The 46,718-nt window shown below is 46.2% G+C and carries 39 protein-coding genes; 23 read left to right on the top strand and 16 right to left on the bottom strand.

Annotated features, from left to right (window positions below; genetic code table 11):
* Positions 1-376 precede the first annotated feature (376 nt).
* The 5 genes from QUB20_RS16245 to QUB20_RS16225 all read left to right on the top strand — a co-directional run bounded on the left by QUB20_RS16245 (position 377) and on the right by QUB20_RS16225 (position 4,377).
* The gene (locus QUB20_RS16245; RefSeq protein WP_333155449.1) at positions 377-886 is read left to right on the top strand and encodes a GrpB family protein; all 510 of its coding nucleotides are present in this window, start codon (positions 377-379) and stop codon (positions 884-886) included.
* Between the two features lie 64 nt (positions 887-950).
* Positions 951-1,334: a VOC family protein gene (locus QUB20_RS16240; protein WP_333247284.1), complete on the top strand. Its 384-nt coding sequence runs from the start codon at positions 951-953 to the stop codon at positions 1,332-1,334.
* A 244-nt stretch (positions 1,335-1,578) separates the two neighbouring features.
* Positions 1,579-2,175 (top strand): Uma2 family endonuclease, encoded by a 597-nt coding sequence (locus QUB20_RS16235; RefSeq protein ID WP_333247286.1) that lies wholly within the window; start codon positions 1,579-1,581, stop codon positions 2,173-2,175.
* Positions 2,176-2,329: 154 nt separating this feature from the next.
* Entirely contained in the window at positions 2,330-3,529 is a 1,200-nt protein-coding gene (locus QUB20_RS16230; RefSeq protein WP_333247288.1) for an FAD-dependent monooxygenase, read from the top strand.
* Positions 3,530-3,561: 32 nt separating this feature from the next.
* Positions 3,562-4,377: an alpha/beta hydrolase gene (locus QUB20_RS16225; protein WP_333247291.1), complete on the top strand. Its 816-nt coding sequence runs from the start codon at positions 3,562-3,564 to the stop codon at positions 4,375-4,377.
* 23 nt (positions 4,378-4,400) lie between these two features.
* Here the strand turns inward: QUB20_RS16225 and QUB20_RS16220 are convergent, their stop codons facing one another.
* The 4 genes from QUB20_RS16220 to QUB20_RS16205 form a co-directional block, all read right to left on the bottom strand.
* Positions 4,401-4,943 (bottom strand): hypothetical protein, encoded by a 543-nt coding sequence (locus QUB20_RS16220; protein ID WP_333247293.1) that lies wholly within the window; start codon positions 4,941-4,943, stop codon positions 4,401-4,403.
* Positions 4,940-5,437, bottom strand: a complete 498-nt coding sequence (locus tag QUB20_RS16215) for a DUF4365 domain-containing protein (protein ID WP_333247295.1) — start codon at positions 5,435-5,437, stop codon at positions 4,940-4,942. The genes QUB20_RS16220 and QUB20_RS16215 overlap by 4 nt, the downstream gene beginning before the upstream one ends.
* A gap of 42 nt (positions 5,438-5,479) precedes the next feature.
* Positions 5,480-7,114, bottom strand: coding sequence for a hypothetical protein (locus QUB20_RS16210; protein WP_333247297.1), 1,635 nt, complete (start codon positions 7,112-7,114; stop codon positions 5,480-5,482).
* Between the two features lie 106 nt (positions 7,115-7,220).
* Entirely contained in the window at positions 7,221-7,367 is a 147-nt protein-coding gene (locus QUB20_RS16205) for a DUF1016 N-terminal domain-containing protein (RefSeq protein ID WP_333247299.1), read from the bottom strand.
* Between the two features lie 393 nt (positions 7,368-7,760).
* Between QUB20_RS16205 and QUB20_RS16200 the strand changes: the two genes are divergently transcribed.
* From QUB20_RS16200 to QUB20_RS16190, 3 genes are all read left to right on the top strand, one after another.
* Positions 7,761-7,991 carry a hypothetical protein gene (locus tag QUB20_RS16200; protein ID WP_333057522.1) on the top strand — a complete coding sequence of 77 codons (231 nt, stop codon included), beginning with the start codon at positions 7,761-7,763 and terminating at the stop codon, positions 7,989-7,991.
* A 96-nt stretch (positions 7,992-8,087) separates the two neighbouring features.
* Complete coding sequence (locus tag QUB20_RS16195; protein ID WP_333247301.1) at positions 8,088-10,856, top strand: DUF3536 domain-containing protein; 2,769 nt, start codon at positions 8,088-8,090, stop codon at positions 10,854-10,856.
* 282 nt (positions 10,857-11,138) lie between these two features.
* Entirely contained in the window at positions 11,139-11,372 is a 234-nt protein-coding gene (locus tag QUB20_RS16190; protein WP_333057518.1) for a ferredoxin-thioredoxin reductase variable chain, read from the top strand.
* Positions 11,373-11,809: 437 nt separating this feature from the next.
* Here the strand turns inward: QUB20_RS16190 and QUB20_RS16185 are convergent, their stop codons facing one another.
* From QUB20_RS16185 to QUB20_RS16170, 4 genes are all read right to left on the bottom strand, one after another.
* Complete coding sequence (locus tag QUB20_RS16185) at positions 11,810-12,043, bottom strand: hypothetical protein (protein ID WP_333035767.1); 234 nt, start codon at positions 12,041-12,043, stop codon at positions 11,810-11,812.
* 346 nt (positions 12,044-12,389) lie between these two features.
* Entirely contained in the window at positions 12,390-13,184 is a 795-nt protein-coding gene (locus tag QUB20_RS16180; protein WP_333247303.1) for a YdcF family protein, read from the bottom strand.
* Between the two features lie 86 nt (positions 13,185-13,270).
* Positions 13,271-13,597, bottom strand: a complete 327-nt coding sequence (locus tag QUB20_RS16175; protein ID WP_333057513.1) for a hypothetical protein — start codon at positions 13,595-13,597, stop codon at positions 13,271-13,273.
* Positions 13,598-13,684: 87 nt separating this feature from the next.
* Positions 13,685-15,244 carry an AAA family ATPase gene (locus QUB20_RS16170; protein ID WP_333247305.1) on the bottom strand — a complete coding sequence of 520 codons (1,560 nt, stop codon included), beginning with the start codon at positions 15,242-15,244 and terminating at the stop codon, positions 13,685-13,687.
* A 152-nt stretch (positions 15,245-15,396) separates the two neighbouring features.
* Between QUB20_RS16170 and QUB20_RS16165 the strand changes: the two genes are divergently transcribed.
* The 6 genes from QUB20_RS16165 (at position 15,397) to QUB20_RS16140 (ending at position 18,750) form a co-directional block, all read left to right on the top strand.
* A complete protein-coding gene (locus QUB20_RS16165; RefSeq protein ID WP_333247307.1) occupies positions 15,397-16,413 on the top strand; it encodes an adenosine kinase in 1,017 nt (338 codons plus the stop codon).
* Positions 16,414-16,548: 135 nt separating this feature from the next.
* Entirely contained in the window at positions 16,549-17,202 is a 654-nt protein-coding gene (locus QUB20_RS16160; RefSeq protein ID WP_333244646.1) for a Uma2 family endonuclease, read from the top strand.
* A 116-nt stretch (positions 17,203-17,318) separates the two neighbouring features.
* A complete protein-coding gene (locus QUB20_RS16155; RefSeq protein ID WP_333244649.1) occupies positions 17,319-17,639 on the top strand; it encodes a DUF433 domain-containing protein in 321 nt (106 codons plus the stop codon).
* Between the two features lie 121 nt (positions 17,640-17,760).
* Entirely contained in the window at positions 17,761-18,051 is a 291-nt protein-coding gene (locus QUB20_RS16150; protein ID WP_333244652.1) for a DUF433 domain-containing protein, read from the top strand.
* 11 nt (positions 18,052-18,062) lie between these two features.
* A complete protein-coding gene (locus QUB20_RS16145; protein WP_333244655.1) occupies positions 18,063-18,398 on the top strand; it encodes a DUF5615 family PIN-like protein in 336 nt (111 codons plus the stop codon).
* A 100-nt stretch (positions 18,399-18,498) separates the two neighbouring features.
* Complete coding sequence (locus QUB20_RS16140) at positions 18,499-18,750, top strand: DUF2281 domain-containing protein (RefSeq protein ID WP_333247309.1); 252 nt, start codon at positions 18,499-18,501, stop codon at positions 18,748-18,750.
* An 89-nt stretch (positions 18,751-18,839) separates the two neighbouring features.
* Here QUB20_RS16140 and QUB20_RS16135 read toward each other — a convergent pair whose 3' ends face one another.
* From QUB20_RS16135 to QUB20_RS16125, 3 genes are all read right to left on the bottom strand, one after another.
* Positions 18,840-18,971, bottom strand: a complete 132-nt coding sequence (locus tag QUB20_RS16135) for a type II toxin-antitoxin system RelE family toxin (RefSeq protein WP_333247311.1) — start codon at positions 18,969-18,971, stop codon at positions 18,840-18,842.
* 142 nt (positions 18,972-19,113) lie between these two features.
* A complete protein-coding gene (locus QUB20_RS16130; protein WP_333247313.1) occupies positions 19,114-19,317 on the bottom strand; it encodes a hypothetical protein in 204 nt (67 codons plus the stop codon).
* Between the two features lie 40 nt (positions 19,318-19,357).
* Positions 19,358-19,528, bottom strand: coding sequence for a hypothetical protein (locus QUB20_RS16125; protein ID WP_333247315.1), 171 nt, complete (start codon positions 19,526-19,528; stop codon positions 19,358-19,360).
* A 428-nt stretch (positions 19,529-19,956) separates the two neighbouring features.
* Between QUB20_RS16125 and QUB20_RS16120 the strand changes: the two genes are divergently transcribed.
* The 4 genes from QUB20_RS16120 (at position 19,957) to QUB20_RS16105 (ending at position 27,300) form a co-directional block, all read left to right on the top strand.
* Positions 19,957-21,006, top strand: coding sequence for a hypothetical protein (locus QUB20_RS16120; RefSeq protein WP_333247317.1), 1,050 nt, complete (start codon positions 19,957-19,959; stop codon positions 21,004-21,006).
* 445 nt (positions 21,007-21,451) lie between these two features.
* Entirely contained in the window at positions 21,452-25,591 is a 4,140-nt protein-coding gene (locus QUB20_RS16115) for an ATP-binding protein (RefSeq protein ID WP_333247319.1), read from the top strand.
* Positions 25,592-25,690: 99 nt separating this feature from the next.
* Positions 25,691-27,013, top strand: a complete 1,323-nt coding sequence (locus QUB20_RS16110; protein WP_333247340.1) for a response regulator — start codon at positions 25,691-25,693, stop codon at positions 27,011-27,013.
* 38 nt (positions 27,014-27,051) lie between these two features.
* Positions 27,052-27,300, top strand: coding sequence for a hypothetical protein (locus QUB20_RS16105; protein WP_333247321.1), 249 nt, complete (start codon positions 27,052-27,054; stop codon positions 27,298-27,300).
* Here QUB20_RS16105 and QUB20_RS16100 read toward each other — a convergent pair.
* Positions 27,272-27,814, bottom strand: coding sequence for a GIY-YIG nuclease family protein (locus QUB20_RS16100; protein ID WP_333247323.1), 543 nt, complete (start codon positions 27,812-27,814; stop codon positions 27,272-27,274). The genes QUB20_RS16105 and QUB20_RS16100 overlap by 29 nt on opposite strands.
* Before the next feature lie 59 nt (positions 27,815-27,873).
* Entirely contained in the window at positions 27,874-28,200 is a 327-nt protein-coding gene (locus QUB20_RS16095) for a hypothetical protein (protein WP_333056631.1), read from the bottom strand.
* 368 nt (positions 28,201-28,568) lie between these two features.
* On the opposite strand from QUB20_RS16095, the gene QUB20_RS16090 reads away from it, so the two are divergent.
* Complete coding sequence (locus QUB20_RS16090) at positions 28,569-29,366, top strand: hypothetical protein (protein WP_333247325.1); 798 nt, start codon at positions 28,569-28,571, stop codon at positions 29,364-29,366.
* Positions 29,367-29,537: 171 nt separating this feature from the next.
* On the opposite strand, the gene QUB20_RS16085 is transcribed toward QUB20_RS16090, so the two are convergent.
* A complete protein-coding gene (locus QUB20_RS16085) occupies positions 29,538-30,401 on the bottom strand; it encodes a sulfite exporter TauE/SafE family protein (protein ID WP_333247327.1) in 864 nt (287 codons plus the stop codon).
* A 94-nt stretch (positions 30,402-30,495) separates the two neighbouring features.
* On the bottom strand, positions 30,496-31,338 hold the full coding sequence (locus QUB20_RS16080) for a pentapeptide repeat-containing protein (RefSeq protein ID WP_333244711.1): 843 nt from the start codon (positions 31,336-31,338) through the stop codon (positions 30,496-30,498).
* Positions 31,339-31,629: 291 nt separating this feature from the next.
* Between QUB20_RS16080 and ilvD the strand changes: the two genes are divergently transcribed.
* On the top strand, positions 31,630-33,315 hold the full coding sequence (gene ilvD, locus QUB20_RS16075; protein ID WP_333247329.1) for a dihydroxy-acid dehydratase: 1,686 nt from the start codon (positions 31,630-31,632) through the stop codon (positions 33,313-33,315).
* A 116-nt stretch (positions 33,316-33,431) separates the two neighbouring features.
* Here ilvD and QUB20_RS16070 read toward each other — a convergent pair whose 3' ends face one another.
* Positions 33,432-33,962 (bottom strand): hypothetical protein, encoded by a 531-nt coding sequence (locus tag QUB20_RS16070; RefSeq protein ID WP_333244691.1) that lies wholly within the window; start codon positions 33,960-33,962, stop codon positions 33,432-33,434.
* Positions 33,963-35,232: 1,270 nt separating this feature from the next.
* On the opposite strand from QUB20_RS16070, the gene QUB20_RS16060 reads away from it, so the two are divergent.
* From QUB20_RS16060 to QUB20_RS16050, 3 genes are read left to right on the top strand one after another with little or no spacing between them, the layout of a single operon-like run.
* Complete coding sequence (locus tag QUB20_RS16060; protein WP_333247333.1) at positions 35,233-43,977, top strand: PAS domain S-box protein; 8,745 nt, start codon at positions 35,233-35,235, stop codon at positions 43,975-43,977.
* Positions 43,978-43,980: 3 nt separating this feature from the next.
* On the top strand, positions 43,981-45,057 hold the full coding sequence (locus QUB20_RS16055; protein ID WP_333247336.1) for a response regulator: 1,077 nt from the start codon (positions 43,981-43,983) through the stop codon (positions 45,055-45,057).
* A 56-nt stretch (positions 45,058-45,113) separates the two neighbouring features.
* Positions 45,114-46,247: a hybrid sensor histidine kinase/response regulator gene (locus QUB20_RS16050; RefSeq protein WP_333247338.1), complete on the top strand. Its 1,134-nt coding sequence runs from the start codon at positions 45,114-45,116 to the stop codon at positions 46,245-46,247.
* The last annotated feature ends 471 nt before the right edge of the window (positions 46,248-46,718 follow it).

The following is a 46,718-nucleotide window of genomic DNA, read 5'->3' as shown; positions in this document are numbered from 1 at the left end:
ACGAAAATTCAGCTAAACTCGTCAGAAAGATTGGTCTGAGTTATGAAAGTGGCGGGGGAACTCCGTCACTCAAAAAATCCTTTGAAAAAAAGGAAAAAGAAGCCTGCGGTCTAACTGTACCCAGTTGACCGTCAGGTTAGTTCACGGAAGTTGAGATGATTGCGACGCTAGCGGGAGAGCCCTTTTACACAAAATTTGACTATCAGGTGATTGAGCGGTTTGAAATTTCTCTCCCAAACAGTCAGTTTCTCCCCGTTGTCCGTATGTTTAAGAGCTTGGAGCGCAGCCCGTAAAATATGAGGCATAATAAAATCAGTTTCGGTTAAATGCGATGGTAAATCAATGAGATGACAAAAAAAGCCAATAATTATCAGCCATGTCAATAAAAGTAGAAGTCGTCCCGCACGATCCAAATTGGCGAAGCGCCTTTGAAAGTGAGTCGAAACTGATTGCACTTGCACTTAGGGACAATGTGGTTGCTATACATCACATTGGTAGCACAGCGATTCCACAAATTCATGCAAAGCCGATCGTCGATATGTTAGTTGAGGTTAAAGATATTCTTAAAATCGATACACATAGTTCAGAAATGGAGGCATTAGGTTATCAAGCAATGGGTGAGTTTGGGATATCCGGTCGTCGTTATTTTCGCAAGGGTAGAACCCACCACATTCACAGTTTTGAAGTTGGTTCACCGCAGATAGAGCGCCATTTAGCGTTTCGAGATTATATGATTACCCATTCTGAAGCCGCGCAGGAATACAGCGAACTAAAGAGAAAACTTGCCCAAAAATACCCTGATAATATTCAGGCGTACATGGACGGAAAAGATGGGTTCATTAAAGCAATGGATCTGAACGCTGCAAAGTGGCGAGCATCTCATTAAAATTATGATATTGGAAGTGGCAATTCTTGATTTTAAACCTAATATGACGGGAGCAACATAACATATGAGTGATATCGGTCTCACACATATCGCACTGCCCGTTTCAGATGTCGATCGCACTATCGAATTCTACTCCAAGTATGCTGGAATGCAGGTCGTTCACCGCCGCATCGATGCAGAAACTGGTGTTGCTGTGGTCTGGCTCTCCGATCGCACTCGCCCTTTTGTAATTGTGCTAATTCAAACAGACTCCGTACATCCCGTTCTGTCTCCCTTGGCACACCTGGGAGTAGGTTGCAAAAGCCGCGAATATATGGACGAACTCTGCGACAAAGCACGTCAAGAAGGCGTGCTGCTTGAGGAACCAAAAGATGCTGGATATCCGATCGGCTACTGGGCTTTTTTGCGAGACCCGGACGGTCAATCGATTTTAGATTTTAGATTTTAGATTTTAGATTTACTTGCGCGAGATAAATGCGGGGGCTCTTCTGATTTTCGATTTTCGATTTGGGATTGATTCCACGGATAAATCACGTGGCGGGTACCACCTTTGAAATTCGCTTGTCACACGCTGGAACTATCCTACGGGCAAGAAATCGGATTTACAGTGGAGAAAGCTACTTAAAGTTATAATAAACAAATCGCCCTTCAAACCCGATCGTTTCTCATCTGGAAATAGACTGGAGAATCAAATGACTGCAGCAATCATCGCACCACCCAGAAAAGAATCACCCCTTCTGTTTGAGGGACTCACTTGGAGAGAGTTCAAAGCAGTTGAGCAATTGTTAGACCGTCCAGGATATCGACTTTCTTTCCTGGATGGAGTTTTGGAGATTAAACTAATGCCTGGAGAACCCCACGAAACCGTTAAGAAGAGAATTGCCGGATTGTTGGAGCTTTACCTGCTGATGGCGGGGTTTGACTTTACTCCCACTGGCTCAATGACTCTGGAAAGTGAAACGGGAAAAGTCAAGCGAGAGGCGGATGAATCTTATAAACTTGCTCCTGGTCGCAGGCTACCCGATTTGGCGATCGAGGTCGTGTTTTCCAGTGGTGGCATCAACCAACTGGAGGCATACAAGCGGCTGAAGATAAAGGAAGTGTGGTTCTGGGAAGATGGATTGTTAGAGGTTTATCACCTGCGGGGAGAGGGCAATACACTTCATTATGAAAAGGTTTCCAGTAGTGAGGAGGTGAAAGGGATCGATTTGGATTTGTTGTTGCGCTGCATCAATATGGTGAATCATGTTGATGCAGTTAAGACTTTTCAACAGGCACTCCAAAAATAGCTGGGATTAAGAGACTTCTCCAAAAAAGCAGGTTTTGAACAGGCAGGATGCCTGTTCCACGATAATTATGGGAGATGTCTAATAGATCATCGCGCACCCTTTAACCACCTCTGTTTGCATCTCAATATCCGCAATAAGCAATGGAAAATACCAAATGACACAAGTTGTAATTGTGGGATCTGGGCCAACTGGTGCGGCACTTGCTTTGCTGCTGGTGAAACGAGGTATTGCTGTAACCTTGGTTGAGGCGGCAAAAGATGCCTACCGAGTGTTTCGCGGTGAAGCGTTAATGCCCAGCGGATTGGATGCGATCGCACAAATGGGCTTATCCACAATGCTAGAAGGTGTTCCACACCGACAAATTGATGCCTGGGAGTTCGTTGTGGGCGATCGGCAACTATTTCGAGTTGATGAGCCAATGGGGTCAAATCGACCTTGTACACTGGTATCGCAACCGCCTTTGCTAGAAACACTAATTTCAGAAGCTCAGTTGCATCCAGAATTTGAATTTATCCCAGGTGTTCCCGTAAAAGATTTACTGTACAGCGACGATCGCATTGCGGGTGTAAAGCTAGGAGATGGGCGAGAGATTCCTGCTGCACTTGTGATTGGTACAGATGGTAGAAACTCGGTTGTACGACAACGTGCAGAATTAGAGTTAGTAAAACAGCCGAATAGTATAGATGTTCTGTGGTTTAAACTTGCCGCTCATCCTCGGTTTGTGGCGGATAATGTATTTTATTCTATCCTGAATGGCGGTAGCGGATTTAGTGTCTTTCATGGGGCAGAATCTGGAAAACTTCATCTGGCTTGGGTGTTATCGGCAGATGACAAAACCGATTGGAAACACACAGATTGGGCAGAAACTTTCGCATCGCTATCTCCTGCGTGGATGGCAGAACATTTCCGCAACTGTGCCGATACGATCGAATCTCCGATGCGATTATCTGTTGTGGTTGGTCTTTGTCCGCGCTGGCATCGGCCAGGAATCATACTTTTGGGGGATGCTGCACATCCCATGTCTCCGGTTCGCGCTCAAGGAATTAACATGGCGTTCCGCGATGTAATTGTTGCCGCCAATCACCTTGTACCTTTATTGAAAGCAGGGGCTAATTACGAGGATATTGACTTAGCATTATCGCGGATTCAGGCAGAACGCGAACCAGAAATTATTCGCGCCCAACAACTGCAAGCACAAGAAGCGTGGAAAGGCGAACAACTGCGAAAAAATGGATTATTGCGTTTATTGATGATGCAAACTGCTCCGTTTTTGGGTGAAAAAATTAAACAATTTTGGGTAAAAGGACAGTATGAATTGCGTCAAGGAGTAACAGAGGTAAAATTGGTTGTGTGAAAAGAGGAAATTAAAACTTAGGAGAAGATTTTATGCGATCGACAAATATCAAAGGACCGATCGGCACTATTCACATCATCGAAGCCAGCCCCCCTGTCACGGCTGGGGAGTCGGAGTCGCTGCCGGTGGTGTTCGTGCACGGTATGACGGTTTCTGCGAGCATCTGGGAGGCGCAGTTGGCGCGTGTAGCCCGTACCCGACGCGCGATCGCCCTTGATATGCGGGGACACGGTGATTCTGCACCGCCGGAGGACGGCAACTATGCGCCCGCCTCCTGTGCAGCGGATGTTTTCGCGGTACTGGATGGGCTGGGACTCGATCGAGTGGCGATCGTCGGGCACAGTTTTGGTGCTTGTATTGCCCTCGCCACAGCAGCCAGCGCACCGCACCGCATCGCGCAGTTAATCCTGGCAGACCCACCTGGAGATTTTACCAAGGTGCCTGCAGAAGTGCACGAGGAACGCATCGTCCCCTACCAGAGGGCTCTGGAGACGGATGATTGGCGGGCTGCTGTGGAAACCAGCTTTAACGAGGCGCTGACAGGAAGCAGGGCCCATACGCGCGATCGGGTTCTCGCTTGGTTAGCGGCGACTCCACAGGATTGTCTGTCTGGAATGTCTCGCGGGATGTTTGCCTTTGATGCTGTTGATAATCTCGATCGCTACCTAGCAGCCCCTGGAACACGCGCCCACGCCATTATTGCTACCTCAAACACTTTTCCGTTCAGCCTCCACATCCTCCGTCCCACACTTACCACAACTACGATCGCCGATACCGGACACTGGCTGATGCTGGATGCGCCAGAGCCCTTTGCTAGGGAACTTGATATCTGTTTGGAAGGTGTTTAATATAGAGACAAAATCTGTTAGTTTTACCACAATTCATCAAGAGTTAAGTTGTGGGGGTTTTTGAGGATGAAGGCGTTATTGTCTTTTATTAAGTCACCGCTACAGAGAATCGGTAAGCGTTCTTGATAAGCTTTAATCGCCAGGATATAATCTTTGTCTGCGAGTGAAGTTTGAATTTTCCGCAATTTGTCAGCTACCAGGCCGAGTAGAGTAATTTCGCCACTTAATTTTTGGGTATTTGGGGTGTGAACTTGCATAACAATTCCCTGAATAATCGTGTTGGGAATGCTTGTAAGTAGTTCGCTTAAAATTTCAATTTGAGGGCGATTTTCTGCGTTTTCTAGGGTTTGGATTGCCTCGCGGATGCGGGCTGCATAATCTCCGAGGTTTTCCCGCTTAGGTAGCAATATTTCAAATTCTTCTGCATCGGCTGTTGGTTTGTGCCAAAGTGTGGCATTATCTAAAAAAGGTTGGTCTTCATGCCAGCCGTGAGTTTGTAAGTAATTTCTCAGTTGATTTAGCTCGATTGTTTCGAGAGTTTGGCTATCTTTTACGGTGACTTTCATGGTTGAACTCCTTGGCTAATTCCCTCCATAATTGACTGAAGGGTGGCGACTGTAAATTGGTTGGTTCTGGAGATGGCGACGGTGACAGCGTTTGTGTTTTGTGTTTTTGGCTTTCCCCGCAGCGATATCCAATATCCGCAGTTTCTGATGCAGAGTTCTGTTTCCGACTGGGTTAACCAGTCTTCCGGTGTTTCGGGGATTAAAACGACAACTAAAATTCGGGGAATGGCGAAGTCATCCATTCTTAAGTCGTCGTAGTTTTTGAGCTTTAGAGGGTAGCGGATGGAGCGATCGTCTTGGATATCTCTTGATGTAGATTTTAACTGCAATTCTAAGCGAGGTGCTCTGATGGGGCCAGTCCCGCCTTTCGCAGCTACTCCCCAATCCACGCTGTCATCGTCTACGAATGGTTTGTAGAGGGAATAGCCGGCAACGGTGGTGACAGCTTGCAGGTAGATGTTGCTGAATTGTTCTTTTTGTTGGTTAATGTCCACTTCAATGTTTTGGCGATTAAATCTAAACCATATATTCTTGGGTTAATACCATAATTCGCTGGCTTGAAGATCAGCCTTTACCCAATCGACAGGCTGTGAGGTTTGATTTCTGATTATTGGCTGGTATGTACGATCATACCCAAGCATCTTAAAAACAATGCGTACCAGAATATCGTATAAATGATAAGTAATTCTTACAACATCATGTATATCGTATGTTTTTTCTTGGAAGCTAAAGTCACCCGTATGCACTGCAATTCCACGATATCTAGCCAGAACACTGCTCCAATGAGTCCTTCCGTCAGCTCGTGGGTTACTTTGATAGTAGGCATCAATAATGTCAGCATCATGTAAACCCAAATGCTTTAGTAAGTCAGTTACAGCTAGACCGAAATCCCTGTCTATGTTGCTAGAGTTAATCGTTTTATCAGCAATTTTGTTAAGTAATTTGCTTTGCCCTGAATCACTTGCAGCTTGTGCCAGAGAACGAATCTCTTGTGCCGCAGACCTAAGAGTTTTTTTGACGAGAACCTTATAATCATCATCTAAGCCAAGAAGTAAATTTTGTGTGTCTAGCTTATAGTGCTGACATAAATAATCGAAGGCTCGACAAATTTTATTTAGCTTGTCTTCAATAGTAAGGCTATCTGAACTGCTTTGAACTAGGTCAAATATTACAGAACCTAAAGGTTCTTTTCCATAATGCGTTGAAGACTGAGCGCAGGTGAGTAAATAGCCAGTTCCCTGATTATATTGTTCCGAAATAGTTGTGTGTCCTCTTGAAAATTTTGGCTGACCGAATCTGTTATGGATACGTCGGACAAGCCCACCATTAGCATCTCTAAATTCAATCCAAGGAATTCCTACCTCAGAACCAGTAGCAAGACTCAGTAAAGGGAGAAGACCGAATGGTAGCCAGTTCGTCAATTTATCTATGTCAATGGATTCAGAGCCAACTTCCCCAACCATTACCGCTGTGATTGTACGTTGCACCTGACCAGAGTACAGCTTTTCTTTACGTTCCTTAAAATCAAGCAATTTTTGAATAAATCCCTTAGTTCCTTTGAAATCAAAGACAAGTAAACGATGAATATTGAAAAAAAGCTTCCTGAATAATGGTGTCCATGTAGTATTCTCTGCATCGTCAAGCCTGGGAAGAATACGCAGGGGATGGCAATCAAGCTGTGAATTGAGCTGAGTAAAATCTGAGATTAAGTTAAATATTGGAAATACCCAATATTTAGGAATTTCAGCATTTATATTGTCAAAAGATGAAGGAACCAAATAAAATTCAACTCTCGTGTTATCCCCGCCCAAACCACTGATAGGATTGTATACTATACTTCCTTGTGCGGAATAGGTTCCATCAGGAGTATTGACAGTTAAACTTTTGCAAGGGTTGTTTGCAAAACGATTTGTAGAAAAGAAATTACCCTCTTCCTCGGCGGGATCTGCATTAAATAATTCTATATAATTAAAGCTAAGGGGCTGTTCAGTATGGTACTTAGCTACGTTCATTTCAATACTGGAATTACCAAATTCATCAAAGGAAATTTTAACCCTTCCTTCAAGAGATCCTTTAGGATTTTCAAACTCAGCCCGTCCTTCTCCTTCATAATCAATGTTGGTTAAAAACCAATTGTTATGGACACCCTTATTTTTTTTAGTGGAACTCATGTCATGACTCCTGGCATTTCTTATAAGTATTTAAATAGATTTAACTTTAAAAACTTTGGGTGATTTTACATCAAAAATAACTGCATCTTTTGGACTTTCTCCTAATTTATTCTATCTGAGTAACTAACAGATTTCGACTCCATCCTTGCTCGATAGTATAGCGAATGTACCACTCGCGGTCAACAGGATATTTCACAGCCTCCAGAATGCGGAGATTCCGTCCCCAAGGAATTTGTGCAAGCACCTCTTGCACAAGACGATCGCCAGAAACCTAGTTTTTTTCCCACTTCCCCGTCAAATGCAGCCTCTTCTCGTCCAAACCCTCCTCATCCTCCAATGCCTCCGCCTCCGCCCCCACATACCTCTCAGGGGTTAAAATATAACAGTTACCGTTTTGCTTTTTTGTTGTCTTTTGACTCCGCACCAGTGCTACATCTCTTCTGGAAAGTACATTTGCAGCAAATCTGCCCCGCCCTAACCCAACCGGCCTAACTTCTCCAGAACTTAGGTAACAAGCACCTAAAGTATGATGCGAAACTCTGGCTAAACTCTTATTCTATAAATCGATCGGGCATTAAACCGATATCCACAATCGCCAAGATTTATCGCCAAATTTTAAATTTTTCCGGCGAAAACTTGCTATTTAATGAATAAGACTTTAAGATCCAGCAATGTAAATCAAAATCTCAATGAGCAGCCCTGCAAGCACGAACCCGAAATGGGTCGCAAGTGCCAAAAAGCAGCAAAAGCTACCTTTTTTAACTCTTTCAACAGCAAAGCATTGGCAAACAAACCAGGGATCGACGGTTGGCATCTTGGAACGAATGCTTTGCTAGCAATACTACAAATGTATCAAAACTTATCTGCCAAAATTTAGCCCGAACAGATGCCTAGCTGAAACTCTTGCTGCGTAAGGTTTCAGTTTCTAAATAGGCTGGTTTTATTGTCTTTAACTACTTGAGGATTCGATCGCATGGTTTCGATTTCTACTACTCAATCCGATGTGCTACCTTTGTCTTCGTCAACCGTAACGGCTGCAACCCAAAGCAGTGCGGCGACTGCAACTGGGGTGTGCGTGACGGTTCACGGTCACTTTTACCAGCCACCCCGGGAAAACCCTTACCTGGACGCGATCGAACGCCAAGCCAGCGCCTCTCCAGCCCACGACTGGAACGAACGCATTGACATCGAGTGCTACCGCCCGAACGCCTTTGCCCGCATACTCAACGATCGCGGCGAAGTGGCGGGGATCGTCAATAACTACGAGTATATGAGCTTCAACATCGGGCCGACCCTGATGAGCTGGCTCGAACGCTACGACGCGGAAGTCTACCAGCGGATTCTGGAAGCCGATCGCAAAAGCTGTCAGCGGCTCAACGGTCACGGCAACGCGATCGCCCAAGTGTACAATCACATCATCATGCCCCTCGCTAACGAGCGAGACAAATACACCCAAATTCGCTGGGGGATCGCAGATTTTCGCTCCCGGTTCGATCGCGATCCCGAAGGAATGTGGCTCGCCGAAACCGCCGTAGACTACGCCACCCTCGAAGTTTTAGTCGCTGAAGGCATCCGCTTCATTGTCTTAGCCCCCTCCCAAGCCGAACGCTGCCGCCCGCTAATCGGGCAAAACCACGAAGGGGAACATGGGCATAATTCCGAATGGCACGAAGTCGGCGGGGGTCAAATCGATCCGACTCGCCCGTACCGCTGCTATTTGAAGCCGGAAATGCGGTTGATGGCTGACCACCAACTCTCGCCGCTGAGCACTCACTATTTTGGCCGCCAGCACTCCCAAAATTCCGAAGCCCCACCTGCCAACACTCCCTACATTGATATCTTTTTCTACGACGGCCCGATCTCGCGGGATATGGGCTTCAATGACGTTCTCAGCAGCAGCCACCACTTGGTCGGGCGCTTGGGTCAAGCAGTGCGGGGAGACCACCGACCGGCTCAATTAATCTGCGTGGCGACGGACGGTGAAACTTTCGGCCACCACAAACACAGTACGGAAAAATGCCTCGCCTACGCCTTCACAGAAGAGTTTCCCCGCCGAGGCTGGACGGTGACGAATTTTGCTCATTATTTAAGTCAAAATCCGAGCGCTTGGGAAGTGGAACTCAAACCCGTGACGGCCTGGAGTTGCTCTCACGGGGTCGATCGCTGGCAAGATGATTGCGGCTGCGGTGGTGGCGGCGGATGGCACCTCAAATGGCGCCGCCCTCTGCGGGATACTCTGAATTGGCTGCGCGATCGACTGATTCCGATTTACGAAGAAGCAGGGCGCAAGCTGTTGTGCGATCCCTGGAAAGCCAGAGATGAATATATTGAGGTGATCCGGGATCGATCCCCCAGTAATGTTGACAGTTTCCTCCAACGCCATCAAGTGCGCCCCCTCGATGCCGGAGAACAGGTGGACGCCCTGCGACTGCTGGAAATGCAGCGCCACACCCTGTTAATGTTCACTAGCTGCGGCTGGTTTTTTGAAGAAATCTCGCGGCCAGAAGGCGTGCAAATTCTGCGCTACGCGGCCCGGGCGCTCGAATTGGCGGGGGAAGTTACGGGTATCCAGCTAGAAAAGGATTTTGTCGCTCAACTAGCCCTCGTACCCAGCAACGTTGAGTATTTCCAAACAGGGGCCGAAGTTTACCGCAAACTCGTGGTAACAGCCCAAATTAGTCTCAAACAGGTGGCCGCCCACTACGCGATCAGTTCTCTGTTTGCCAAATATCCCCGCGAACAGCGAGTTTACTGCTATCAGGCCCAGCAGGAAGATTTCCAAATTCAGCGCATGGGCTCGATGACTCTGGCTGTGGGTCAATTGCAGTTAACCTCGGAAATTACGCGGGAAACAGAGGTTTTTGTGTTTGCTGCGTTGCACCTCGGCGGCTGGGACTTCCACTGCTGTATTCAGCCTTTTGGCAGCCGCCGGTCTTACACTATGCTCAAAGAGCGGTTGTTTGGAGTTATGCAAGAAGCTTCGGCAGCCCACGCCATTCTGGAAATGGTGCGGCTGTTTGGGGATCAGTCCTTTAGCTTGCGGGATTTATTCGCTGAGGAACGCCACCGGATCGTGCAGTTGCTGAGTCAGGAAAATTTGACTCGGTTGGATCAGCTTTACACTCAGGTTTACCGCGAAAATTACGGGGTGATGATGGCGTTCCACCGCGACGAGTTGCCGGTGCCGGTAGAGTTGCAGGTGGCTGCTGAGGTGGCTTTGGGACACCGCTGTTTGACGGCGGCCAAGGCCCTGGAATTGGAAACCGAGGATGTGGAACCGCTGCTGGCCGAAATTGAGGCGATCGCCACTGAAGCCGGCCATCTCCGCTGTCGGTTGAACGTTCCCGAAGTCAAGGAAATTTTGGAAAAGATGGTTTGGCGATCGCTAGACAGGCTGCTGCAAGCAGGATCGGGTGTGGAAGATCGCTCGCCTGTCCAGTTGGAAGCTGAGATCCGCACGATCGAGCGTTTGATCGCTGTGGGCGATCGGCTGAGTCTGGGTTTGTGTCTGGACAAATCCCAGGAACTGTATTTCGATTCTCTGTACAGTCAAATTGTGCCTCTGTGTTTGGGCTGGCTGCAGCGGCAAGAGGCTTCGGCGGGCGAAAATGCGGTGGCTGCTGTTGCCTTGGAGATTGCGGGTTCAGGCGGCGGCTGGGAGTTGTCTTCGATCCGGCAGTTGCTGGAGTTGGGTCAAACCTTGGCTGTTGATGTTGAGTGTTGGTTAAAGCAGTTAAGTTAATCGTTTCTCGATTAGCCAACCAAATCAATTCCCGCCCTTGAGAATCCGCCCGATCGAGCTTGAAATGCCGATCGGGCCTACGGGTTCAACCGAGAATCGATCGGTCTTGCGACTTCCCGGTAGCGCGGCGGGCGATCGAAGCACCGACAGAGAACCGCCAATTTTGTTTAAGTTTTCGCTCTACTTATGTGGGAAGATAAGAAGGCTGTCGGCAAAGCGTACAAGTGTTAAGCACCCGTAGGCTTTGCAGAGTTTTGAAGAGAGAACACTAAATATAAGTCTATGAAAGTTGGCGATCGCGTTTGCATTAAAAACTCTGTTGTTGTCTACCACCATCCTGAAAATCGCAGTCAACCATTTGATATTAAGGGTATGGAAGGAGAAGTCGTGGCGATCGTTCACGAATGGCACGGCAGACCTGTCAGTGCTAATTGGCCGGTTCTAGTACAATTTGACAAAAAATTTCGAGCTCACTTCAAAGAGGATGAGGTCGAATTGATATCTTCGGAAGTCTAGCTGTCTCAAAAGTTGAAGCCGGAGCCAAAAGACAATATCAAATCCGGTCAGTCGATTTTAGATTTTAGATTTTAGATTTTAGATTTACTCCACAGATGAATCTGGAAGCTTAAACTAATATCTAAAATTTTGTGATAATCGCGACTCCTGTCGGAAAGCAATTATCCGTTTTTGGGCGGGGGTCATTCGATTTTAGATTTTAGATTTTAGATTTTGGATTGACTTGCGCGAGATAAATTCGGGGGACGCAAGGATTTTAGATTTGAGATGCAAGGATTGACTTGCGCGAGATAAATCACGTGGCGGGTACCACCTTTGAAATTCTTGGTCATATAACTGTTGTAGAGTTTGTAGTGAGGAGTTCAGTTTTTTCTGTGGCTTTTAGTCGATCGACGGGACTAAAGTCCTTACTACAAACCATTTTTTGTTTTCACTCCTTAATTTTTCGACCGTCTGCGGCTGAACCAACCTAAAATATTCCAATCTCCCTGCATTTTCTGCAATTCCTGCTGATGCTGCTTGGCTGTAGCGTAATACCACTGGCAGTGAAGTTCTAGTTCTTGACGGTACTTAATTTCGTCGTAAAACTCGCGGACAATTTGGTGTCTCTGAAAAATTTCGGCCGCGGGAGTCGGTTCTGGGGCAATGTTTTGCAACTCGTGGGGCAGCATGATTGTTTGGGGGCGACTGTGGCTAATATTGGCTGTAATGACTTTAAGCTAACACACTCAATCGATTTTAGATTTTAGATTTTAGATTTTAGGTTTTAGATTTTAGATTTTAGGTTTTAGATTTTAGGTTTTAGATTTTAGATTTTAGATTTTAGATTTTAGATCGTATCCGTTTGATTTGGAATCTTATCTGATGAAGTTTTGTAGGGGCCGGTTCGCCCAGATATTTGATAAGTATAGACAAATTATATAAACCCGCCCCGCCCCTATAATTGGGATGCAACCGGATTTGATATTAGTTTAAATTCTTCAATCTAAAATCCCAAATTTAAAATCTAAAATTCTGTTAAAGCCATCCCCGCAGACGATAAACGATTAAGCCAATGTATTCTTTCAAAGCTTTAGTTGACTGGTTTAACTGATAGGTGTCCGGCAATAAATCCAAGGCGACTGCTTGCCAATTGCTTTGGGATGCTGCGATATCCTGCTGTGTGATCTGAAAGTCTGTTGGTGCGGCAATTGCTTTTATTCCCTGACGCTGGAAAATTAAGAGCGATCGAGTCATGTGCATCGCCGATGTCACTAGCAAAACCGGCCCTTTTATAGCTTTAGCATCTAAAATTTTCCGCACGTTGACAGCATTTTGATAAGTGTTGTGTGAATCGGGGTCTTGCAGAATTGCTGATGCCGGTACGCCCATTGTTTGGGCAATTTCTGCCATGTCTGCCGATTCGGGAGGCCCGCCACCTTTCCAATCTACTCTACCGCCACTAAGAATGAGCAGAGAAGCTTTGCCTTGCCGATAAAGTCGGGAACCGTAGATTATTCGATCGCCCGCTTCCGCTAATTCTACCCAAGGACGGGGAGGTAAAGCTGCTTTGACACCACCGCCCAAGACGATAATCGCTTCAGCTTGAGGGAGTTCGGCGGTTGGTAAGTTTTGCCATTCGAGCGATCGAACTAACGATTTTGAAACCCAACCGCTACTTCCGAGAAGTAAAATAATTAGAGCCCCAGCAATTGGCGCCGCCGCCCATTTCGGACGCTTCCAAAGTGTGATTAAAGCCGCCATCATTAACAGGCAACTCAACCCCAAAGGATAAATAAACAGCGGCAAGAGTTTCGATAGAAATACAAACATTCAATTGGAAATTGGCATTGGGAATTGGGCATTGGGCATTGGACATTAGTGACTGTTAACTGTTAACTAATGACTAATGACTAAAGCTAGCGACGATCCTCTGGCCCAGATAACCAGCCAAAAAATGTAGCAGCATCACCCCTAGAGGTTTTGCTATATTTATGGGCGTCCGTTTGCACTACTTCTTTATTGAGGATAGCATCCGAGGTTTTGTCCTTGGAATTTATATTCGGGTTGAGTAGTAATTCGTTGTGCCACCAAGCGACAATTAAACCTGCTGCCACGCCACCGATGACACCCAAGCCGAGACTCAGGACTAGCGTACATCCTACTAAGCGAAACCCAACGGTAAACAACACAAACCATATCAGCGCGGGGCTAAAGCCCTTGGAGTCTCCGGTAAATTTTGGCATAAGCTGCAACTTTTTTTTGTAATAAAACAGAAAGATATTTACAATATTAGCAGACAAGTAAGATTGCCAAGGGCGATCGAACTGCAACTACTCCCCACAAATCAAGTTTAATTGTACCTCTAAGTCTTGTAGGGTATCTATAATGTTTACAGAAATTTGCTCTAATTCTGTAAAAGGTTCAAAAGCTGCTTGCTGCGAGTTCAATAATTCTGCAGTCGCGTCGGCAATATCGCCCCGGCGCTGTTGCAGTCGTTCTCGCAATACTTCAAGTGGTGCGGTACAGTAAATGATTTGCAAGGGTAAGCCGTGGGATTGAGCCTGATTCATCGCATCGGTTCTCCAGTTTGGGCGATCGAACTTTGCATCTAAAATCACATCCCAACCTCGCTCAGCCAAAATTATCCCCAACTTTAACAATCTACCATAAGTCTGTGCCGTCATTTCATCCGAGTACAAATCTGGCCCCCCGCGTTCATTTAAAGAAATTCCGCCTAAATGTTTGCGAACCGCATCGGATCGAATGTGAATTGCCCCAGTGCGGCGAGCCAAATATCGAGCCGCTGTACTCTTGCCAGAACCTGATAAACCCGACATCAAAGTTAACTTTCCCAGGCGCGGTTTTGTGTATTGCCAAGCCAGTTTATAGTAATGAGCTGCTGTCTGTGAAATCTCTGCTTTTTGGGCAGTTGAAATAGCAGAATCGTCCAACATTAACGAAGTTACTTTTGCTCTAACATAAGCTTGACGGCTCAAATACAGAGGTAACAGTTGCAGTCCTTCCCAATCCCCTGTTTGTTCGATGTAAGTATTGAGAAAAGCATTGCCCAAGTCTCTGCGACCCCGCGATTCCAAATCCATTACTGTAAAAGCGACATCGTACATGACATCAACAAAGCGAAAAGGCTCGTTAAATTCAATGCAGTCGAATAGCAATATTTTCTCTTGCCACAATGCTATATTCCGCAAGTGCAAATCTCCGTGACACTCGCGAATTTTATCATGGGCAATCCGGCGATTAAATAATTCTTGATTTTTTTCAAAAAACGCATCTGTATAATCTTTAGTTTCCTGAAATTGTGCCTGAGTCTGCGGCCCGCCGATATATTTTTGCGAAATCAGGTAATTGTTGTCTATTGCGGCTCGAATCTGACTGACTTCGCCAAAGGTGCGAATGTAGCTATTACTAATTGCTGTGCTGTGAAAGTTGGCAACTTCCCGCCCTAAGTCTGCCATAATTTGCTCGGTCAACAGTCCGTGATCTAACAAACTGAGAAACAGCGAGTCTTGAGGAAACTCCCGCATTTTCAGCACATATTCTACAGCAACTTCAGCCGGAGTTATAGCAGGTAATTTGCTGCCAAATTGAAACGAATCCCCAATTTTAACAATTGGCAAAACTTCTAGATAAATTTCCGGTGCAGTGCGTCGGTTCAGCAGCAATTCTTCGTTGCAGAAATGCTGCCGTTTCTCCAATGTTGAATAGTCCAAAAAGCCAAAATTGACAGGTTTCTTGATTTTGTAAGTATAATCTCCTGTCAGCAGGACAAAGGAAGCGTGAGTCTGAATTAGCTGCACTGGTTCTGTCACCCCGTGCGGGTAAAAACCGGGCTGCAACATTTGCTGAATCAGAGGTGGGAGACAAGTCATAGCGATTTTAGATTTTGGATTTTAGATTTTAGATTGGGGATTTTGGATTGTGAATTTTAGATTTTAAGTTGGGGACTTTAGATTGGGAGTGGGGATGTTGACTTTAATCCGATTTATTATAGAGTTGATAGTTAGTGTAAAAAAAAGCAGCGATGACAGAAAATAATCAAGAATCTGGTTCCGTGGATGTGTTTGGCGTAGGCAATGCCCTGGTAGACATCCTAGCATTGGTGGAAGATGAATTTGTACTCGGCCACGGGCTGAATCGCGGCGGGATGACGCTGATGAATTCGGAAACGCAGGGGGGGATTTTGCACGATTTAGAGCACAATTCGCTGCAAATGCGATCGGGGGGTTCGGCGGCAAATACGATGATTGGTTTGGCTCAGAGCGGCGGTAAAGCCTATTATTCGGGGAAGGTTGCTAAGGATACTAACGGGGAATTTTATCGGCAAGATTTGCTGGCGGCGGGGATTGATTTTAACGTGCATCCTGCTGCTGAGTCGCATGAGCCCACGGGTACTTGTGTTGTGCTGACTACGCCGGATGCGGAACGCACGATGTGTACTAATTTGGGGGTTTCTACTACTCTGGCGACGACTGATATTGATGTCGATCGACTGGCTCACTGCAAGTACAGTTATGTTGAGGGCTATCTTTGGGATGCTCCCGATCCGAGAAAGGCTAGCATTGAGACGATGGAACAGTCTAAGCGTCTGGGCGTGAAGGTGGCTTTTACTTTTTCGGATGGCTTTTTAGTCGATCGATTTGCTGATGATTTTCACAAGGTGGTTTCGGAATATTGCGATGTAATTTTTTGCAATGCTGATGAAGTTCGGAGCTTTTTTAAGGAGGAATCTCTGGAAGAGTGCGCTCGGAAAATGAGCGAGATTTCTGATTTGGCTTTTATCACGAATGGGGATAAAGGCTGCATGGTGGTGGAGAACAAACAGATTGTTGATGTGGCTGGATTTCCGGTAAAGGCGATCGATACTGTGGGTGCTGGTGATGCTTTTGCGGGGGGTGTTTTGTTTGGAATTACTAACGGTTTGAGTTCTGTACAAGCGGCCCGTTGGGGCAATTATTTGGCTTCTAGAGTGGTGCAGATTCATGGGCCGCGTCTGGAGGGTTCTCAGGCTCATCTTTTGAGTGAGGTAATTTCTGGTTAGGAATTGAAAGGGGCGATCGCACTTTTTGGATTAAGGGCGATCGCTCTTTTTTGAACCTATCCATTGTGCCACAGTGGATGCAGATGATAGAAGGGCGTGTTAAAATCAATAAAAGCTTAACTAATCGTACCTCAGATGGTAACAACCACATTGACTTCTCCTCAACAAAGTAGCGAGGAAAAACTAATTACTTTGACAGGCATTAAGTGGCTAACATTTAAAGCGATAATGTCTGATGTCGGCGACGGTAGAGCGTGGAGAATTGCTTATGCTGAAGGAGTTTTAGAAATTAGAATGCCATTACCTAAACATGAAAGACCTAAAGTCATGCTTGAACTATTTATTGGAGCTTTAGCAGATGAGTTAGAAATTGAAGCTATGAGCCTCGGTGCGTTGACTCTGGAACGGGAAGATTTAACTCGTGCTATTGAACCGGACACTTGTTTTTACATTCAAAATGAATCTTTAGTTAGAGATAAAGAGGAAATTAATTTACCCGCCGATCCGCCACCGGATTTGGTAGTCGAATCAGACTACACGAGTTCTTCGTTGAATAAGTTCTCAATTTATGCTGCTCTGGGGGTTCCTGAAATCTGGAGATATCGAAATCAATGTCTTCAAGTCTATCACTTGGTTGAGGGAAGTTATGAGGAGAGGGAGAATAGTTTGGCTTTTCCATTTTTGTCGATCGCCGAAATTCCGGGTTTGATAGAGCAAAGTAAAAGTATTGGACAAAGGGCGGCTGTGCGTTTGTTTCGGGAAAGAGTTAGGGAAGTTTTGGCGCAGTGAGTCAACTTTTTTGAGCCGCAGATGAACGCGGATGGAGAAAGGGATCTCGCCCTAAGTCTGTTTGTGCTAAGATTAAATAGCTCTAAAAATTAGCAAATAAGAGCCGTTCGCGCTTTATGTCTAAGCAATCAGTCATCACAAAGTATATTGAAATTACACCGGGAGTGCTTGGTGGTAAACCACGCATTGCGGGCCATCGAATTTCTGTAGCACACATCGCCCAGATGTATCTTAAGATGGGAGAGTCGATAGAAGAAATCGCTAGGGACTATAATTTGTCACCGGCATCGGTTCATGCGGCAATGACTTACTATTACGATAATCGAGAAGAAATTGACCGCCGCACTGCTGAATCAGATTTTTTGATCGAAGAGTTGAAGCGCAAGAGTCTACCCTCTCGTTTGCAGGAAAAGCTGAGCGAAATTAGAGGTGAGTGAACGCATCCGCTTTCATTTAGATGAATCGGCCCGATCGATGTTTTGATTGCAGCGACTTGATATCTTGTGTTAAAGTAATGGTTAAAGACAGTACCAATCAATACGATCGGGAAAATAACTTATGGAAGTAGTAATATCTGAACATATTGAAATTAGTCCAGGTATATGTGGCGGTAGACCGCGTATTGCGGGACATCGAATTAGAGTACAGGATATCGTTGTTTGGCACGAACAGATGGGGCTTTCTCCTGATGAAATTGTCTCCCGGCATCCAATAATTACGCTATCTGATGTGTATTCAGCTTTGGCTTATTATCACGATCATTTTCAGGAAATCAGGCAGCAAATGCAGGAAGATGAAGATTTAGTGAAGGAAATGCAGGCTGAAATTCCCTCTAAGATGCCCCGATAGAGATAGAAAAAATGACAGAGAAAGTTCGGTTTCATTTGGATGAAAGCGTTGAGAGTGCAATTGCTGATGGTTTAAGACGTAGAAGTATAGATGTGACAACGACACCAGAAGTGGGGCTTTTAGGTGCATCGGATGAAGAACAGGTGGCTTTTGCTCTAGTTCAAGGTCGGGTAATATTTACTTACGATGCTGATTTTTTGAGGATTCATCGTAGAGGGGCGGAACACGCAGGAATTATTTATTGTCACCAAGGGCGACGAAGTATCGGGGAAATTGTATTGGCCCTTGTGAAAGTATGGGAGTTTCAAACTGATGAATCTATGTACAAGCACGTTGAATTTATTTAAGGCGATCGCGCTTTTTGTCGTCAAGGGCGATCGCCTGTGGAAGTAAACCGATTATAATTGCTAAAATAAAACTGAACTGCTCTTTATCTATAATCAGATTATGACTGTTATTGAACAGATTTATGCGATCGTAAAAACTCTTCCCCAAAATCAAGCTAGCGAAATTCTCACTTTCGCACAGTTTATTCGTGCCAAGTACCTGAATGAGAACCAATCCACCGACACAGTAGATTCTTTAACTCCTTGGAGAGAATTGGTTTATTCCCTAGCTGGAACATGGGCAGAAGACTTTCCTACTCTGGAACAGATTCGTGCCGAGTCGGGGGAAGACATCTGGCGGGAGAGCTTTTAGATGTACATTTTGGATACAAATACATTAATTTACTATTTCAAAGGACAAGGACAAGTTGCCCAAAACATTCTGCCATAGTAAAAACAGCTTTATGGTGGAAAGTAGCGATAAATATCTTTCCGGTGAAGCACCCTGGCAAAAGTAACAGTTTCGCCATCAAAATAAAAACCTATTCGATAGTCTCCAACCCGAAGCCGATACGCATTATCATCACCTTTCATTTTTTTTAAGTTAACAATTGTTTATAAATCCAATCATTACTATTGGGAATTTCCGCAAAAGCAAAATCCTTGATTTGCTCAAACACAGGCGTACTTTTAAGAGCTTTTAAATCTTTCAAAAAACTGGGTAGATATTCGACTTTCATTCAGTTTCCAGTTCTGCAAGTGCTTCCTGTAAATTTAACGGGTTTTCATTTTTTACTTCGCGCATAGCCTGGAGAAGTCCTTTATCTTCGATCGCTTCTAGGAAATACTGATAGTCGGTATAATCTAGAATAACTTGACTAATGTTGCCTTCGGCATCGAATATCAATTCTTTAGCCAGTGGATAGTCTTCTATTTTCATACACTTTTATGGTGAGATGAGTTATGAGGGAATGATGCTTCTATTTTAACAGCGATATCTCAGAACCAGATGAAGGGCGATCGGGTATGTTGGTTATTGGGTCTAATAAAATTTGTCCGGCTTCGTTGACGAGAACGCGATACTCTGTTGACTTGGGTTCGAGGTTTAAACTGAGGTGTCCTTGTGGATCTGTGCTGATTAAGTTTTTCATACTCCCAAACATATCTTTCAGCTATTATATAATTGAGTAAAAATCGGTTGGTTGAGTTTTACTCAATTATAACAAATTAGATGTTGTTTGTTTATTCGGATTTTAAGGGCGAGCGCACTTTTTGTCATAAGGGCGATCGACCTTTTTAGCAACCGCAGATAAACGGGGATGGATGGGGAGGAATTAAGGGCGATCGCTATTTTGGTCGTAAGGGCTATAATTCACGGGGATGCTGGTGAAACCGGAGATTGGGATTGTTCTTGGTTTAATTGCTCTTGTGTTACACAACACTCAGGAGAAACCTCGATTGAAAGATTTTATCCACCCCGCTTTATTTCAATAAATGTATTCCTAAATATTTTATTGGGTGGCCTTGTTGTTATCTCACTTATTTGACTCATTGTTAAGTACAATTTATACCAAATTAGATGAGCTTACCCTGCTCCAACGGCGACATTACCGCAGTCGTAACTGCTCAAAATGACTGTGGCAAAAAAACAGAAAATCTGCTCAAAATCCTCAGAGAAAAACCTTGCTTACTCGTTTTCGATCGCGCCGACACACTTTTGAAAGCAGGAGAAGCCAAAGCCGCTGGTTATTTCGCCGAAGATTGTGCAGAATATGCTTGGTTATTCAAACAACTATTAGAAACAGAACATCAAAGCAAAATTATTTTCACCAGTCGCGAAAGCTTAGCCGAATTGCCGTCAACACTCACCCGCGAAATCCAGCTAAACGGATTGGATCAAGATGCCGCTGTTGCCCTATTGCAATCTTTTAATCTGACTGCAAATCCAGAAGAATTAGCCGAAATGTGCGATCGCTATTCTGGACATCCCAAAGCCTTACAACTCGTCGCAGCCTTGATTCGAGATGATACCGAGTTTCAGGGAAATGTCGGGATTTTTCTGCACCATAGAGACTGGTTGCTGATTCGAGATATTGAAAGTGCGATCGATGAAATGATAGCGCGTCTGGGCGACGGCGAGCAAACTTGTCTCAGCCGAATTTCTGTCTACCAAACCTCAGAATATCCCCTATCTTTGGCCGGAATTAGCGCTCAAATGCCAGAAGTTAGCAAGTATGAACTTAAAGAAAATATTATTCAAGCACTCAAGCGCCGACAATTGCTATATTACGATCGCCACCTCAAATCCTATCACTTGCATCCCCTAGTTCGAGAAAAGGGCGAACACCTGCTAAGTCAAAATCCCGAACATCTCCGTACCGCCCACAGCCAAGCCTACAATTATTATATCAGCATTCCACTCAAACCAAAATCGGAATGGCAAAATATCGAGGATATCAAGCCGCTAATCAGAGCGCACTATCATGCTTCTCAAGCAGGAGATTTAGATGCAGCAAATGCGATTATTTCTGAAGTTTATGAGTATTTGCGGCAGTGGAATTGTGCAGAGTTAGTATGTGCAAATCTACCGTTGCCATTGTTAACGGAAGTAAAAAACATAACTCTGTAGGGGCGGGTTCACCGACAATAATTGCCAAAAAATACAATCTGATAAACCCGCCGCCGCTGGCGTTTCATTAACGACCTGATTGCCGATACACAATAAATAAATAAATAAATAAATAAATAAATAAATTAGAAAAATTATCACATTCTTTGTCAGGAATAAGAATTAAATAAATTCCACAAATTTGTGGGATGGGCGTCCCGACAGTTCCACAATAACAATTAAAATTATAAGTTATTTGACTCGCGATTCTAAGTAAAAACAACTCAAATGCCAAACAGTTATAAACAGAACTGACATAAGGAAAATTTGACACCAGTGCCCAATATTTGCTAGTATTTGCCTATATTGAACAGGGCATAAATTTTCACAGTAGGGCGCGCCAATTGCGGGAAAAGGTACGCTACAGCAGTTAAAATACGATTATCAGCGCAATTGGTTTACACCCATGCCCATTTATCACTTCAACCGCCTAACCGCCAAATTTTTTAGCAAGCTTCCGCTGCGAACGGTTCTGATTGTTCCGTTTGTTTTGCAAACGGTAAGTGTAGTTGGGCTAGTGGGCTATCTTTCTTTCAAAAGTGGTCAGGAATCAATCGAGGATGTAGCACATCAGTTAATCGAACAAGTAGGAGAACGTACCCGCGATCGCCTTACGGATAATAATGGGCCCTCGGCAATCAATACCTTTTTGGCTAGGCTGCAATTCTCGGCGTCAGGACAAACTTTTATTATGGATCGATCGGGAAATCTGATTGCCACATCCACACTAGAAACACCCTTGGTGACGCCAACAACAAAAAAACAACCGACGCCATTGCTAGCCACCAACAGCAAGGATGCCCGCACGCGAGATATTGCTAGACAACTCGCCAACCGATTTGGCAACTTCCGCACGCTGCAAACAACCGAGAAATTGACCCTGGCGAGTAAGGGCCATAGGCAGTTTGTCCGCGTTACTCCCTATCGAGATTTCCGCGGCTTGGATTGGTTGATTGTGGTGGTGGTGCCAGAGTCTGATTTCATGGCTCGCATTCAAGCAAATACGCGCCATACATTGTGGTTATTGATCGGTACACTGCCACTGGCGATCGCGATCGGATTTTTGACTTCCCGTTGGGTGACAAAACCAATTAGGCGCTTGAATACCGCAGCCAAAAATCTTGCCACAGGAAAATGGGATCAACCTTTAGAAATTAGACGCTTCGATGAAGTCGGAGAACTCGCCAATTCCTTCACTTTGATGGCAGCCCAACTGCAACAGGCTTTTGCAGACCAAAATTTTTTAAATGAAGCTTTAGCGCAAAGAGAGAGCCAACTCAAGCAATTTCTCGAAGCCATACCCGCAGGAGTATCTATCCACGATGCTTCGGGTAAAGTCGTGTACTTCAACGAAACTGCCAAGCATTGGCTCGGCGTAGAAACTATTCCCGATACAACTTTAGAAAAAGCAGTAGAAGTTTATCAAATCTACCGCCAAAACCAGCTTTATCCCACTGAAGAACTGCCCGCATTCCGAGCACTGCGTGGCGAAACAGTATTCCTGGAAGATGTAGAACTTCATCGAGATGGGAAATTTATTCCTTTTGAGGTGCGCGCCACACCAATTTTTGACGAAGGCGGAAATATTGTTTATGCCATCAATGCTTTTTATAACATCGCACAGCGCAAACAATCTGAAAAAATATTAACTGACTACAATCACACTTTAGCCGCCGAAGTTGCCGAACGTACCGCTGCTTTAGGTCGTGCTAACGAACTATTACAATATGAAATTGCTGAGCGCAAATTGCTAGAACAAAAACTTTCCACTTCTACTGAGCAAGTTGTGAAAATCTTTGAGTCGATTACAGATATTGTATTAATTTTTGAGCTTCAAGAAGAAACCATCCAAATTATACCCACTAAGGGAATTTTTCAATACAACTATAATACGAATCAGATCGACTCCATCATCGAACAATTTTTTAATGAGGCAAGGAAGGAGATTTATTTTGCTCAAGTTCGACAGGCATTGGCAACCCAACAAACTATTAGTTTTGATTACAGTCTGCCGATTAATAACCAAGAAGTTTGGTTTGCTGCTAAAATTTCGCCACTTTCCGATAGCTCTGCGGTTTGGGTAGCGCGCGACATTAGCGATCGCCAGTTAGCCGAATCCCGACTGCTGGAAGCCCAAAAAATTGCCCGTATTGGCAGTTGGGAATACGATATTGCCACAGCAACAACTACTTGGAGTGAAGAACTCTATCGCATTTATGAGCTCGATCCTACTCAAAAACCGCTGCCAAACGAACAATTAATCGAGCGTTTTCATCCAGAAGATCGATCGCGCTATCTGACAATGGTGCGCGATCAAGCGATGAAGGGACAAAGCTTTGAAATCGATCTGCGGCTGCTCCGAAGAGATGGCTCGCTCACTTACATTGAAGTCCGAGGGAAACCTGTTTATGATGAAAAAGGGCAGTTGCTCCGTTTGTTCGGCACTGTCTTGGATATTAGCGATCGCAAACAAGCCGAGTCAGCTTTGCGAGAAAGCGCCCAGGGAGAACAAGCCATCGCCCGCAGCATCGATCGCATCCGTCAATCCTTAGATATTGACACAATATTCAAAACCACAACCTCTGAACTGCGACAAACCCTAAAATGCGATCGTGTCGGTATCTATCGCTTTAATCCTGATTGGAGTGGCGAATTTGTTGCCGAGTCAATGGCTCCAGGCTGGATATCTCTGATGCAAAAACCCGACGATGGTAATGTGCCAAACACTCTCGTCGAACACTCTCGCTGTACCGTGAAAACTATGCAAGCCTCCAGTGAACCAGTGCTGGATACCTATCTACAAAGAAATCAAGGTGGTATGTATGCTAGAGGCGTTCCTTACCGCATAATTGAAGACATATACAGCGCTGGGTTGAGTCCTTGTTACCTAGAACTTTTAAAACAATTTCAAGCTAGAGCCTACGTTATTTTCCCCATATTTTGTGGCAGTCAACTTTGGGGTTTGCTCGCCAGCTATCAAAATTCTGCACCCCGCACTTGGCGCGAAGCAGAAATCAATATTGGGCTGCAAATTAGCACTCAACTAGGCGTCGCCTTACAACAAGCTCAATTGCTCGAAGCCACTCAAAAGCAAGCAGTACAGCTTCAACAAGCCGCCTGGGCCGCAGAAGCCGCCAACCTTGCCAAAAGCACTTTCCTGGCAAATATGAGCCACGAACTCCGCACCCCGCTAAATGCAATTCTGGGATTCTCGCAATTGATGCAGCGTTCTACCAACCTCACTCGCGAACAACAGGAAAATATCCGCATTATCAACCGCAGCGGAGAACACTTGCTAGCTCTGATCAATCAAATATTAGATTTAGCCAAAATAGAGGCGGGACGGATTACAATCAATCCAACAGACTTTCAATTAAGCAGCCTGTTGAACGATCTGGAAGAGATGTTTAAACTCCAGGCAAGGGAGCAACAATTGCAGTTAATCATTGACTGCTCTAGCGAAATTCCCGAATACGTGCAAACAGATCAAATGAAATTGCGTCAAGTTTTAATTAATCTGCTTTCTAACGCCATTAAATTTACCATACAAGGAGTAATTAGGTTAAGAGTAAGTGCATTTATAGACAGTGAAAATCAGCAATTACCCATCAGTAATTACAAATTACATTTTGAAATAGAAGACACGGGCTCCGGCATAGCTGCTGATGAGTTAGATAAGCTTTTTCAAGCCTTTGTGCAAACCAAAACAGGAACCAAATCTCAGCAAGGAACAGGCTTGGGGCTGGCTATCAGCCAACAGTTTATCAAGCTGATGGGCGGCGTGATTACTGTACGCAGTGAAGTTGGACGCGGCACCACCTTCGCGTTTGATATCCCCGTCAGCGCCGTTGATACCCCGGCGACTCAACCCGTACAGGAACCGCGTCGGGTGATAGCCCTGGAACGCAACCAGCCACGCTATCGTATTTTGATTGTGGACGATCGATCGGACAACCGCCAACTGTTGCTCAAACTCCTCGCTGGCTTTAACTTTGAACTCGAAGAAGCCAGCAATGGCATGGAAGCTATTGAAATGTGGTCGAGTTTTGAGCCACACTTAATTTTTATGGATATGTGGATGCCCCTGATGGATGGACATGAAGCGACCAAACGCATTAAAGCCACCGTTAAAGGTCAAGCTACGGCAATTATTGCCGTGAGTGCCGGTAACGCCGAGGAAGCGCAAACCGTTACTGTATCAGATGATTGCGATGACTTTATCCACAAACCCTTTCGAGATACAGAAATTTTTGCCACCCTGCACAAACATCTGGGAGTGCGTTACATTTACGGTGAACCGGAGAGTGTTCCCGATTCAACTCAAATCGAGGCTCCGACTCCAGAGACTCTTGCAGCTTTACCCGCAGATTGGCTGGCAGCTTTAGAGAAAGCCACAATTGAGTGCGATTTAGAGTTAATTCTGATCCAAATTGAGCAAATTCGCGATCGTAATGACGCTTTAGCTAGCGCCCTAGCCACATTGGCTAACGAGTTTCAGTTCAATCAAATACTAGCTCTCATCCATCCCGAAACGAAAGAGAATTGATATTATACCCGGTTCGTAGTGAGTACGATCGTCCTCATAAAACCCCATCGGGCGATCGTACTCACTACAACCTATAAAGGTTATTTTACACCACTAGATATGAATTACGAATCAACTCCCGTCTTAAAAGGGAATATTTTAATTGTTGATGATATTCCGGCTAATTTGCAACTTTTAGCTCAAATACTCTCGCAGCAAGGGTACAAAACACGCACCGCACCCGACGGCAAACTAGCGCTGCGGTCGATCGAATTAACTCCTCCTGACTTGATTTTGCTCGACATCATGATGCCCGGTATGGACGGCTACCAAGTCTGCCAAGCATTGAAAGCTTCTCCCACAACCAAGGACATTCCAGTTATTTTTATCAGTGCTTTAAATGAAGTATTAGATAAAGTCAAAGCCTTTGAAGTTGGTGGTATAGATTATATCACAAAACCGTTTCACGAACAAGAAGTTCTCGCCCGCGTCTCAAATCAACTCGTGCAGCGCCAGTTGTTCCAGCAAACACAATCCTACGCCCAGCAACTCGAACAAACCGTAACTGAACTAAAGAAAACTCAAGCTCAGTTAATACAGAAGGAAAAAATGGCTTCTTTAGGTCAGCTAGCGGCAGGAATTGCTCACGAAATCAACAATCCCGTCAGCTTTATCTACGGCAATATTTCTCTAGCGGCGGAGTATGCGCGAGATTTGCTTCGCCTCGTCGAATTGTACCGACATTACTACCCCCACCCCGTTGCAGAAATTATCGGCAAATTGAACGAGATTCAACCCGAATTCATCGCAGAGGATTATCCAAAACTGCTGAATTCCATGACAGAGGGTGCTTCTCGGATTAGCGAAATTGTGATGTCTTTGCGGAACTTCACCCGCCTTGGCGAACAAAAGTACAAGCCAGTGGATATTCATGAAGGCATTGACAATACTTTAGTTATTTTGCAACACAGACTGAAGGGGACAAACAAAGCTGGGGAGATAGAGGTCATTAAAAACTACAGCCAACTGCCAAGAGTCACCTGTTATGCCAGTGAGTTAAATCAGGTGTTCATGAACCTGCTAAGTAATGCTATTGATGCCTTGGAAAATCAATCGTCTCCCCGAAAAATTACCATCAGCACTTCAGTAGGTTTTGAGTCAGAAGCTGCGCTGCACAATCAAGATTCAATATTAGCCACTCAAAACACTCAATCCGTTGTGATTAACATTGCCGATAACGGTTGTGGGATGAGTGAGGAAGTGCGCCACCAGATATTTGACCCATTTTTTACTACGAAGCCTGTAGGCCGCGGTACTGGATTAGGGTTGGCAATCAGTCACGATATTGTAGTGGAAAAACATCGAGGTCAAATCAGTTGTATTTCTGCTCCGGGCCGAGGAACCGAGTTAATTTTGCAGATTCCGATATCTGTTAAATTTTAAATATATACCTCCACAAAAGCAAGTTTTGAACAGGCAAGATGCCTGTTCCACAAAGAGTGAGTTTTATTGTGGGGCAGGCTAGAAGCCCGAAAAAAAATATTGAAAATGGTACAACATCATTAACAGACGGAGATGATATATCAGATAGATTGTACCCCAGCATTTGTAGGGAAACGGCAATGTCGTTTCCGGCGAGGGAATTGCCGTTTTCCTACGAGAATTATGGAAGCGGAAACGCCGTTTCCCTGTGGTTCTCAGTCAGGACTTTAAATCCAGCAATCCGCTAGTTTTCAGCTTGGGATTAAACCGGATTTCTTCTGTTACGCCGCGAGTTTTCAGCAGCGCGAAAATTTCATTTTCCACGCGCCGCGCGACATTTTTCAACAATTTATCTTTGGCAATTTCATCGGCGAAGATACCTTCATAATTTGCCGTTTCTTGGGCAGTCATTACAGTTTTTGTGTCGATGGGCTCGTTCCACTTGGCAGCATCGGCACCGTTACCTTGGGGTTGGGAACCGTTTTCGGCAATCCAACTTTCTCTAATGCTTTCTAGAATCGTGCGGCTGGGCTTGTCAATAGTTTGGACTTTCAGCCAGTAGCAATATTGGGTTTGGCGTACCAAATGCTGTTTGAGGCTGAGGTAAATGTCGCGAGAATAGCCGACAAATTGCAGGACTTTATCGCTGTCAAAAATTGCGTAAACGCCGATTTTTCCCTGGACAAAATCGGGCAATTTCCCCTCGGAGTCTATGTATGGAATGAATTCTAAGCTGGCGAGAGATTGAATGTCTTCTGTCATCCGATTTTAGATTTTAGATTTTAGATTTTAGATTAAACCACAGATGAACCAGCTTTTACCTAATTCTTAAAAACTCGATAGATTGCACAGAGGCGGCTGGGTTTAAATATTTTGGCTTGGAACATGAAATTAGGCGGGACGTTGACGATCGCAAAATCGCTCGATTGATGATACTTTTCAAATTCCGCAGGCATTCCCTTCGGCGTCTCGCTGCTGTAAGGGACTGGCTGAAACAGTAACTCGGCAAACTCAATGCGCGAGCATTGCAATTGTAGTGCTATTTGTTGGAGAAAGCTTTCACCGGTTAATAAACCGAACAGTGCTGTTTTAGCATCGGGTTCGAGGACAAAACTGCTATCGTAGCTTTCAATAATCTTAAGACCCATTTTCTGTATACTCCTGACAGACGGCGGTTAACGGTTATCGGTTAAGTGTTTTGAGCGATCGACTTAATCCTGAATTTTACCTGAGATTGACCGTTTTGAAGGCAGAAGGTCAATCGATTTTAGATTTTAGATTTTAGATTTTAGATTTTAGAATTGAAGCATTGACTTGCGCGAGATAAATTCGGGAGATCCTTTATCGGATACAGGTTTTTTATTTCTGGACGGATGAATCACGTGGCGGGTATCCTGGATGCTTTCGGTGAATTAAAATACCACAATCAGGAAATTTTGACAAATAGACCTGATTTATTTGCCGATCGCTTTTATCATGTCGGTATCGCCATCTATCCGACTACGACTAAAAGGCTATGCAGAAGATTGAAAAAGCATCATTCCCAGCTTCCAGAAGTGGCCCGACCCAGCCGGACTGGCTAGAATTGGTAGAATACGCCTCTGTTGCTGGTTCAGCTATTGGCACGATTGCTGCAGGATTGTCGGGCCAAATTGTCTACGCTGCCGCCCCCTTAACCGCAGCACTCTCGATAAATCTCGCCAATCGCCAGCGTTTCGAGCAACAAATGCAACAAAAGGCAAATTCTGCGATTACAGACGTACAAGCCGCAGTAGAACGTCGATCGCAGCAAGTTCAGATACTACCTGGAGAACCTGCGGAACTCTACACCGCTGTCTCCGACTTGCAGCAAAAACTCCTGGGCTTGGAATCCGGCGTCATCGCCGAGGTACAAGCTGCCGTAGCCTCCCTCGAACGCCAAGCCCAGGCGTTGCCGGCTGATTCTCAGGAACTCTACACCACCCTGTCCGATTTGCAGCAAAAACTCCGCATTTTGGAAAATAGTGCCCTGAGAGAGCATGATTGGGAAAATGTCAACGTCCGATTTTTATTGATGGGCGAACAGTTAACTGAAGTTAAAACTATTACGGCTCAGTTACAGGAGCGATCGAACGAAGTAGACTTTGATACAATCCAAGGTTCTCTCCAGCAATTGCAGGATTTGCTCGATCGACCCACAATAGACACAGGGATGCTGCAAACCGAGATTCAGCAGTTGCAGCAGCAAGTGTCCGAGTTGCAGAGACAAAATCAAGAAATTGTCAAGCCTTATTTGCAGCGTCTGACTCGCGCCGTGAAGAAACTCAGTCAATAGTCATCAGTCATTAGTCATCAGTCATTAGTCATTAGTAAAGTGTCAACTGTCATTGTAGCCTTAGCCTTGTTCCCAGGCTCTGCCTGGGAATACATACCCGGAGGCTCTGCCTCAATAACCAATGACCAATAACCAATGACCAATGACCAATGACCAATGACCAATTACCCATTACCCGTTACTAAATTTTTGCCAAGCTTGCCAGAAAACATAAATCGATAACACTGCCAAGAGCGATCGAAAAGCTAAACTAACAATACGATCGGGCAATCTCGGCAAAAACCGCGTACTCACCTGCGCGCCCAACAAACCGCCGCCGCCAAGAATTAACCCCACAACCCACAAAACATTCCCGCGCGCCGCGTGTCCCGCCGTCGCCGAAATTGCCGTGATGACGATGACGCCCAAGCTGGTTTGAATTGCGGTTTTAATGCTTTCTCCTAACAGCAAAATTTGCAGGGGAACCATAATTACGCCGCCGCCTACGCCGAACAAACCCGCTAATAAACCCGCCGCACTGCCGGTAGCAATTTTAGCAAAAGTTGGATGGAATAAAATATTGGAATTATTGGGTAATTCGTGATTAGTAATTGGTAATTGAGCATTTTCTCCTTGTCCCGCTTGTCCTCCCAGTTCCCCTTGTTCTAGTTCCGCTTTCTTCTTAGCTGTCAGGTGCTTGCGAACTTCAATCAAATAAATATTCAACCACAGCAACAACCCAAAAGTAAGTAACAGCAAGTAAGGCGGAAATATCCCCGCCAAATAAGCACCGATTTGTGCGGTGATGACGGCAGGAAATCCAATGCCTGCGACTTGGCTCAAGCTGAGGTAGCCCATGCGCCAATTCTGGATGCTGCCAGAAATAGCTGTAATGACGATCGACAAACCGCTAGTAGCAACCGCCTGCACCGGAGCGTAATTGAGAGCCACCAACAAAGGCACGAGCACCGTACCGCCGCCGATACCCAAAAATCCAGCTAGAATTCCGGCAAAAATTCCCGCCGCACCCAACATCAATAATTCAGTGATAGTCATTAGTCATTAGTCATTAGTCATTAGTTAGTAGTCAGTAGTCAGTAGTCATTAGTTAGTAGTCAACAGTCCACAGTCAACAGTCAACAATCAAATTTTAAGAATCATTAGTTGTGCCGTCCGGCATAATTGCCCGCCTCAAATCTGCATCGCGGAAGTTAGTTCGATTGAGATTAGCATCAATCAAAACCGCTTCCACCAAAACAGCCCCGCTAAAATTAGACCAGCACAGCTTGGCACGGTACAAATTAGCACCGCTCAAATTAGCTCTTGCCAACGTTGACCAACTAACATTAGCAACTCTCAAATTAGCATTGCTCAGATTAGCGTCGGTGAGATTAGCTCCAACCATCGTTACTTGGCGCAAGTCTGCACCAGCCAAGTTTGCCCCGCTCACCATCGCCCCGCTGAGAATTGCCTGATTTAGGTTAGCTCTTTCTAAAAGCGACTCGCTGAGGATGGCATTTGTCAGGTTTACCGCTTTGAGAGTTGACCAACTCAAATTTGCCTTCATCAAATTAATGCGAATCATGCTAGCCTCGGTTAAGTTGGCCGCAAACAAATTCGCTTCGGTAAAGTTGGCTTCGGTCAAATTAGCTTCCGTCAAATTAGCCTTAGTCATGTTGACTTCTCTGGCCATTGAGCCGCGCAGGTTGGCTCCCATCAGGTTAGCCCCGCTGAGATTGGCACGGCTCAAATCGGTACCGATGAGATTTGCTTCGCTGAGGTTGGCTTCCGTCAAGTCCACCCCTGCCAATTTCACCTCGCGCAAGTTCGCTCCCGTCAGGTTAGCGCCTTTGAGGTTTGCGTCTTGGAAATTCGATCTGGTAAAGTTAGCCTCGCTGAGGTTTACCCCTTTTAAGTCGGCCCCGGCGAGGTTAATTTCTCGAAAATTTCTTTCTCCGGCCGCATATTGCCTCAGAATTCGATCGGCCTCCATGTCATTCGCCTCGCAATTTTTTTTAAACGTTAGAGTGATGGGTGTTACCACATCATCCCAGATAACCACGGTATTCACTCTGCACGCTGTAGTATCTGTAGAATCTTTGCATTGCTTTCCGGGCACTGCGGTGCCACTGCCTCTTAAAAGGCCTGACAAATATGAACGCTTCTGAGAAAATTAAAAATAGCGTAAAACTCTCGGCACTGGGCAGTCAACAGCCAGCGGCAAAGAAAAACAGACAACAGACAACAGAACAACCGACAACTAACTGACAAAGGAAATTTTAAAATGCCTGAAAATTTGAGAAGCCAAGCTGTGACTGGAGGCGTGCAGCGCGCGCCCAACCGAGCAATGCTGCGGGCAGTCGGTTTTGGTGACGACGATTTCACTAAGCCGATTGTGGGGATTGCCAACGGGTACAGCACGATTACGCCCTGCAATATGGGATTGAACGACCTCGCTTTGCGGGCTATTGCGGGTGCAAGGGAAGCGGGCGCTATGCCGCAGATGTTCGGTACGATTACTATCAGCGACGGAATCTCGATGGGAACAGAAGGGATGAAATATTCTCTGGTGTCGAGAGATGTGATTGCGGATTCCATCGAAACAGTTTGCAACGGCCAAAGTATGGACGGGGTGCTGGCTGTCGGCGGTTGCGATAAAAATATGCCGGGGGCGATGATTGCGATCGCCCGCATGAACATTCCTGCTATTTTTGTTTACGGCGGCACCATCAAACCCGGCCACCACAACGGACGCGATTTAACCGTTGTCAGCGCTTTTGAAGCAGTCGGTCAATTCAGCGCGGGCAAAATTGACGAAACAGAACTCAATGCAGTGGAACAGAATGCTTGTCCGGGGGCGGGTTCCTGTGGCGGAATGTTCACAGCAAATACGATGTCGAGCGCTTTTGAAGTGATGGGCATGAGTTTGCCTTATTCTTCGACAATGGCTGCTGAGGATGCCGAAAAAGCTGACAGCGCTGCCGAATCTGCAAAAGTGCTGGTGGAAGCTGTCCGCAAACAGTTGTTACCGAGCCAAATTTTGACACGCAAGGCCTTTGAAAATGCGATCGCGGTCATCATGGCAGTCGGCGGTTCAACCAACGCTGTGCTGCATTTATTGGCCATTTCCAATGCGATCGGCGTTGAACTGTCCCTCGACGATTTTGAAACTATTCGAGCAAAAGTACCAGTGCTGTGCGACCTCAAACCCAGCGGCAAATACGTAGCAACCGATTTGCACACAGCCGGCGGCATTCCTCAAGTAATGAAAATGCTGCTAGAACAGGGTTTGCTGCACGGCGACGCCCTGACAATTACCGGTCAAACTGTTGCCGAAGTGTTAGCAGATATTCCAGCCGAACCCCGCGCCGACCAAGATGTCATCCGCCCTTGGAACAACCCGCTTTACGCCCAAGGACATTTAGCAATTCTCAGGGGAAATCTGGCAACAGAAGGAGCCGTTGCTAAAATTACTGGCGTTAAAAAACCGCAAATTACCGGCCCGGCGCGGGTATTTGAATCTGAAGAAAATTGTTTGGATGCAATTTTAGCAGGCAAAATTCAAGCCGGAGATGTGATTATCATCCGCTACGAAGGGCCCAAAGGCGGGCCGGGAATGCGCGAAATGTTAGCACCAACTTCGGCAATTATTGGCGCTGGTTTAGGCGATTCTGTCGGATTAATTACTGACGGCCGCTTCTCGGGCGGAACTTACGGCATGGTTGTCGGTCACGTTGCACCAGAAGCGCAAGTAGGAGGCACAATTGCTCTGGTAAAAGAGGGCGATTCGATTACAATTGATGCTAACAATCGCTTGTTGCAGCTCAATGTTTCTGATGCAGAATTGGAGCAGCGGCGCGCTCTTTGGCAGCCTCCTAAACCTCGCTATACTAGGGGCGTTTTGGCTAAATATGCTAAGTTGGTTTCTTCTAGCAGTATCGGTGCTGTGACTGATTTGGGATTGGGTTAAAGTAGGAATTTTTGAAACCGCAGATGAAGGCAGATAAACGCAGAGGAACGCAGATAAAATCCTATCTGCGTTCATCTGTGTCCCTCCGCTGATATCTGCGGTTTCAAAATCCCAAATTAACGGCGCTGATTCAAAAAGCGGCTAGCCATCGACATGGCGTCAGTAATATCTACGTCGCCGTCTCCATCTGTATCTAAAAACGTATTCAAAACGGGATTTCCACCCTGGGCTGGATTTTGGGCGTTGCCGCCGGTTTGTAGCAAATTCAGTATGAGCGGCACCAAAACAGGTATCATCGCCTGCACTGTGGCGTTATTCAAACCAGTTCTTTGGGCTATATCGGTCACTATCTGCGTGAGTTGGCCGGCTCCGAACAAACTCTGTACTGCTTGGGGATTGGGATTTGTACCGCTAAATTGGTTGACAAGTTGTTGAGCTTGTGCGTCTCCTGACTGCGATCGCACGTTTTGCAATGCCGATCGCACGTATCCGCCCAAAACCGACATCGCCAACTGAGCCGTACCCGCATCGACGCCCTGGTTTCCCCTCAACTGCTCTACCGCACCGAGAATGTTGCCCAACTGATTGGGACTTGCTTGTTGGTTGGGATTGTCGATCGCGCTCAAAATTTGGTCAAATAGTCCCATAATTTTCGCTCCGTACAGTTGTTTCTCAACTTTAAATTATAGCAACTCCTGTTTTTCAAGATTACCGAAAATAGTTTTGATTTGGGTCTTATAGCAATCATAAATGATTTGTGTAATTCTTGTAGGGTTCTCCCCACGCCCGGTTGCCCCGATGCAGGCTGGGGTAGGCAAAGAAAGGCACTACCCCCTACATATTTTTACAACTGATGCGAGGATTGCTATATAACTCATCTATTGGCGTAGCGACAGCCCTTCAAGAAGCAATCTCATACCATTTTAGATTTTAGATTTTAGATTTTAGATTTGGAATGAATTATGGCCTCAGAGTTGGGAGCACGGGCCTGCACTTGCCTTCTTTTTTGAAACTCGTTTCTCCTCTAACTTCTACTCCATGAATTACGGCCTAGGCGAGATATAGCAACCCTAAATCATTCGCGTAATTATTGTAGGGGCAATCCCACGCCCGGTTGCCCCGATAGATAGGGGGTAGGCAAAGAAAGGCACTACCTACAAATTTACATGAATCATTTAGGATTGCTATATAACTCCGCTTCAAACATTTGTGCCGCTAATTCATCTTTTTTAAGATGTTGCCACTTCCATTTAATTGGGTTCATTTGGGAACAATCTTCTGGCAATAAGAAGATATATGACCCCTGCTTCTCCCACTTTGACCCTAACTGTTGGACTTGCCTTAATCGGTGTATTAAGCCATTGTTTTGTACGATTATGCTGAGCGTCCAAAAGGTTTAACCTAGCATCTCTCCAGCGTTCTAATTTTCAAGTAATTCGCTTAGGAAATGCAAGAGTGTTTGTTCATGGCTTAATCCCACTCCACGAGATATGGCTGGTAGTGTTTTACGCTTAATATCAGAAAAGCCCCAGATGAAAGTAATTAAACGCATCACAACTTCTCACTTGGGGGAATAGCGATCTGTATACTGTAGAATTCCCAGTAATCGTCAAGAGTCAACAAATTTGATCGTTACGGCGCCTTCTCCGAGATTTCACTTAATCCAGTAAAGGGTTGAGGGCAATTCCTGTTTTTATCATCTCATGAAAAGGATGCAAAAGCGTTAGCTTAGAGTGGCAGAAATTCCCTAAGTCATTTCCGGCAAAAGCGAACTGTAAGTAAATATAATATTTAGAGAATGTCGTGCAGCTACGTAACTCTTCTCGTTACTATGGCTGACCCCCGGCTACGCTATCAGCTCATGTGTTTAAGGCGAAATGGTTAAAAAAATAATCAGCAAAAAAACCCTATAAACTCATGTTCATTCGTACTACTGCTCTCACTCCCATAGAACTCAGGACTGCGATCGTGCGAGAGCCCTTGGTGGTTTCGCCCGATACGACGGTGATGGATGCGATCGCCCAAATGAGTGGCGTGCGATCGCTCTGCAACACCCCTAGAACGGCGGATGGTCAACTCGACGACCTCCACAAGGAGGCGCGATCGAGTTGCGTGTTGGTAGTGGAAAACGAGCAATTGGTCGGCGTACTGACCGAGCGAGACGTGGTGCGGCTGAGTGCCCAGCAGCGTTCCTTGGAGAATTTGGCGCTCCGGGAGGTGATGGCACACCCCGTCGTCACCCTCCGCGAGTCCGCCTTCACCGATTTATTTTTTGCGATTAATCTGCTCCAACAGCACCACATTCGCCATTTGCCCATCGTGGACGAGCTCGATCGCCTAGTGGGCCTAGTCACTCACGAAAGTCTGCGCCAAATATCTCGACCGATCGACTTGTTGCGGTTGCGTATGGTAGCAGAAGTGATGACCCACGAAGTGATTTGTGCTACGCCAGATTGTTCCCTACTGGCCATCGCTCAACTTATGGCAGAGCATCGCGTCAGTTCCGTGATGATTGTGCACCCAGGCGGAATCTCTACTGAACCGCTACAAATTCCTGTGGGGATTCTCACCGAGCGGGATATTGTGCAATTTCAGACATTGGGCTTGAACCTGGAAACCTGTCTAGCTCAGGCGGTAATGAGTACGCCGATTTTTGCCGTTAGACCCGACGATTCACTCTGGACTGTGCAGGAGCTCATGGAGCAGCGATCGATCCGTCGGTTGGCGGTGACAGGGGAACAAGGGGAGTTACTGGGTATTGTCACCCAGACCAGTTTGCTGCAAGCCCTCAACCCGCTGGAGCTATACAAGCTGGTCCAGAAGTGGGAAGAGAAGGTGGTGCGGCTAGAGGCGGAAAAGGTAGCGCTGCTAGCAAATCGCAACCTTGAGCTCGAGCAGCAGGTGGAAGCTCGGACAGCCGCTCTCAACACCAAGGTACAACGAGAGAAATTAGTCGCAGACTTGGCTACCCAAATTCGCTCGTCCCTAAGCCTGCAAACGATTTTGGATACGACTGTGCAGCAGGTGCGGCAAGTGCTCGGCTGCGATCGCGTCAATATTTGGCGGTTTGAAGCCGATCGGGAAATCATTGTCGTGGCGGAATCCACCGACTCGTCCCTGTCTCTGTTGGGCCAACGGGTCAATGATACCTGCTATAAGCAAGACAATCCTGAGATTTATCGTCAGGGAAATGTTCGCGTCGTACCAGATATCTCCACAGCCAACATATCAGACTGTCATCGGCAGATGCTGATCCGCCTCCAGACACAAGCCAAAATGGTGGTGCCGCTACTGTGTGGCGATGAGTTATGGGGCTTGCTCAATGCCAGCGAAAGCCAGCACGCCCGCGACTGGCAACCGGAAGAAGTTGAACTGATACAAGCCTTATCAGTGCATCTGGCGATCGCCATTGGGCAAGCCACGATCCACCAAAAATTGCAGAATGAACTGGTAAAGCGACAGCGGATCGAAGCCACCCTGATCGAGAGCGAACAACGCTACGCCTCCCTTGCCGCCGCCGCTCCGGTGGGGATTTTTCGCACCGATGCCGAGGGGCTATGTACCTATGTCAACGATCGCTACTTTCAGATCAGCGGACTCACAACAGGAGCCACTATCGGACAGGGATGGCAACAAGGAGTGCACCCCGACGATCGCGATTGGGTCATTGCCCAATGGGAACAATTCATTCAAGGTAACGACTCTTTTGAACTCGAATATCGCTTTCAACGTCCCGACGGTGAAGTAACGTGGGTTTATGGGCAGTGCGTCGCCGAACTCGATGCCAATGGACATCGGATCGGCTATATAGGCACCATTACCGACATTAGCGATCGCAAACGAACTGAAGTCCGCCTGCAAGAAAGCGAAGAACGCTACGCCAGCCTAGTGGAAGCCGTACCAGTGGGGATTTTCCGCGCCGATGCTAGGGGTAAGTGCATCTATGTTAACGATCGCTGGTTTCAGATCAGCGGACTCACCCCAAAAACCGCTTTCGGGGAAGGATGGCAACAAGGGCTACACCCCGACGATCGCGATCGGGTCATCGCCGAATGGGAGCAATTCATTCAAGGAAATCGCTCTTTCCAACTCGAATACCGCTTTCAACGTCCTGACGGTGCTGTGGCTTGGGTATATGGGCAGTCCGTTCCCGAACTGGATGCAGACGGGCAAGTAGTCGGCTATGTAGGAACTACTACAGACATTAGCGATCGCAAACTTGCCGAAACCGCCCTGATCCAGAGCGAAGCCCACAGCCGAGCCATATTAGCAGCAGTTCCCGACTTCATGTTTCGCATCGGTGCCGATGGTATTTATCGGGGGAGCGTGACAGCCAATCGTCAGCTCGACTTTCTCGGCGGTACAGATTTCGATACCCCAGGTGTGGCGATGGTGGATATGATCTCAGGAGAAATTGCGACCCGACATCTACACCACCTAGAACAAGCCTTACGGACAGGAGAACTGCAAGTTTATGAACAGCAGGTGCACATTGGCCCACGCCTGAAATATGAAGAGGTCAGAGTTGTCAAGAGCGGCGAAGATGAAGCCTTGTTTATGATTCGAGACGTTACGGCTCGCAAACAGGCTGAGCGACAACTGTACCAACTAAACCAACAGCTAGAAGCAAAAGTTGAAGAACGCACCCAAGAGCTTTGGCAAGTCAACAGCCTGCAACGCGCCATCCTCGATTGTGCTGATTACTCCATCATCTCCGTAGACCCAACTGGCATCATCCAGACCTTTAATGTCGCAGCCGAAAGGATGCTGGGTTACAGTGCAGCAGAAGTGGTCGGCAAAGCTACGCCCGCACTCATCCACGATGCAAATGAGGTAATTGACCGGGCATCATCACTCTCTGCTGAACTAGGGCAAAATATTCCTCCCGGCTTTGAGCTTTTTGTTGCCAAAGTACGCCAAGGTATTGTCAGCGAAGAAGAGTGGAGCTATATCCGTAAAGATGGTTCTCGATTTCCTGTGTCGCTATCCATCAGCACGCTCAAGGATGTCAATCAACAAATTATCGGCTTTTTAGGCATCGCCAAAGATATTAGCGATCGCAAACGTGCAGAAGCAGAACTACAGACAGTATCGGATCGCCTCGCTTTGGCGCTCAAATCAGGGGCGATCGGTTGTTGGGACTTCGATCTTGTACAAAACACCGTCTTTTGGGATGAGCGGATGTACGAACTGTACGGTGTCACAAAACAATCTCATTCCCCTCTGCCTTACGACATTTGGGCAAACCGACTACATCCCGAAGACCGCACCGCCACCGAAACATTGCTCCAACAAGCCCTCTTAGGACAAGCAGAATTTGATACCGAGTTTCGAGTGTTGCATCCCGATGGTAGCCTCCACTTTATTAAAGCCTATGGTGTCGTCGTGCCAGATGCCCAAGGCAATCCCCAGAGCATGATTGGGGTCAACTTTGATATTAGCAGAGGCAAACAGGCTGAACTCCAACGACAGCAGTTAATTCAAGAATTATCAGCCTTTAAACAGGCCTTGGATCAGTCTGCAATTGTGGTCATCACCGATCGCCAAGGGGTGATCTCCTACGTCAACGATCCCTTCTGTGCGATCTCTGGCTACTCCCGCGATGAACTCATGGGCAAAACCCATCGCCTAGTCAACTCTGGCTATCATCCCCCTGCATTTTTCCAAGACCTGTGGCAGACCATTACTAGCGGTCATGTTTGGCGCGGTGAAATTTGCAACCAGGCAAAAAACGGTAGCCTGTACTGGGTTGCTAGCACCATTGTCCCCTTTTTGGACGAAGGCGGGCGACCTTTTCAGTATCTAGCCATTCGCTTCGACATTACCGATCGCAAGTTTGCCGAAGCAACGCTTCGGCAGGAAAATACTTTCCGTCAACAAATTGTAGAAAACATGACTGAAGGGCTGTGCGTTTTCTATGAAGTTGAGGAGTTTCCATTTGTCCGCTTCACAGTCTGGAATCAGCAAATGCAAACAATTACGGGTTACACCTTAGAAGAAATTAACCGTCTGGGGTGGTATCACAGCTTGTACCTGAATAATCAAGAATCTCAAAAACAGACGATTGCCGACCTGAAAAAGATACGACAAGGGGGCAACTTAATCGCCGTGGAAAGGGAAATCCGGCGCCCAGATGGACAGTGCCGCACTATCTCCTTTTCCACTTCTATCCTATTGATGGATGATGAACATCTCTATGTGCTTGGCCTGATCCAAGACATTACCGATCGCCAACAGACAGAGCTAGAAAATCGCCTTTTGAAAGAACGCCTCGAATTTCTTCTGGCATCGAGCCCCGCCATGATCTATAGCTGTAAGCCCTATGGCGACTATGGAGCAACCTTCATGAGCAAAAATATCGAAGCCATTTTGGGCTACAAACCAGAAGAATTTTTATCGGAATGTGGCTTCTGGGCTAACCATATTCACCCAGAAGATGCCCCTAGAGTTTTTACACATTTATCGGCTCTATTTGAACACAACACTCATCAGCATGAATATCGATTTTTGCATCGCGATGGTCACTACGTTTGGCTACGGGATGAGCTGCGTCTGCTGCGAGATGAAGAAGGCACGCCAATCGAGATTGTTGGCTATTTTGCAGATATTAGCGATGTCAAACAAACCGAAGAAACCCTAAAACGACAACTGGCAGCAATTGAGGCGGCGATCGACGGCATTGCGATTATGCAAGGAGATACCTACCTCTATTTGAATCAAGCCCATCTAGAATTGTTTGGCTACGAACATCCCCAAGAACTGGTGGGCAAAACCTGGAAACTTTTGTATTCCCAACACGAGTTAGAACGGTTTGAGCGGGAAGTCTTGCCGGTGCTGGGGCGCGATCGCGCTTGGGAGGGAGAGGCGATCGCCACCCGCAAAGATGGCTCTACCTTTGCCGAAGGGCTATCCCTCACCCTGACAGAGGATGGATTATTGATTTGTGTATGCCGCGATATCAGCGATCGCAAACAGATCGAAGCCCAATTAGCAGAGAGTGAAGCTAAATTCCGGCGGCTGGTAGAAGGGGCTAATGATTTGATCTGGTCATGTGAACCCGATGGGATGCTCACTTATTTGTCACCGCAATTCAAGACCATGTTTGGCTGGGACGAGAGTGAATGGATTGGTAAGTCGTTTATATCCCTGGTGCATCCAGACGATCGCCCTTTGGTGGTTACTGATTATCGGGAGAATGTCAAACTTGGTAAAAAGTCAAGTGATTATGAGTTCCGACACCGCCACCGAGATGGCAATTATGTCTGGGTCAGAAGCAGCGCCCGACCCGTGATAAATGCTGAAGGGGAATTGATTAGCATCCAGGGAATTATATCGGATATCCGCGATCGCAAACAAGCTGAACTCGCCAGGGAAAGCAGTGAAATTCGCTTCCGCCGTGTGTTTGAGTCCAGTGTGAGCGGCATGATGTTTGCCGATTTTCATGGGAACATTATCGATGCCAACGATCGCTTCTTACAGATGATTGGCTACACTAGGGAGGAACTAAATGCTGGGATGATTCATTGGGATGCTATGACCCCGCCCGAATATCTCCCCGCTGATGTTGTAGCGATGGAGCGCCTGATGCAGGATGGCGCGATCGATTCCTTGGAAAAGGAATACTACCGTAAGGATGGCAGCCGGATTTCTGTCCTGATCGGAGCCGCACTTCTTCCAGGCTCAGAGGATCAAACTATTTGTGTATTAGTAGATATCAGCGATCGCAAACAGGCCCAGAAGGCTTTGCAGGAATCTCAGCAGTTTCTGCAAACGGTACTCGATACCATCCCGCTTTCGGTGTTTTGGAAGAATCGAGAGTCGGTTTTTTTAGGATGCAATCAGCAGTTTGCCAAAACTCTAGGCTTGCCATCGACGACCGAAAGTATAGGTAAAACAGATTTAGATATTTGCCAGAAAGAAGTCGAGGCGAACGAGTATTGTGCGATGGATCGGCGGTTAATCGAAACGGGTGAAGCTATATTAGGGATCGAAGAAACGCTAACCCTACCCAATGGTAAACCAATATTTCTCGAAACCCACAAGGCTCCCCTGCGAGACTGCTCAGGTAATATTATTGGTCTGGTAGGCACGTTTCAGGATATCACCCATCGCAAAGAAGCCGAACTGAGATTGCAACAACAAGCAAAACAGGAACGTTTGCTGGGAGCGATTACTAAACGGATGCGATCGTCTCTGAATCTGGACGAGATTCTCAATAGCACTGTTGAGGAAATCCATCAGCTCTTGCAATCAGACAGAACGCTGGTTTATCGGGTTTTTCCTGAAGGGACGGGGGCTGCCATTGCTGAATCAGTTTCGCCAAATAGGCTTAAGCTTCTGGATATCCTCTTCCCAGAAGAGGTTTTCCCCGAAGAGAACTACGATCGCTATATCCAAGGAAAAGTTTATGCCCTCAACGATAGGGAAGATGAAAATGAGTCAATCTTACCCTGCTTGGTTGAATTCCTCGCAGAAATCCAAGTCAGAGCTAAACTCGTAGTTCCAATTATTCTGAATCAAACCCTCTGGGGGTTACTGATTGTTCATCAATGCGATATTCCGCGCCAATGGCAAGACTGGGAAATCAATTTACTTAAACAAATTGCTAACCAATTAGCGATCGCAATTCAGCAATCTTACCTCTACGAACAGGTGCAATCAGAGCTGGCTATCCGCAAGGAAACACAAAAGGCGATCGCTTTACAACTGCAACGGCAGCGAACTTTGGGAGAAATCGCCCAGCAAATTCGCGAATCGTTGGATATTAAGGAAATTTTGGCGACTGTGACACAGCAAGTCAAAGAAATCTTGCAAGGCGATCGAATCATCGTAATCCGGCTATGCAATGGCAGAAGTCAAATAGTTGAAGAATCTGTGTTGACCGAGTTTCCCGCGCTCAAAAACCATCACTGGGACGACCAACTGTGGTCTCAAGAAATCCTCAACCACTATTCCCAGGGCAAGCCCCGTATCGTCCCGGATATAATGACCGATATGGGGACTAATTGCTTGGTCGAATACGCAAGCGTTGGTGAAGTCAAGTCCAAAATGGTTGCACCTATCCTGCAAGAAGTCCGAAGCAGCCAAAGCCATAGAGGGGTTGCCCCTGGCCCAACCAACAAGCTCTGGGGGGTTTTAGTCGTCCATGCTTGCCGAGAAAAGCGAGTCTGGCAAGAGTCTGAAGCGCAACTCCTGCAACAAATTGCTAACCAGTTGGCGATCGCGGTTCAACAAGCTAGCCTATTTGAGCAGTTGCAGCAAGAACTCACCGAACGGCAACAAGCCCAGCAGCAACTCACCGAGCGCAACGAACAACTGGCAGTCTCTAACCAAGAACTGGCCCGTGCTACCCGCCTCAAAGACGAATTCCTCGCCAACATGAGCCACGAACTCCGCACCCCCCTCAACGCCATTTTGGGCATGAGCGAGGGGCTACAAGAGCAAGTCTTTGGTATCGTCAATGAACAACAAATCAAAGCTTTACAAACCATTGAGCGCAGTAGCTCTCACTTACTAGAGTTAATTAACGACATTTTGGATGTCGCCAAAATTGAATCGGGTCAAATGGAACTCGATTGCACCCCAGTTTCAATCAATCATCTGTGTCAATCCAGTCTGGCATTTATCAAACAACAAGCCCTGCAAAAACGCATCCAGCTAGAGATTAAAGTGCCACTCAATCTGCCCGACTTATTGATTGATGAACGGCGGATGCGCCAAGTCTTGATCAACCTGCTCAATAACGCGGTCAAATTCACTCCTAACGGAGGACGCATCACTCTAGAAGTCAGCCGTCAACAGTCCCGGGCCGACCCAGATTCTGCCGATTCCTCACCCCATTTTTTGGTCAAAGAAACTCTGCAAATTTCCGTCATCGATACAGGTATTGGTATTGCCCCAAAACATATCAACAAACTGTTTCAGCCTTTTATCCAAATCGATGGCGCCCTGAATCGTCAATATACAGGCACTGGCTTGGGGCTTGCCTTGGTGAAACGCATTGTCGAACTCCACGGCGGGCAGGTGTTGCTCACCAGCACTGTGGGTGTAGGAAGTTGCTTCACGATCGAATTCGAGGGCAGGCACGGGGGCATCGAATTCGAGGGCAGGCACGGGGGCATCGAATTCGAGGGCAGGCACGGGGGCATTGAATTCGAGGGCAGGCACGGGGGCATCGAATTCGAGGGCAGGCACGGGGGCACTGCCCCTACTGGTGCGCCCTCTTCTGTTGCCCTGGAATCCCAGACAGAACCCCGCATCGAACCCAGCGTGCCCGAACAGGGAGGCTCTCCCTTAATCTTGGTGGCGGAAGACAATGAAGCCAATATCAGTACGGTGTCGAGCTACTTGAGAGCTAAAGGCTATCGCATTCTCTTGGCGAAGAATGGAGAGGAGGCGATCGCCCTGGCCAAGTCACAAAACCCCAATCTAATTTTGATGGACATTCAAATGCCTGGTATGGATGGCCTAGAAGCTATGCAGCAGATTCGCCTCGATCCTAGGTTAGTCGATGTGCCGATCGTTGCCTTAACTGCCTTAGCCATGACTGCCGATCGCGATCGTTGTCTTGCCGCCGGAGCCAATGATTACCTCACCAAACCCGTTAAGCTGAAGCAATTGGCAAGCACTATTCAACACCTTTTAACTTCCCTGGTAAGATAATTCATGAATGTACCATCTGTTTTGATCGTTGACGACGAACCCGATAATTTTGATGTGATTGAAACTCTCTTGAACGAGCAGGATTATCAATTGCATTACGCTGCCACCGGGCAAGAGGCGATCGCATCCCTCGACATATTTGATCCGGATCTTATTTTGCTGGATGTGATGATGCCAGGAATAGATGGCATCGAAGTTTGTCGGAAAATCAAAGCCATGTCAAAATGGCAAGCCGTTCCCATCATTATGGTGACAGCATTAAACTCAAAATCCGACCTTGCCCATTGTCTCACTGCGGGCGCTGACGACTTCATTAGTAAACCTGTAAATGCTATTGAACTACGTGCCAGGGTTCACTGTATGCTGCGAATTAAGCACCAGTATGACGACCTGCAAAGCTTACTCAAATTGCGGGAAGATATGGTTAAAATGGTAGTCCACGATTTACGCAATCCCCTGGCTGGCATCTTGCTTGGCTTGGAAATCCTAAAAAGCTTAGAGTATCCTAAAGAACAACAACAAATGCAACTGGAACGAATTTACTCGTCAGCACAAGCAATACAGCTATTAATTGATGATTTATTGCAAATTTATTTACTCGAATCCGGTAAAAATCGTCTCAATTACACTGATATTTATCTGTGCGACCTCATAGAATCTGCTATCTCAAACTTTGAAGGAATCGCTGCTAAAAAAAATCAGTTTATAGTCGCTCAATTACCAGGACAAAACAGTATAAAAGTCTCGGTTGATGCCACGATGATACATCGAATGCTGGACAATCTCCTCTCGAATGCCATTAAGTTTTCCCCACCCAATAGTCAAATCATAGTGACTGTAGAATTCCTCACATCTGGCAAGGCAAAAATCCAGGTTATCGACTCTGGCCCAGGTGTTCCTGATACATTGCGACACAAAATTTTTGAGAAATACGAGATTGGAAATCTGATGTCGAATGTCTCTCAAATAGGGTTGGGTTTAGCTTTCTGCAAAATGGTCGTTGAGGCACATGGGGGCGAAATTTGTGTCAGAAACAACCAACCACAAGGAGCAATTTTTGAAATCACTTTGGCAGCATAGCTGACGAGTATCAGATGAAATTATAAAATTTTTACCTTATTGAAATGGTGGCAATTATGTCTCAATTTTCTATCTTAATTGTTGATGATGAGCCGGATAACTTTGATGTGATTGAAACCCTGTTATCAGAGCAGGATTATCAATTGCATTATGCTGCCAGCGGGCAAGAAGCGATCGCATCCCTCGACATATTTGATCCGGATCTTATTTTGCTGGATGTGATGATGCCGGGAATAGACGGCATCGAGATTTGTCGGAAAATCAAAGCCATGTCAAAATGGCAAGCCGTTCCCATCATTATGGTGACAGCATTAAATTCAAAATCAGACCTTGCCCATTGTCTCACTGCCGGTGCTGACGACTTCATCAGTAAACCTGTAAATGCTATTGAACTGCGTGCTCGCGTGCATTCAATGCTCAGAATCAAGGAACAGTATGATAATATCCAGAACTTATACCACATCCAAGAAAATACGCTCAATGTCTTGGACAGCACCCTCAATGAGCTGCGTGGCAACTTAGCTTCTACTCTATCCCACGAACTAAATACGCCCCTCAATGGCATCTTAGGCACGATCGGGTTGCTCAAGGACGATATCGAAAACATGGATATCGCCCAAATCCGTGAGATATTAGGCTGGGCACATGACTCTGCCCGTCGCCTAGAAACATTAACGAAAAAATTCCTGATTTATTTAGGATTAGAACTATCCGCAAGTCAACAGCACAAAATGGAATCTGCCCGGACTCAATTTGTAGCTTCTGCCATTGAAGCCGAGTTGACATACCAGGCTCAGAAGGTCAACCGTAGCAACGATATGTTGTTCACTCTTGAGGAAGCGGATATCGCTCTATCAGAGCGATATCTATCAACTATTCTCCATGAATTAATTGATAATGCACTGAAATTCTCCTCACCAGAGACAACCATTAAAGTTAGTAGTCAAGTCCTAGGGGAGATGCTGCATTTATCTGTACATGACTCCGGGCAGGGCATGAAAGAGGAGCAAATTGCTAAAATTGGTGCCTTCATGCAGTTTGAGCGCAAGAGGTATGAGCAACAGGGCACCGGTATCGGCTTAAAAATTGTCCAGAAAATTGTCGAACTGGCAGGAGGAGAGTTCTCAATTACCAGTATCTATAAAAAGGAAACAACGGTACATCTCACTCTGCCAATTGTCCGCAATTAGCATGAGTTTTTCTATCAAGTCCGGTGGCATCGTTATGGAGATTGAGAAGGAATAAATTTGCTTTGCATGGAAATGGCAACACATCAAAAAAGATGAACTAGCAGGACAAATATTTGACTCGGAATTAGAGCTTGCTTCTGGGGTAATTCATGGGGTAGAAGGTAAAGAAAAAACCGTACACAACCATACACAACCTATTAAATTTAACTCGAATCACCCTACTTAATCTTTTGTTACATACTGGCGAATTTTGCCACCGACTTAGTAAGGAATGAGAATTACAGCGGATTCCAGGTTTATAAAGTACACCCCAGAAACCGGGTTTCTTCTGGATTTCTCGCCAGAAACCGGTTTTATTCAAGAAACCCGGTTTCTCTGTACTTCACTTACCTGGAAAGTGCTGTAAATAACTTCCACTCTTGAAAGTGGGATGGGCGTCCCGCCCGGCCCAAAAGGACGGGCGGGACGCCC

This window comes from Microcoleus sp. B4-C2, from assembly GCF_036705265.1.
Lineage (GTDB): Bacteria > Cyanobacteriota > Cyanobacteriia > Cyanobacteriales > Microcoleaceae > Microcoleus.
The sequence above is the reverse complement of the archived record's forward strand: the minus strand, read 5'-3'. Positions and strand labels throughout refer to the sequence as shown.

What these genes read in the sequence shown, in the direction of transcription:
- QUB20_RS16245 (WP_333155449.1), top strand. Translation starts at nt 377, where the DNA reads ATGTCAATAAAAGTAGAAGTCGTCCCGCACGATCCAAATTGGCGAAGC.
- QUB20_RS16240 (WP_333247284.1), top strand. Translation starts at nt 951, where the DNA reads ATGAGTGATATCGGTCTCACACATATCGCACTGCCCGTTTCAGATGTC.
- QUB20_RS16235 (WP_333247286.1), top strand. Translation starts at nt 1,579, where the DNA reads ATGACTGCAGCAATCATCGCACCACCCAGAAAAGAATCACCCCTTCTG.
- QUB20_RS16230 (WP_333247288.1), top strand. Translation starts at nt 2,330, where the DNA reads ATGACACAAGTTGTAATTGTGGGATCTGGGCCAACTGGTGCGGCACTT.
- QUB20_RS16225 (WP_333247291.1), top strand. Translation starts at nt 3,562, where the DNA reads ATGCGATCGACAAATATCAAAGGACCGATCGGCACTATTCACATCATC.
- QUB20_RS16220 (WP_333247293.1), bottom strand. Translation starts at nt 4,943, where the DNA reads ATGAAAGTCACCGTAAAAGATAGCCAAACTCTCGAAACAATCGAGCTA.
- QUB20_RS16210 (WP_333247297.1), bottom strand. Translation starts at nt 7,114, where the DNA reads ATGAGTTCCACTAAAAAAAATAAGGGTGTCCATAACAATTGGTTTTTA.
- QUB20_RS16200 (WP_333057522.1), top strand. Translation starts at nt 7,761, where the DNA reads ATGAATAAGACTTTAAGATCCAGCAATGTAAATCAAAATCTCAATGAG.
- QUB20_RS16195 (WP_333247301.1), top strand. Translation starts at nt 8,088, where the DNA reads ATGGTTTCGATTTCTACTACTCAATCCGATGTGCTACCTTTGTCTTCG.
- QUB20_RS16190 (WP_333057518.1), top strand. Translation starts at nt 11,139, where the DNA reads ATGAAAGTTGGCGATCGCGTTTGCATTAAAAACTCTGTTGTTGTCTAC.
- QUB20_RS16185 (WP_333035767.1), bottom strand. Translation starts at nt 12,043, where the DNA reads ATGCTGCCCCACGAGTTGCAAAACATTGCCCCAGAACCGACTCCCGCG.
- QUB20_RS16180 (WP_333247303.1), bottom strand. Translation starts at nt 13,184, where the DNA reads ATGTTTGTATTTCTATCGAAACTCTTGCCGCTGTTTATTTATCCTTTG.
- QUB20_RS16175 (WP_333057513.1), bottom strand. Translation starts at nt 13,597, where the DNA reads ATGCCAAAATTTACCGGAGACTCCAAGGGCTTTAGCCCCGCGCTGATA.
- QUB20_RS16170 (WP_333247305.1), bottom strand. Translation starts at nt 15,244, where the DNA reads ATGACTTGTCTCCCACCTCTGATTCAGCAAATGTTGCAGCCCGGTTTT.
- QUB20_RS16165 (WP_333247307.1), top strand. Translation starts at nt 15,397, where the DNA reads ATGACAGAAAATAATCAAGAATCTGGTTCCGTGGATGTGTTTGGCGTA.
- QUB20_RS16160 (WP_333244646.1), top strand. Translation starts at nt 16,549, where the DNA reads ATGGTAACAACCACATTGACTTCTCCTCAACAAAGTAGCGAGGAAAAA.
- QUB20_RS16155 (WP_333244649.1), top strand. Translation starts at nt 17,319, where the DNA reads ATGTCTAAGCAATCAGTCATCACAAAGTATATTGAAATTACACCGGGA.
- QUB20_RS16150 (WP_333244652.1), top strand. Translation starts at nt 17,761, where the DNA reads ATGGAAGTAGTAATATCTGAACATATTGAAATTAGTCCAGGTATATGT.
- QUB20_RS16145 (WP_333244655.1), top strand. Translation starts at nt 18,063, where the DNA reads ATGACAGAGAAAGTTCGGTTTCATTTGGATGAAAGCGTTGAGAGTGCA.
- QUB20_RS16140 (WP_333247309.1), top strand. Translation starts at nt 18,499, where the DNA reads ATGACTGTTATTGAACAGATTTATGCGATCGTAAAAACTCTTCCCCAA.
- QUB20_RS16135 (WP_333247311.1), bottom strand. Translation starts at nt 18,971, where the DNA reads ATGAAAGGTGATGATAATGCGTATCGGCTTCGGGTTGGAGACTATCGA.
- QUB20_RS16130 (WP_333247313.1), bottom strand. Translation starts at nt 19,317, where the DNA reads ATGAAAATAGAAGACTATCCACTGGCTAAAGAATTGATATTCGATGCC.
- QUB20_RS16125 (WP_333247315.1), bottom strand. Translation starts at nt 19,528, where the DNA reads ATGAAAAACTTAATCAGCACAGATCCACAAGGACACCTCAGTTTAAAC.
- QUB20_RS16120 (WP_333247317.1), top strand. Translation starts at nt 19,957, where the DNA reads ATGAGCTTACCCTGCTCCAACGGCGACATTACCGCAGTCGTAACTGCT.
- QUB20_RS16115 (WP_333247319.1), top strand. Translation starts at nt 21,452, where the DNA reads ATGCCCATTTATCACTTCAACCGCCTAACCGCCAAATTTTTTAGCAAG.
- QUB20_RS16110 (WP_333247340.1), top strand. Translation starts at nt 25,691, where the DNA reads ATGAATTACGAATCAACTCCCGTCTTAAAAGGGAATATTTTAATTGTT.
- QUB20_RS16105 (WP_333247321.1), top strand. Translation starts at nt 27,052, where the DNA reads ATGCCTGTTCCACAAAGAGTGAGTTTTATTGTGGGGCAGGCTAGAAGC.
- QUB20_RS16100 (WP_333247323.1), bottom strand. Translation starts at nt 27,814, where the DNA reads ATGACAGAAGACATTCAATCTCTCGCCAGCTTAGAATTCATTCCATAC.
- QUB20_RS16095 (WP_333056631.1), bottom strand. Translation starts at nt 28,200, where the DNA reads ATGGGTCTTAAGATTATTGAAAGCTACGATAGCAGTTTTGTCCTCGAA.
- QUB20_RS16090 (WP_333247325.1), top strand. Translation starts at nt 28,569, where the DNA reads ATGCAGAAGATTGAAAAAGCATCATTCCCAGCTTCCAGAAGTGGCCCG.
- QUB20_RS16085 (WP_333247327.1), bottom strand. Translation starts at nt 30,401, where the DNA reads ATGACTATCACTGAATTATTGATGTTGGGTGCGGCGGGAATTTTTGCC.
- QUB20_RS16080 (WP_333244711.1), bottom strand. Translation starts at nt 31,338, where the DNA reads ATGGAGGCCGATCGAATTCTGAGGCAATATGCGGCCGGAGAAAGAAAT.
- ilvD (WP_333247329.1), top strand. Translation starts at nt 31,630, where the DNA reads ATGCCTGAAAATTTGAGAAGCCAAGCTGTGACTGGAGGCGTGCAGCGC.
- QUB20_RS16070 (WP_333244691.1), bottom strand. Translation starts at nt 33,962, where the DNA reads ATGGGACTATTTGACCAAATTTTGAGCGCGATCGACAATCCCAACCAA.
- QUB20_RS16060 (WP_333247333.1), top strand. Translation starts at nt 35,233, where the DNA reads ATGTTCATTCGTACTACTGCTCTCACTCCCATAGAACTCAGGACTGCG.
- QUB20_RS16055 (WP_333247336.1), top strand. Translation starts at nt 43,981, where the DNA reads ATGAATGTACCATCTGTTTTGATCGTTGACGACGAACCCGATAATTTT.
- QUB20_RS16050 (WP_333247338.1), top strand. Translation starts at nt 45,114, where the DNA reads ATGTCTCAATTTTCTATCTTAATTGTTGATGATGAGCCGGATAACTTT.